This is a genomic window from Mesorhizobium sp. INR15, from assembly GCF_015500075.1.
Classification (GTDB): domain Bacteria; phylum Pseudomonadota; class Alphaproteobacteria; order Rhizobiales; family Rhizobiaceae; genus Mesorhizobium.
The window spans coordinates 802,821-860,491 of the sequence record NZ_CP045496.1 but is presented as its reverse complement, the minus strand read 5'-3'; the positions used below and the strand labels follow the sequence as shown (position 1 = coordinate 860,491).

Annotated in this window: 47 protein-coding genes (2 of these 47 cut by a window edge); 23 read left to right on the top strand and 24 right to left on the bottom strand. The window is 63.8% G+C overall.

Annotated features, from left to right (window positions below; genetic code table 11):
* Window positions 1-724, top strand: the 3' portion of a protein-coding gene (locus GA829_RS03975) for a D-alanine--D-alanine ligase family protein (RefSeq protein ID WP_195177264.1). It extends 326 nt beyond the left edge of the window; 724 of the gene's 1,050 nt are visible here — the last part of the coding sequence; the start codon falls outside the window, past its left edge; it ends in the stop codon at window positions 722-724.
* A 79-nt stretch (window positions 725-803) separates the two neighbouring features.
* Entirely contained in the window at window positions 804-2,084 is a 1,281-nt protein-coding gene (locus GA829_RS03970; RefSeq protein ID WP_195177263.1) for a low temperature requirement protein A, read from the top strand.
* Window positions 2,085-2,113: 29 nt separating this feature from the next.
* Here the strand turns inward: GA829_RS03970 and GA829_RS03965 are convergent, their stop codons facing one another.
* The 6 genes from GA829_RS03965 to dnaK all read right to left on the bottom strand — a co-directional run bounded on the left by GA829_RS03965 (window position 2,114) and on the right by dnaK (window position 8,027).
* A complete protein-coding gene (locus GA829_RS03965; RefSeq protein ID WP_195177262.1) occupies window positions 2,114-2,401 on the bottom strand; it encodes a DUF1330 domain-containing protein in 288 nt (95 codons plus the stop codon).
* A 27-nt stretch (window positions 2,402-2,428) separates the two neighbouring features.
* Window positions 2,429-3,124: an orotidine-5'-phosphate decarboxylase gene (gene pyrF, locus GA829_RS03960; protein ID WP_374940407.1), complete on the bottom strand. Its 696-nt coding sequence runs from the start codon at window positions 3,122-3,124 to the stop codon at window positions 2,429-2,431.
* 11 nt (window positions 3,125-3,135) lie between these two features.
* Window positions 3,136-3,732, bottom strand: a complete 597-nt coding sequence (locus GA829_RS03955) for an NADPH-dependent FMN reductase (protein ID WP_195177260.1) — start codon at window positions 3,730-3,732, stop codon at window positions 3,136-3,138.
* A gap of 330 nt (window positions 3,733-4,062) precedes the next feature.
* Window positions 4,063-4,668, bottom strand: coding sequence for a phospholipid N-methyltransferase PmtA (gene pmtA / locus GA829_RS03950; protein ID WP_195177259.1), 606 nt, complete (start codon window positions 4,666-4,668; stop codon window positions 4,063-4,065).
* A 105-nt stretch (window positions 4,669-4,773) separates the two neighbouring features.
* Complete coding sequence (gene dnaJ / locus GA829_RS03945; RefSeq protein WP_195177258.1) at window positions 4,774-5,904, bottom strand: molecular chaperone DnaJ; 1,131 nt, start codon at window positions 5,902-5,904, stop codon at window positions 4,774-4,776.
* A gap of 206 nt (window positions 5,905-6,110) precedes the next feature.
* Window positions 6,111-8,027 carry a molecular chaperone DnaK gene (gene dnaK, locus GA829_RS03940; protein WP_195177257.1) on the bottom strand — a complete coding sequence of 639 codons (1,917 nt, stop codon included), beginning with the start codon at window positions 8,025-8,027 and terminating at the stop codon, window positions 6,111-6,113.
* A 332-nt stretch (window positions 8,028-8,359) separates the two neighbouring features.
* Here dnaK and GA829_RS03935 point away from each other — a divergent pair, with 332 nt between their 5' ends.
* The 5 genes from GA829_RS03935 (at window position 8,360) to GA829_RS03915 (ending at window position 18,190) form a co-directional block, all read left to right on the top strand.
* Entirely contained in the window at window positions 8,360-10,603 is a 2,244-nt protein-coding gene (locus GA829_RS03935) for an NHL repeat-containing protein (RefSeq protein WP_195177256.1), read from the top strand.
* A 10-nt stretch (window positions 10,604-10,613) separates the two neighbouring features.
* Window positions 10,614-14,513 (top strand): DUF7929 domain-containing protein, encoded by a 3,900-nt coding sequence (locus tag GA829_RS03930; protein WP_374940382.1) that lies wholly within the window; start codon window positions 10,614-10,616, stop codon window positions 14,511-14,513.
* Window positions 14,514-14,716: 203 nt separating this feature from the next.
* Window positions 14,717-15,394 carry a ribulose-phosphate 3-epimerase gene (rpe, locus tag GA829_RS03925; RefSeq protein ID WP_195177254.1) on the top strand — a complete coding sequence of 226 codons (678 nt, stop codon included), beginning with the start codon at window positions 14,717-14,719 and terminating at the stop codon, window positions 15,392-15,394.
* Between the two features lie 359 nt (window positions 15,395-15,753).
* A complete protein-coding gene (locus tag GA829_RS03920; RefSeq protein ID WP_195179516.1) occupies window positions 15,754-16,500 on the top strand; it encodes a GntR family transcriptional regulator in 747 nt (248 codons plus the stop codon).
* 175 nt (window positions 16,501-16,675) lie between these two features.
* Window positions 16,676-18,190 carry a malonate--CoA ligase gene (locus GA829_RS03915; protein WP_195177253.1) on the top strand — a complete coding sequence of 505 codons (1,515 nt, stop codon included), beginning with the start codon at window positions 16,676-16,678 and terminating at the stop codon, window positions 18,188-18,190.
* A 41-nt stretch (window positions 18,191-18,231) separates the two neighbouring features.
* Here GA829_RS03915 and GA829_RS03910 read toward each other — a convergent pair whose 3' ends face one another.
* From GA829_RS03910 to GA829_RS03890, 5 genes are read right to left on the bottom strand one after another with little or no spacing between them, the layout of a single operon-like run.
* Window positions 18,232-19,344 (bottom strand): NAD(P)/FAD-dependent oxidoreductase, encoded by a 1,113-nt coding sequence (locus GA829_RS03910; protein ID WP_195177252.1) that lies wholly within the window; start codon window positions 19,342-19,344, stop codon window positions 18,232-18,234.
* A 10-nt stretch (window positions 19,345-19,354) separates the two neighbouring features.
* Complete coding sequence (nagA, locus tag GA829_RS03905) at window positions 19,355-20,518, bottom strand: N-acetylglucosamine-6-phosphate deacetylase (protein ID WP_195177251.1); 1,164 nt, start codon at window positions 20,516-20,518, stop codon at window positions 19,355-19,357.
* Window positions 20,515-21,546, bottom strand: a complete 1,032-nt coding sequence (locus GA829_RS03900) for an SIS domain-containing protein (protein ID WP_195177250.1) — start codon at window positions 21,544-21,546, stop codon at window positions 20,515-20,517. The genes nagA and GA829_RS03900 overlap by 4 nt, the downstream gene beginning before the upstream one ends.
* Window positions 21,543-22,325, bottom strand: coding sequence for a GntR family transcriptional regulator (locus GA829_RS03895; RefSeq protein ID WP_195177249.1), 783 nt, complete (start codon window positions 22,323-22,325; stop codon window positions 21,543-21,545). Before GA829_RS03895 ends, GA829_RS03900 begins: the two co-directional genes overlap by 4 nt.
* Entirely contained in the window at window positions 22,322-23,200 is an 879-nt protein-coding gene (locus GA829_RS03890) for a glucosamine kinase nucleotide-binding domain-containing protein (RefSeq protein WP_195177248.1), read from the bottom strand. The genes GA829_RS03895 and GA829_RS03890 overlap by 4 nt, the downstream gene beginning before the upstream one ends.
* A gap of 198 nt (window positions 23,201-23,398) precedes the next feature.
* On the opposite strand from GA829_RS03890, the gene GA829_RS03885 reads away from it, so the two are divergent.
* From GA829_RS03885 to GA829_RS03860, 6 genes are all read left to right on the top strand, one after another.
* The gene (locus tag GA829_RS03885) at window positions 23,399-24,313 is read left to right on the top strand and encodes an N-acetylmuramic acid 6-phosphate etherase (RefSeq protein ID WP_195177247.1); all 915 of its coding nucleotides are present in this window, start codon (window positions 23,399-23,401) and stop codon (window positions 24,311-24,313) included.
* Between the two features lie 47 nt (window positions 24,314-24,360).
* Window positions 24,361-25,620 carry an ABC transporter substrate-binding protein gene (locus GA829_RS03880; protein WP_195177246.1) on the top strand — a complete coding sequence of 420 codons (1,260 nt, stop codon included), beginning with the start codon at window positions 24,361-24,363 and terminating at the stop codon, window positions 25,618-25,620.
* Window positions 25,621-25,837: 217 nt separating this feature from the next.
* Complete coding sequence (locus GA829_RS03875) at window positions 25,838-26,764, top strand: carbohydrate ABC transporter permease (RefSeq protein ID WP_195177245.1); 927 nt, start codon at window positions 25,838-25,840, stop codon at window positions 26,762-26,764.
* 8 nt (window positions 26,765-26,772) lie between these two features.
* Window positions 26,773-27,612 carry a carbohydrate ABC transporter permease gene (locus GA829_RS03870; protein ID WP_195177244.1) on the top strand — a complete coding sequence of 280 codons (840 nt, stop codon included), beginning with the start codon at window positions 26,773-26,775 and terminating at the stop codon, window positions 27,610-27,612.
* A gap of 62 nt (window positions 27,613-27,674) precedes the next feature.
* Window positions 27,675-28,688, top strand: coding sequence for a Gfo/Idh/MocA family protein (locus GA829_RS03865; protein ID WP_195179515.1), 1,014 nt, complete (start codon window positions 27,675-27,677; stop codon window positions 28,686-28,688).
* A gap of 15 nt (window positions 28,689-28,703) precedes the next feature.
* Window positions 28,704-29,702 carry an ABC transporter ATP-binding protein gene (locus tag GA829_RS03860; RefSeq protein WP_195177243.1) on the top strand — a complete coding sequence of 333 codons (999 nt, stop codon included), beginning with the start codon at window positions 28,704-28,706 and terminating at the stop codon, window positions 29,700-29,702.
* A 153-nt stretch (window positions 29,703-29,855) separates the two neighbouring features.
* Here GA829_RS03860 and GA829_RS03855 read toward each other — a convergent pair whose 3' ends face one another.
* The 5 genes from GA829_RS03855 to GA829_RS03835 all read right to left on the bottom strand — a co-directional run bounded on the left by GA829_RS03855 (window position 29,856) and on the right by GA829_RS03835 (window position 36,341).
* Window positions 29,856-30,701, bottom strand: a complete 846-nt coding sequence (locus tag GA829_RS03855) for a fumarylacetoacetate hydrolase family protein (protein WP_195177242.1) — start codon at window positions 30,699-30,701, stop codon at window positions 29,856-29,858.
* Between the two features lie 232 nt (window positions 30,702-30,933).
* Entirely contained in the window at window positions 30,934-31,665 is a 732-nt protein-coding gene (locus GA829_RS03850) for an SDR family oxidoreductase (RefSeq protein ID WP_195177241.1), read from the bottom strand.
* Between the two features lie 189 nt (window positions 31,666-31,854).
* On the bottom strand, window positions 31,855-34,227 hold the full coding sequence (locus GA829_RS03845; RefSeq protein WP_195177240.1) for an aldehyde dehydrogenase family protein: 2,373 nt from the start codon (window positions 34,225-34,227) through the stop codon (window positions 31,855-31,857).
* A 27-nt stretch (window positions 34,228-34,254) separates the two neighbouring features.
* Window positions 34,255-35,301 carry a deoxyribose-phosphate aldolase gene (deoC, locus tag GA829_RS03840; protein WP_195177239.1) on the bottom strand — a complete coding sequence of 349 codons (1,047 nt, stop codon included), beginning with the start codon at window positions 35,299-35,301 and terminating at the stop codon, window positions 34,255-34,257.
* Window positions 35,302-35,513: 212 nt separating this feature from the next.
* The gene (locus GA829_RS03835) at window positions 35,514-36,341 is read right to left on the bottom strand and encodes a ferredoxin--NADP reductase (protein ID WP_195177238.1); all 828 of its coding nucleotides are present in this window, start codon (window positions 36,339-36,341) and stop codon (window positions 35,514-35,516) included.
* A 220-nt stretch (window positions 36,342-36,561) separates the two neighbouring features.
* Here GA829_RS03835 and GA829_RS03830 point away from each other — a divergent pair, with 220 nt between their 5' ends.
* The 4 genes from GA829_RS03830 (at window position 36,562) to GA829_RS03815 (ending at window position 42,492) form a co-directional block, all read left to right on the top strand.
* On the top strand, window positions 36,562-38,646 hold the full coding sequence (locus tag GA829_RS03830; protein ID WP_195177237.1) for a hydantoinase/oxoprolinase family protein: 2,085 nt from the start codon (window positions 36,562-36,564) through the stop codon (window positions 38,644-38,646).
* 16 nt (window positions 38,647-38,662) lie between these two features.
* On the top strand, window positions 38,663-40,405 hold the full coding sequence (locus GA829_RS03825) for a hydantoinase B/oxoprolinase family protein (protein ID WP_195179514.1): 1,743 nt from the start codon (window positions 38,663-38,665) through the stop codon (window positions 40,403-40,405).
* 126 nt (window positions 40,406-40,531) lie between these two features.
* Window positions 40,532-41,308 carry an ABC transporter substrate-binding protein gene (locus GA829_RS03820; RefSeq protein WP_195177236.1) on the top strand — a complete coding sequence of 259 codons (777 nt, stop codon included), beginning with the start codon at window positions 40,532-40,534 and terminating at the stop codon, window positions 41,306-41,308.
* A 53-nt stretch (window positions 41,309-41,361) separates the two neighbouring features.
* The gene (locus GA829_RS03815; protein ID WP_195177235.1) at window positions 41,362-42,492 is read left to right on the top strand and encodes an aminomethyltransferase family protein; all 1,131 of its coding nucleotides are present in this window, start codon (window positions 41,362-41,364) and stop codon (window positions 42,490-42,492) included.
* A gap of 268 nt (window positions 42,493-42,760) precedes the next feature.
* Here GA829_RS03815 and GA829_RS03810 read toward each other — a convergent pair whose 3' ends face one another.
* The 6 genes from GA829_RS03810 to GA829_RS03785 all read right to left on the bottom strand — a co-directional run bounded on the left by GA829_RS03810 (window position 42,761) and on the right by GA829_RS03785 (window position 49,962).
* Window positions 42,761-43,417: a methionine ABC transporter permease gene (locus tag GA829_RS03810; RefSeq protein WP_195177234.1), complete on the bottom strand. Its 657-nt coding sequence runs from the start codon at window positions 43,415-43,417 to the stop codon at window positions 42,761-42,763.
* The gene (locus GA829_RS03805; RefSeq protein WP_258052138.1) at window positions 43,398-44,495 is read right to left on the bottom strand and encodes a methionine ABC transporter ATP-binding protein; all 1,098 of its coding nucleotides are present in this window, start codon (window positions 44,493-44,495) and stop codon (window positions 43,398-43,400) included. The genes GA829_RS03810 and GA829_RS03805 overlap by 20 nt, the downstream gene beginning before the upstream one ends.
* A 101-nt stretch (window positions 44,496-44,596) precedes the next feature.
* A complete protein-coding gene (locus GA829_RS03800; protein ID WP_195177233.1) occupies window positions 44,597-45,451 on the bottom strand; it encodes a MetQ/NlpA family lipoprotein in 855 nt (284 codons plus the stop codon).
* Between the two features lie 326 nt (window positions 45,452-45,777).
* Window positions 45,778-47,265: an aldehyde dehydrogenase gene (locus tag GA829_RS03795; RefSeq protein WP_195177232.1), complete on the bottom strand. Its 1,488-nt coding sequence runs from the start codon at window positions 47,263-47,265 to the stop codon at window positions 45,778-45,780.
* Complete coding sequence (locus tag GA829_RS03790; RefSeq protein ID WP_258052137.1) at window positions 47,262-48,464, bottom strand: cytochrome P450; 1,203 nt, start codon at window positions 48,462-48,464, stop codon at window positions 47,262-47,264. The genes GA829_RS03795 and GA829_RS03790 overlap by 4 nt, the downstream gene beginning before the upstream one ends.
* Before the next feature lie 49 nt (window positions 48,465-48,513).
* On the bottom strand, window positions 48,514-49,962 hold the full coding sequence (locus tag GA829_RS03785) for an APC family permease (protein ID WP_195177230.1): 1,449 nt from the start codon (window positions 49,960-49,962) through the stop codon (window positions 48,514-48,516).
* 198 nt (window positions 49,963-50,160) lie between these two features.
* Here GA829_RS03785 and GA829_RS03780 point away from each other — a divergent pair, with 198 nt between their 5' ends.
* The 6 genes from GA829_RS03780 to GA829_RS03755 are packed head-to-tail and all read left to right on the top strand — an operon-like array spanning window position 50,161 to window position 56,609.
* Window positions 50,161-50,931 carry an IclR family transcriptional regulator gene (locus tag GA829_RS03780; protein WP_195177229.1) on the top strand — a complete coding sequence of 257 codons (771 nt, stop codon included), beginning with the start codon at window positions 50,161-50,163 and terminating at the stop codon, window positions 50,929-50,931.
* A gap of 2 nt (window positions 50,932-50,933) precedes the next feature.
* On the top strand, window positions 50,934-52,226 hold the full coding sequence (locus GA829_RS03775; protein ID WP_195177228.1) for a Tm-1-like ATP-binding domain-containing protein: 1,293 nt from the start codon (window positions 50,934-50,936) through the stop codon (window positions 52,224-52,226).
* A complete protein-coding gene (locus GA829_RS03770; RefSeq protein ID WP_195177227.1) occupies window positions 52,223-52,891 on the top strand; it encodes an HAD family hydrolase in 669 nt (222 codons plus the stop codon). Before GA829_RS03775 ends, GA829_RS03770 begins: the two co-directional genes overlap by 4 nt.
* Window positions 52,892-52,905: 14 nt before the next feature.
* Window positions 52,906-54,255 (top strand): aminotransferase class III-fold pyridoxal phosphate-dependent enzyme, encoded by a 1,350-nt coding sequence (locus tag GA829_RS03765; protein WP_195177226.1) that lies wholly within the window; start codon window positions 52,906-52,908, stop codon window positions 54,253-54,255.
* Between the two features lie 33 nt (window positions 54,256-54,288).
* On the top strand, window positions 54,289-55,590 hold the full coding sequence (locus GA829_RS03760; RefSeq protein WP_195177225.1) for an aminotransferase class III-fold pyridoxal phosphate-dependent enzyme: 1,302 nt from the start codon (window positions 54,289-54,291) through the stop codon (window positions 55,588-55,590).
* Window positions 55,587-56,609: a phosphotransferase enzyme family protein gene (locus GA829_RS03755; protein WP_195177224.1), complete on the top strand. Its 1,023-nt coding sequence runs from the start codon at window positions 55,587-55,589 to the stop codon at window positions 56,607-56,609. The genes GA829_RS03760 and GA829_RS03755 overlap by 4 nt, the downstream gene beginning before the upstream one ends.
* A 23-nt stretch (window positions 56,610-56,632) precedes the next feature.
* On the opposite strand, the gene hpaH is transcribed toward GA829_RS03755, so the two are convergent.
* Window positions 56,633-57,433, bottom strand: coding sequence for a 2-oxo-hept-4-ene-1,7-dioate hydratase (hpaH, locus tag GA829_RS03750; protein ID WP_195177223.1), 801 nt, complete (start codon window positions 57,431-57,433; stop codon window positions 56,633-56,635).
* Window positions 57,430-57,671, bottom strand: partial view of a fumarylacetoacetate hydrolase family protein gene (locus GA829_RS03745; RefSeq protein WP_195177222.1) — the end only. Its footprint extends 637 nt past the window's final position; only the last 242 of its 879 coding nucleotides appear in the window; its start codon lies beyond the right edge, outside the window; the stop codon is at window positions 57,430-57,432. The genes hpaH and GA829_RS03745 overlap by 4 nt, the downstream gene beginning before the upstream one ends.

Below are 57,671 nucleotides of genomic sequence, written 5' to 3'. Positions count from 1 at the left end.
GATCGGTGCGGATGATTCGCTGTTCGCGCTCTGCCAGGACAAGTTCCGTTCCGGCGCCGTGCTCGGCGGGCTTGGCCTACCGGTGCCGCAGGCCGGCCTGGCAAGAAACGGCAACTGGCTGGTCGAGCCGCCGGCGTCACCCGCCGGCTGGTTCGTCAAGCCCAACCGGCTCGGCGCCAAGATCGGCATCTGGCCGGATTCGCGCTGCAACGATCTCGGCCACGCGCTCGACCTCAGCCGGCGCGTGTTCGCCGCCTATCGCGATGATGTCGTTGTGCAGCCCTATGTCGCTGGGCGCAATGTGCGCGCCAGTTTCCTGGGTCTTGTGCCGGACACGGGGGTCGAAGCGCTTGGCGTCGCCTTTGTCGATTCGGGCGCCGATTTCCAGACCATGGCGGACAGCATGGCGCTCTACGGCGGCACCGGCGAGGCGGCGAAGGCGGCCGGAGACTACGCCGAACCCGACCTGCTGCCGGTCGCCGACAGCCAACCGGTGGCCGATGCGAAAATCCGCGCCATCGCAGAGCGGTTGATGAGCGGGCTCGGCTTGCGCGACGTCTTTTCCATCGACCTCAGGGTCGAGGCCGACGATACCGTCCATCTCATCGAGTTCGAGGTCTGCCCCGGCTTGCCCTGCTTCGATTTTCGCGCCTATTGCCGCCAGCAATGGGATGCGAGCCTCGCCGATGCCATGGCCGACACGGCAGTGAGCCGCCTGGCCTGAGGAAGATGGCCCCAGCCGCGCCTTGACGCATTGTGCCTTGCCCTTACTGTCGGCGCAAAGCCCTCAGCGAAAGCGCGCGATGAACACCACGCCCGTCAGCCCCGAAACCCTTCACCATCATGTCAGGCGCATGGCTGGGCGCGATCCGCATGAGGTTCATCGTGTGGCGACGCCGCTCGAACTTCTGTTCGACCTGACTTTCGCCACCGCGTTCAGCTTCGCCGCCTCGCAGTTCGCCCATTCGCTGGCCGATGGCCATTATGGCGCCGCGTTGCTTGGCTTCGGGTTCGCCAGCTTTGCCATATGCTGGGCCTGGATCAATTTCTCCTGGTTCTCATCGGCCTATGATACCGACGACTGGATTTTTCGCCTCGTCACCATGGTGCAGATGATCGGCGTGCTGGTGCTGGCGATAGGCCTTCCGCGCATGTTCGCCTCCATCGAGCACGGTCAGCATCTCGACAATTCGGTGATGGTGCTGGGCTATGTGATCATGCGGCTGGCCATGATCTTCCAGTGGCTGCGTGCTGCCCGGCAGGACCCGGTTCGGCGCCGCGTCTGCCTCACCTATGCCGTGGCCATCTCGGTGGCGCAGATAGGATGGGTGATTCAGATACTCGTCGACTTCTCGGTGGCGACGAGCCTCGTGTTGGCCGTCATCCTGCTCCTGATCGAACTGGCAGGCCCCATGATCGCTGAGGGCAGGGACGACGGTACGCCGTGGCACGCGCATCATATGGCCGAACGCTACAGCCTGTTTGCCATCATAGCGCTCGGCGAAGGGGTGGTGGGCACCGTTGCGACATTGTCGGCCGTGGTCGAGGCGCAAGGCTGGAATCTCGATGCGGCACTCGTTGGCATCGCTGGCACCGGGCTCACCTTCGGCATGTGGTGGGTATATTACATGCTGCCGTCAGGGCAAATCCTGCACGCCCACCGCGATCGCTCGTTCGTCTGGGGTTATGGTCAGATGGTGATCATCACGGCCATCGTGGCGACGGGTGGCGGCCTGCATGTCGCAGCCTACTTCATCGAGGACAAGGCACATATAGGCCCGTTGGCGACGTTGCTCGCCGCCGCTGTTCCTGTTGCCGTCTTCCTTGGAGCGATCTACGCGCTCTATTATTATCTCGTGCGGCGCTTCGACCCCTTCCACATCTGGCTGCTGGCAGGGACGGCGGCGGTTGTGGCACTCGCGGTCATCGCGGCACTTGCCGGCGTCGACATGGCGGTCTGCCTCATCATTGTCATGCTGGCCCCGGCCGTCACCGTCATTGGCTACGAGATGCTCGGCCACCGCCATCAGGCGGAAGCGCTCGCCGGAGACGAGCGCCCTGGAGCCATTCCAGGAAAGGTGTGAAGGCGGGTTTCCGTCCTGAGCGGGACGCGTCAGACGCCTTCGACCAGAACGATCTCGCCGTCGGCCACCTTCTGGCGGATGGCGACGGCACGCTGGTACTCCGGTGAGTGGTAGCAGTCATGTGCCGTGGCGAGCGATTCGAATTCGATGATCACGTTGCGCCCGCGGCCGACCCCTTCCGCCTTCTCGTGCTCACCGCCCCGCGCCAGGAATTTGGCACCGAACCGGTCGAAAGCCAGCTTGGAGGCGGCGACATACTCCTTGTAGCCTTCCGCGTCGCGCACATCGACGCGGGCAATCCAGTAACCCTTGGGCATAGTTTCCTCCAAAATTGTTCTTGAGCGTCAGGCCGAGCGCATTTCGTCCAGGATGGCTTGCGCCGCCTCGCGCCTGTCGGCGGCGCCGACGATCGGGCGTCCGACCACCAGATGGCTCGATCCGTTGCGGATCGCATCGGCCGGCGTCATCACCCGCTTCTGGTCGCCGTGGTCGCTGCCGCTCGGCCGTATTCCCGGCGTCACCACCGCCATGTCGGGCCCGACGATGCGGCGCACCGCTGCCGCTTCGCCGGCCGAGCAGACGATGCCGCCCATCCCGGCGTGCAGCGCCTGTTCCGAGCGCCGCAGCACCAGCGTGTGCGGGTCGTATTCATAACCGGCGTCGATCACGTCCTGCTCGTCCATGGAAGTCAGTACAGTGACGCCAAGCAAGCAAAGATCGCTGCCCCTGGCCGCTTCCACCGCCGCCCGCATCGTCTTGGGGTAGGCGTGCAGCGTCAGCATGGTCATGCCCATCTTGACGATGTTCTCGACGCCCTTGGCCACCGTGTTGTCGATGTCGAGCAGCTTCATGTCGAGGAAGATCTTCGTGCCGCCGCTGGCCAGCTCGCGGGCGAAATCGAGCCCGCCGGCGAAGGCCAGCTGATAACCGATCTTGTAGAAGGAGACGACGCCGTCGAGTTCGCGCACGGCCTTCGCGGCCTCCTTCAAGGTCGGCACGTCGAGGCCGACGATCAGCCTGTCCTTCATGTTTGCCGGCATGGCGCTGGCATTCACGGTTCGGTCCTGATCGACAGCATGCGCGAGGTTTCGATTAGCGTTCGGCATAGATGCTCCATCGATTTGTGCAGTTTTTCGTCATGGAAATTGCCGCTTTCGTCAAAGGCGCTGCCAGCCTCAGGCACCGAGCATTCCGGTGTCACCACTTCCATCTGGCAGCGCACAAGCACGGCGCGCAGATGGTTGATGCAGCGTATGCCGGCGAAGTGACCGTTGGAAGACGAGCAGAGGCCGGCAACCTTGCCGGCAAGCGGCCTGACCGACCGACCGGCGTCCCTGCGCACCCGGCTCACCCAGTCGATCGTGTTCTTGAGCAGCGGTGGGATGGAGCCGTTATATTCCGGCGTGGCGATCAGCAACCCGTCATGAACGGCGATCAGGCGGCCGAGTTTCACGGCGTTCTCGGGGACGCCCTTTTCCCTTTCCAGGTCTTCGTCGACGATCGGCAGGGGATAATCCAGGAGCGAGATGCGGGTCACCTCCGCGCCCTGAACGGCAAGCTCTTTTTGCGCCACATCGGCGGTCCTGCCGCTGTAGGCGCCGGTCCGGTTGGAGCCGGCGAAGACGAGGATTTTCGGGATCACTGCCATTGGCCACCCTTGTTCCCGGACAGGTACAGCCAGAGGCACAGCAAATCAACGCGCTGAAGCTATAAACATTCGGGATTCGGCGCGCCCCCCGACTTCGTCATCACTGGGCGAAGCTCCGTCGCGGAGACCCTGGGATCCATTCCGTGACCTTGGCCGTGGAGCGCCCCGGAGCAGAATTCCGCACCGCAGCGGCGTCCATACATCGCGGCATGGATCCTCGGGTCTGCGCTGCGTCGCGACGCTCCTTGCTCCGCCCGTGGATGACGAAGTGATGGGCGTTCAAGTTAATCGCCAAGTATGCGATCCGCGAACCGTCTGCGCCAAAAAAATCTAATGCGCTTCGCGCCGATAGATCCACAGCTGCGTTGGCGGAATGTTGCGGATGATGAAGTCGAAATGCTTGACCGTATAATTGCCGCGGCCGGGAGGGATCGGCGACAGCGGCCCGTAGGTAAGCTGCACGACCGGCCGGCCAATGGGGATGCGGTCGAGCAGGCTCTCCACATAGGCAATGCGCTGGGCAACCGGAAAGTTGAGCAGCGGCACGCCGGAGACAACCGAATCGAACATCATGCCGCTCTTGTCGCCAAGCGTCGCATCGAGGTTGAACGCGTCGCCCTCGATGACATTGATGCCGGGATAGAGCCGGCGCAGGTGGCGGACAAAATCGGTGGAATATTCGACCGCGTAGAGGTTTTCGGGCCGCACGCCCTGCGCAAGGATCGCGCGGGTGATGACGCCGGTGCCGGGGCCGACCTCGAGCACCGGCAGGCCGGATTTCGGATTGACGACAGAGGCCATCTTGCGCGCGGTGACGGAACTTGTCGGCACGATCGAGCCGACCGCCTTCGGCTTGTCGATCCAGCCTTTGAAGAATTTAAGCTCGTCGTCGAACTTCTCGGCTAGCGCCTTCCGCAGTCCTGGACCACGTGTCATGCAAAGCTCTCCTCAACGCCCCCGTTGAAGGTACTTAGCATCGGCGGAGCCCAAGGCAAGGCATGGTCTCGCCAATGTCGTGGATAAGATAGTTTTCGTCGTCGGTCAGCGCTCACCGAAAGATTCGAAGAAATCCTTCATGCGGGCGAAAAAGCCGCTCGACTGCGGGGAATTGTCCTTCGAGGAGAGCTGCTCGAACTCTTCCAGCAATTCGCGCTGGCGCCGCGACAGGCTCTGCGGCGTCTCGACGGCGGTCTGGATATAGAGGTCGCCGACATTGGGCTGGCGCAGCACCGGCATGCCTTTGCCCTTGAGGCGGAACTGGCGACCGTTCTGTGTGCCTTCCGGCACTTTCACCTTGGTCTGGGTGCCGTCCAGCGTCGTTACCTCGAACGAGCCGCCAAGCGCTGCCGTCGTCATCGAGATCGGCACTTTGCAGTAGAGATCGGCGCCGTCGCGCTGGAAGAATTCATGCGGCTTCACCGCCAGGAAAATATAGAGATCGCCCGAAGGTCCGCCGCGCAAGCCGGCCTCGCCTTCATTGGCAAGCCGGATGCGGGTTCCATCCTCGATACCCGATGGAATGTTCACCGACAGCGAGCGTTCCTCGGTGACGCGGCCCTGGCCGGCGCATTTCGGGCACGGGTCCTTGATGGTCTGGCCGCGGCCATGGCATTGCGGGCAGGTGCGTTCGATCGAGAAGAAGCCTTGCGTGGCGCGTACCTTGCCGTGGCCGTTGCACATCGAGCAGGTGACAGGCTGGGTGCCGGGCTTGGCGCCGCTGCCCGAACATTCACTGCATGAGATCGAGGCCGGCACGCGGATCTGCGCGGTCTTGCCCGCGAAGGCTTCCTCCAGCGAGATTTCCATGTTGTAGCGCAGGTCGGCGCCGCGCTCGCGGCCGCCCGACGAGCGGCGCTGGCGCCCGCCCATCATGTCGCCGAAAATATCTTCGAAAATGTCGGCGAAGCCGCCGGCGCCAAAGCCTTGCGCGCCACCATTCATGCCGCCCTGCTCGAAGGCAGCGTGACCGAAGCGGTCATAGGCCGCGCGCTTTTGCGGGTCCTTCAGCGTCTCGTAGGCTTCGTTGATTTCCTTGAACTTGTGCTCGCAGGAATGATCGCCGGGATTGCGGTCGGGATGGAACTGCATGGCGAGCTTGCGGAAAGCGCTCTTCAGCTCCTTCTCGTCGGCGCCCTTCTGGACGCCCAGCGTTTCGTAGAAATCAGCTTTCATTTTTTCCCGCTGTCCGGATGCTCGACGTCTTCACGGCGTCTTTTTGCCGGCATTGCTGTTCCGATTTAGGTGCGATGGCACCTGGATGCCAGTGTTGGCGCGAGGGCGTCCGCATTTTTTCGGCGAAGCCCGTGCTTTTTCAGCCAGAGTTGCAAAAAAGCCCGGCTTTGCGCCGGGCTTTCCGCTTTATCTTGCCGTCAACCGGTTCAGGCCGACTTCTTCTTGTCGTCGTCTTCGTTGATTTCCTCGAAATCGGCATCGACCACGTCAGAGTCCTTGGCGGCGTCCGCCTTGGCATCGGCTTCCGCCGCTTCCTTCTGCGAAGCCTCGTACATGGCCTGGCCGAGCTTCATCGAAGCTTCGGCGAGCGCCTGCGTCTTGGCCTCGATCACGGCTGCGTCGTCGCCTTCGCTGGCGGTCTTCAACGCCGCGATCGCGTCGGTGATGGCGGAACGGTCGGCTTCCGTGACCTTGTCGCCAAATTCCTTCAGCGACTTCTCCGAGGAATGCAGCATCGCCTCGGCCTGATTGCGGGCCTCGACCAGTCCACGCCGCTTCTTGTCGGTTTCGGCATTGGCCTCGGCGTCCTTCACCATCTTCTCGATGTCGGCGTCCGAAAGACCGCCCGACGCCTGGATGCGGATCTGGTGCTCCTTGCCCGTGCCCTTGTCCTTGGCCGAAACGTTGACGATGCCATTGGCGTCGATGTCGAACGTGACCTCGATCTGCGGCACGCCGCGCGGTGCCGGCGGAATGCCAACCAGGTCGAACTGGCCAAGCGCCTTGTTGTCGGCGGCCATTTCGCGCTCGCCCTGGAAGACCCGGATGGTCACGGCCGACTGCGAATCCTCGGCCGTCGAGAACACCTGGCTCTTCTTGGTCGGGATCGTCGTGTTGCGTTCGATCAGGCGCGTGAACACGCCGCCCAGCGTCTCGATGCCGAGCGACAGCGGCGTCACGTCGAGCAGCAGCACGTCCTTGACGTCGCCTTGCAGCACGCCCGCCTGGATGGCGGCGCCGAGGGCGACGACCTCATCGGGGTTGACGCCCTTGTGCGGCTCCTTGCCGAAGAACTGCTTCACGATCTCCTGGATCTTGGGCATGCGGGTCATGCCGCCGACCAGGACGACCTCGTCGATCTCGCCGGCTTTCAGGCCAGCATCCTTCAGCGCGGCCTTGCAGGGCTCGATCGTGCGCTGGACGAGATCCTCGACCAGGCTTTCGAACTTGGCGCGGGTGAGCTTCAGCGTCAGGTGCTTCGGCCCGGTCGCGTCAGCGGTGATGAAGGGCAGGTTGATCTCGGTCTGCGTCGTCGACGACAGCTCGATCTTGGCCTTTTCAGCCGCTTCCTTGAGGCGCTGCAGGGCAAGCTTGTCGTTCTTCAGGTCGATGCCCTGTTCCTTCTTGAACTCGGCCGCCAGGTACTCGACCAGGCGCATGTCGAAGTCTTCGCCGCCGAGGAAGGTGTCGCCGTTGGTCGACTTCACCTCAAACACGCCGTCGCCGATTTCGAGCACCGAAATGTCGAACGTGCCGCCGCCAAGGTCATAGACCGCGATGGTCTTGCCTTCCTTTTTGTCGAGACCGTAGGCAAGGGCTGCCGCCGTCGGCTCGTTGATGATGCGCAGCACTTCCAGGCCGGCGATCTTGCCGGCATCCTTGGTGGCCTGGCGCTGGGCGTCGTTGAAGTAAGCCGGAACGGTGATGACCGCCTTGTCGACCTTCTCGCCGAGATAGGCTTCCGCCGTTTCCTTCATCTTCTGCAGGATCATGGCCGAGATCTGGCTTGGCGACTGCTTCTTGCCGCCGGCCTCGACCCAGGCATCGCCATTGTCGCCGTTGACGATCTTGTAGGGGACAAGCTTCTTGTCCTTCTCCGTCACCGGATCGTCATAGCGGCGGCCGATCAGGCGCTTGACCGCGAAGATGGTGTTTTCAGGATTGGTGACCGCCTGGCGCTTGGCCGGCTGGCCGACGAGACGTTCGCCGTCGCCACTGATGGCGACGATGGAAGGCGTCGTGCGCGCGCCTTCCGCATTCTCGATTACCTTGGGTTCCTTGCCATCCATGATGGCGATACAGGAATTGGTGGTGCCGAGATCGATACCGATTACTTTTGCCATTTTTCTAGTCTCTCCGCTAAGCAGGCTCTCAGGACCCGTACAGGCGTTCCGACGAAAGCCCCTGTTCACAAGAAAATCCGTTCCGGCAACCGGCGTTCCGGCGCCGAACGGCTTGGCGCGTATATAAGAACAGGCTGCGCGGCACGCAAGCATTCTGCGCGCCACACTCACCGGCAAGCACGAGAATGTCTTCCAACGCAATCCGCGGGCCCTGCCGGAACCGTTTGCAGGCTCGGGCGGGAGGCCTGTGACGGTCAAGCGCGATATCCGGCCCCGGGGTCTTCCCCCATGAACCTTTCGGCATCTGTCAGCGACTGATGTTCAGGTGCCGCATGGTGCGGCCCGGAAAGGAAGCCGCCATGACCAGAAACCCTGAGACTTCAAAGTCTCCGGGACCAACAGGAGCCCAGCGCGACCACCGCTTCAGAGACGGGGTCGATGCGCTGGGCTTTCCGCTGATTCCGTTGACCCTGCGTAAGAGCAGGCGTATCGTGATTTCGAGGAAAGCAGACAATTCGATCAGGGAAGAACGAGCCGGAACGCCGCGACTTGCCCTGATTCGAGCGGCAACGCCGGACGGTTCTCCCTTAGGCTACGGGGGTAGTGCCATGTCTCGCGACCACGGCTCATTCATGTCATCGGCCGCCGGCCATGTGCGCCGCGCCGCCCAGGCCTCGGGCGGATTTCTGGCGCTGGCGCTCTCCGTCGGGCTGTGGCTGGGCGGTGCTGCCCATGCTCAGGACACCCAGACCCAGATCATCTATCCCGGCTCGATGGCGGTGACCGGCTTCTCCGGCACCACCATTCCCAATTTGGACCAGGGCCTGCCACCGGGCGTCGATCCGGTCGACGAAACTTTCATAGACACGACGCGCGCCACCTTGCGCGTGTTCGACGTTTCGCATCTTGGCGGGCCGGCGTCGGGTCAGGTTGTCTTCACGCCGCCACCTTTCGAGGTCGCCGCCGAGCAGATTGGCCAGGTATTCGGCGTGACCTATGATGACGGCGTGCGGAATGGGGTTCCGTCGGGCGTGCCGAACCTTTATGCCGGCGCGACATCGCTGCACGGCATGCGCATCGTCACCCCCGACGCCGACGGGGATGGCCGCCCCGAGCGGCAGCGCCGCGGCATAGCCGGCGCCACCTTCATGGATGGCCAGTTCGGCACCGAAAACGGTGGCGGCCCCGGCACCATCTGGAAAATCGACGGCATTACCGGTCAGGTCTCGAAATTCGCCGACATCGAAACCAACAGCGGTCCCGGCATCGGCAACCTCACCTTCGATCCCACGCACCGCCAGTTCTTCGCCTCCGATCTCGACACCGGCCTGATCCACCGCATCGATGCCAATGGCATGCTGATCGACAGTTTCGATCATGGCGTTGCCGGGCGTCCGGCACACGGCCTGGCCCCTGTCGCCGATGATGGCTCGGTGATGGACATACAGGGGGCGGCTTTCGATTCCGAAGATCCTGACACCTGGGGCTACACCCAGGACGAGCGCCGTGTCTGGGCCGTCTCCTACCATGGCGGCCGTGTCTACTACTCGGTTGGCGAAAAGTCGGAGATCTGGTCGGTAGGCATAGCCCGCGACGGCACCTTCGCCGGCGACCCGCGCTGGGAGCTGACGGTCAAGGCCGACAAGGACTACGCTGTCACCGACATCGCCTTCGACAACAAGGGCTTCATGTACCTGGCCCAGCGCGGCCCGGTCGAAAACCGCTACGACTACAGCCGGTTCGCCGATTCCGGCAAGGGCGAGGTCATCCGCTACTTCAGAGAGAATCCCGACGATCCGGCAACGGAATCGGTCTGGGTGGAAGTGCCGCAGGAATACGCGGTCGGCTTCCCGCAAGGCAACAGGCAGTCGGCCGGCGGCCTTGACCTGCAATATGGCTATGACGCCGAAGGCAATCTCGACACGTCGGTCTGCACCGACACGCTGGTCAACACCGGCGACAAATTGCGCGACAATCCCACTCTTGCCAATCAGCTCGCCGCCGGCGGGCCGTTTGCCATTCACGGTGTGCAGGTCACACCGACGGAGCTGGTCAAGCCGGCCAACGTGCCGCCTTTCGGCTCCTGGTTCGTCGACTTCGACGGCTATTACGAGGACCTCGAGGTTGAGGGCCATGTCGGCGACGTCGCCGTCTGGCATCCTTGTGAAGGCCGTGCCGGCTATTACGAGGAAATACCGGGCGGCTATCTGCCACCCTTCTATCCGCCTGATTTCCCGCCCCCCGGCAACCTGCCTCCCTGTCTTGATGTCGAGGATGTCCAATATTTCTGCACGCCCTCCGGCCTCGAGGCCGATCTCTATCTCCATGACCATGCCGGCTTTGGCGGCGATTCGATCAAGGCTCAGTCCAGGACACCGGGCGTCGGGGTCACCACCCCGCAGTCGCATGCTCCTGGAAAACCATACACGATCGGCATCACCGGCCATTATCCGGGCGACACCGTCGATGTCGGGCTCTGTTTCTACAGGAAGTCCGACAAGGACAAGGGTGGCTATTACCCTTGCTGCAAGATGACCGTGCCGCTCAGAACCCCAGCAATCAGCTGCGAACGTTGAGGAGGGGGAGATGAACATTTCACAACGTTCCCCGCTCGCAACCGGCAACAACTCAGCCGGCAAGCAGTCAAAGGTCTTGGAGACGATCATGAAACCCCTGTCACTCGCCAGGCGCGGCGCGCGCTGGCTGATGGCGGCCGGTATCGCGGTCGCCCTTGCGCCGGCATTGCCGGCGGCCGCTGCCCAGAACATCCAGGCCACCACCAGCCCGGATGTTCAGCTCCAGCTCGACAATTCGCGTATCGTCAATCCGGAGCCTGGACGCGTGGTGCCGTTCTTCACCAAGAAGGGCGGCCAGCGCAGCTGCGACTATGTCGAATACTTCCTCAGCTTTGGCCTGCGCGGCGATCCGCAAAGCTTTGCCAGCCCCAGCCTCGCGGCGGCGCTGAAAAAAGCCCAGCTCGACTTCAAGGACCAGCTTCCGCATGGTCTTTCGATCGTCAATGTGCAGGTCGCCGGTGACGGCACGGATTCTTCCGGCGGTCCGCTGCCCGGCGCGGTGATCAGTTCTTCGGGCGGTCCCAACGACACGGCGACGGTGTCCGACTTCCGGATTTCCGCCACCGATCTCGACGGGTCCGGCGCACTCAATGAACGCGTCATTACCTTCAGGATCACAGCCAAGATCGACCAAGCGGCGTTTCCCGCGCCGGCGATGGTCGACAACCAGGGCCTGATCAAGGTCACGGCCGGCACCGGCACGGGCACCATCATCCCGTCGCAGGACCCGAGCAAGCCGGATGACGGCATCATCACCACCGGCGAGAAGACCTCGATCCGGATCGACCTCACCCACTGCGAAAAGAAGCCGCCGCCTCCAACCGACCATGAATGCTTCAAGGTCGAAAAAGGCACGGTCGACTGCGTGCCCGGCGGCGGCGCCTTCATCTACCACATGCCGGTCGGTCCCGACATGGGCGGCAAGTGGATCCAGCTTTCGACCACCACGCCCGGCATCACCATCATCCCCGACACGCAACAGGTGCCGGCGGGCGGCGGTGTGCTCAACTGGAAGATCGTCGGCGCGTCGCCCGGCGATGTCATCCACCTCATCGTCACCGGCATCAACACCTATGCCGGACCGAAGGAGGGCTGGGGCCTCTGCTGCACGCAGACAATCGACATCGTCATCCCACGCGACCTGAGATGCCCGCCCAAGGACAAGGAACCGGACCTCAAGGTTGAAAAGCGTGCCGATGTCACCCGGTGCACGATGGGCGGCGGCTGCGACTTCACCATCAGGGTCACCAATGTCGGCACGGGTGCCTACAATGGCAAGATCGTGCTCGACGAAGTGACGCTGCCAGCCGGTTCGACGCTGGATTCAGGGCCGAATCCGCCCTGGGTCTGCGTGCCCGGAACCACCCCGATGACGTGCACCTATCCGGTGACCACGCTCAATCCGGGGGCCTTTGTCGACCTCAAGCTCGGCTTCAAGCCGGCGGGTGGCTGGCAAGGCAGCACCTTGCGCAACTGCGCCACCTACAACTACGCCGCCAGCGGCAAGCCGCTGTTCGGCAGCCAGCAGAACGATCGCGGCTGCGCTTCGATCCCGATCTGCCGGCGCGGCGATCGTGACCGCAATTGCCAGCCGCCGATCGAGAAGAAGGTCGATCTGATCCTGAAGAAGCGTGCCCGCACCGAGGTCTGCACGGCCGACGGCATCTGCACCTTCGTGATCGACATCATCAACAACGGCAGCGGCACCTATAATGGGCCGCTGACGGTGATCGACAGCTATCCGGGCGGCGCGCCGGCATCCTCGACGTTCGGCCCGACTCCGCCGTGGACATGCGGACCCAACGGCCCCGGCCAATTCCGTTGCGACAATGCCGGGATATCGCTGGTGCCGGGCGCTTCGACGCCGATCTTCGTCAAGGCGGTGATGCCGGCCGGCTACCAGTCCGACACGGTGGAGAACTGCGCCGAGGTGAAGCCTATCCCTGGTGAAAACGACCTCACCAACAACAAGGCCTGCGCCAAGGAACGCATCCGTCATCCCAATGGCGGCAAGCCGACGTTGCGCATCACCAAAGTGTGCAGCGGCTCGCTGGCCGGTGCGGCGGCCGTTTCTTGCCGCATCACCGTCATCAGCCTCGGCACGGCTGCCCCCACAGGTCCGGTGCGGGTCAGTGATGCCGCCACGCTGGTGGCCGGCGGCGCACCGGTGCAGATCCAGTCCGTCACGCCGGACGGCGCGGAATGGGCCTGCGGACCGGTTCCGGCCAACGCACTGTCCTGCCAGATTCCCGGCGCCGTGATGGCGCCTGGAGTGAGCCGCCACTTCGACGTGACGGTGTCGGCGAATGGTGAGTTCGAGAACTGCGCACGCGGCTCGTATGGCCCGGCCCCGGGAGACGACGTCGTCTACCCGATCGGCCAGGCCTGCGCCAAGGGTGGCGGTACCTCCACCATCCGCGTCGAAAAGACCGGTGACAGCGAATGCCAGCCCGGCCAGCTGTGCTCGTTCGACATCACCATCACCAACGACGGCACGAGCCCCTTCTCCGGCCCGGTCCGCATCGGTGATGCGATCGGCGTGGAGGGTCTCGGCCGGCTGGACGGTGTTGCGATCACCTCGATCGATCCGCCCTTCGGCTGTTCGCCGGAGCCCGCGACACTGCCTGCGTCCTGCATCGCCAACCTGACGCTTGGTGCCGGAGAAAGCCACACGCACCATGTCACCGTCGTCATTCCCGAGGACGGCCGGCTGGCCAATCTGCGCGGCACGCTAAACGGGCAGAACTGCGTTGGCGTCCTGTCTCCCGACACACGGGTGCAAGGCGGCGGCGACGTGCTTTCAGGCGACCTGACCAATGTGCAGGGCAATCGCGGCAAGGCCTATGCTTGCCATCCCTTCACCATCAGGCATGACGTGAAGCAGCAGTGCTCGCAAGGCTTCGTGATGAATGACGCCGGCCGCTGCGTCTGCCCGGAAGGCACCACCTTCCGCAACGGCCAGTGCACCGGCGGCGGCACCAACCTTCTGCCGCTGCCACCGCCGCCGCGTTGCGTGCTGCTGGACGGTCAGATCCGCACCGAGGACGGACGTTGTGTCTGCCCGCGGGGCACGGAGCTGGAGAATGGCGCTTGCGTCAAAACCGGCCAGCCAGGCTGCACCATTCCGGGTTCTATTCCGACCTCGGACGGCAACAGCTGCTATTGCCCGGACGGCACGCATCTCGACAGGCAAGCCAATGCCTGCGTACGCGACAGGCCGAAGCCAGAGCAGTGCACCATCCGTGGCCAGACCCACAACGCCGATGGCGATTGCGTCTGCCCGAGGGGCACCGAAGTTCGAGGCAACGCCTGCCGTCCAATCCAGCCGAAGCCGCAACAGTGCACCATCCGTGGCCAGTTCCAGAACGCCAACGGTGATTGCGTCTGCCCGGATGGCATGGAAGTCAGGAACAACGCCTGTCGTCCAATCCGGCCGAAGCCGCAGCAGTGCACCATCCGTGGCCAGGTCCAGAACGCCAACGGCGACTGTATCTGCCCGAGGGGTACCGAGGTGCAAGGCAATGCCTGCCGGCGCAAACAGCCTGATGTGGTGCAGTGCGACATACGCGGCCAGGTCCCAAACAAGCGTGGCGAATGTGTCTGCCCGCGTGGGACCGAGGTGATCGACGGCGCATGCCGCAAGCCCCGGCAACAGCAGGAATGCGCCCCGGGCTCCCAGATGATCAATGGCCAGTGCCAGCCGATCATCAGGCGGCGCTGCCCTGAAGGCACTGTCGGGCGATATCCGAACTGCCGGCCGATCCGTGGACAACCATCCCTGGAACTCAACCCGGGCCAGTTGCTCAATCCGAATATCCTGCAGCAGGTCCTGCCGAGACGCCGGCTGCCGGTCGAACAGCTGCAACAGGACCCGATTCCCAACAGGATCCTGAAACTCCAGCAGCAGTAATCGGCTGCAATCCCGACCAGAAACCCGCCGGAGCGATCCGGCGGGTTTTGCTTTGCCCGGAACAAGCGCCAAGGCAGCCGCGCTGTTCGCCGTAAGGGCTGGCCTGTGAGCGAAGGCGCCTGCACCCTCGACAAGTCACCTGGAGCGCATTAGGCAGTCGATCCAGAGTGGCCGGATGAAAAGGCGCTCGGAAAGGCCGCGAGATGAGCAAAAAGACCCTGATCGCACCTTCGGTGCTGGCATCGGATTTTTCCAAGCTCGGCGACGAGGTGGAAGCGGTGGCGGCGGCTGGCGCCGACTGGATCCATCTCGATGTCATGGACGGGCATTTCGTGCCCAACATCACTTTCGGCCCGCCGGTGATCAAGGCGATCCGCAACCGCACCAAGGCCTTCTTCGATTGCCATCTGATGATCGCACCGGCCGATCCCTACCTGGCAGCCTTCGCCGACGCCGGCTGCGACGGCATGACGGTCCATGCCGAGGCTGGGCCACATCTCGATCGCTCGCTGCAGACCATCCGCAATCTTGGCAAGAAGGCGGGCGTGTCGCTCAATCCGGCAACACCTGAAAGTGCTATCGAATATGTGCTCGACCGGCTCGACCTGATCCTGATCATGACGGTCAATCCCGGTTTCGGCGGCCAGGCCTTCATCCCGGCGATGGTCGACAAGGTGAGGCGGGTCAAGGCGCTGATTGGCGACAGGCCCATCCGCATCGAGATCGACGGCGGCGTTTCAGCCGAAACCGCACCGCTGGTCACCGCTGCCGGCGCCGATGTGTTGGTGGCCGGTGCGGCCATCTTCAAGGGCGGCAGCGTCGAATCCTATCGGGCAAACATCGAGGCGATCAGGGCTGCTGCCGACAAGGCAGCCGGCTAACCTCAGCGGGCTTGCGCTTCAGTTCTCATGTTGAACCAACGGGCCGCATTGGCCCGCGTAACCCCGCGTGCCGATCATCGGGCCGCAAGCTGATTCGGATCGAATGTTCTTTGCCATATCCGGAGGGCGTAACAGATAATCTGGCGTGTATACAAAACATGTTAAGTTTCTGCTGGTTGTAGGACTGCTCGAATTTTCAGCATAAACCGCCACTCTGACCTACATTCCTTCGTGCTTAAGTACAATAACGACATCTTCTGCTTGAGCGTCACAGGCTGGGCGCTATATGGTACATGTACGAAAAGTGGCTGGTTTCGGACTCACGTTGCCCAAAACAAAAGTTGGGGAAAGGAGTCGCCTTGACTTACGGGTCTGCCAATCTGAACGACGATGGAACCGGGCCGAAGAGCACGCTTGCCAGCGTTGTCTATCAACAACTGCGCAATGATCTTCTCGCCGGGGTGCTCGAAGCCGAGAGCAAGCTGCGCGTCGAATGGGTCGTCGCCAAATACGGCGCCGGGGCTTCGCCAGTCCGCGAAGCTCTCAACCGGCTGGCCTCCGAAGGCCTGCTTGGCCGGCATGACCAGCGCGGCTTCTTCATCATGCCGGTCAGTGCCGAGGAACTCGAGGAGCTGACTCGGACCCGCTGCTGGCTTGAAGAGCGGGCGCTTCGCGAATCCATCACCTACCGCACCGCCGAATGGGAAGAGCAGGTCGTCCTGGCGCTGCATCGTCTTGGTCGCGCGTCTCGCGTCTCGCTGGATAATCTGTCGTCGCTCAATGCGGACTGGGAAAAACTGCACCGCACCTTCCATCGCGTTCTGATTTCGGCCTGCAGGTCGCAATATCTGATTGGTTTTTGCGAACAGCTTTCCGATCAGGCTTATCGCTACCGGCAGATGTCCACTGACAGCCAAAGCCCTCAACGTGACGATTTAAGTGAACATCGTCTGATCGCAGAACGGGCCATGGATGGCGACGCCGATGGTGCGGTTGAAGCCTTGCTCAACCACTACAGCCTGACGGCGGCCATATGCATGGAGCGGTTCAAGCGGAACGAAGACTTGGAAACGGGCGCCGGCAAGGCCGAACGCGCCCGGCGGTAGCGATCTTTCACATAGGTCCAATCCCTCTGTGCCGTTGAAGACGGACAGGGCATAGTGAACGTGCCGCCGCTACAGGCTTGACGGCATCCGCAAGAACCGCGAACTCTTTGCCACGCCAAAGGCATGATCCAAGTCATGCTCAAGGTCGGCCGGCTCACGATTCCAGGAAGACCCCATGAGCAATCATCTTTTCGACGCGTTCCGCTCCCGCATGCCCAAACCGACGCGGTTGTTGATGGAGAGCGACGATGGCCGTTTGCTGACTTATGGCGACATGCTGGCGCGCTCGGCGCAGCTGGCGCACGCGCTTCTGCAGCTGGAGGTCGAGCCGGGCGACCGCGTCGCCGTACAGGTCGAGAAGAGCCCAGAGGCGGTTCTGCTCTATCTCGCTTGCCTGCGCGCCGGCGCGGTCTTCCTGCCGCTGAACACCGCCTATACTTTGACGGAGCTCGAATATTTCTTCGGCGATGCCGAACCACGGCTGGTCGTCTGCGATCCGGCACGCGCGGCTGAAATTGAGCCGCTCGCGGCAAAGTCGGGCGCCGTCACCGTCACGCTCGGCCGCGGCGGCCAGGGCTCGCTGACCGATCAGGCCTCGCGGCAGGCGACGGATTTTCACGACGTCGTGCGTGGCCCGGACGATCTGGCCGCGATCCTTTACACCTCGGGAACGACAGGCCGTTCCAAGGGCGCCATGCTCAGCCACGAGAACCTCGCCTCGAATGCGCGGGTGCTGGTCGACCATTGGCGCTTCACAGCCGATGACGTGCTGATCCACGCGTTGCCGATCTTCCACACGCATGGCTTGTTCGTCGCCACCAACGTCATCCTTATGGCCGGGGCCTCGATGCTGTTCGAAACGAAATTCGATCCTGCCCGCATTGTCTCGCTGCTGCCGCGCGCCACCGCCTTGATGGGCGTGCCGACCTTCTATGTCAGACTGCTGCAGCAGGACGGGTTGAGCCGTCAGGCGGCGGGCAACATCCGCCTGTTCATTTCAGGGTCGGCGCCACTGCTGGCCGAGACGCACAAGGCTTGGCGCGAGCGCACCGGTCACGCCATCCTCGAGCGCTACGGCATGACCGAAACCAACATGAACACGTCAAACCCCTATGAAGGCGAGCGCCGCGCCGGCACGGTCGGCTTTCCCTTGCCCGGGGTTTCGCTTCGCATCGCCGACCCCGACAGCGGCGCCGCCCTTGCCCAGGGCGAGGTCGGCATGATCGAGGTGAAAGGCCCAAATGTTTTCGGCGGTTACTGGCGCATGCCGGAAAAGACCAGGGCGGAGTTCCGCGCCGACGGGTTCTTCATATCGGGCGATCTCGGCATCATCGATGCCGATGGCTACGTCCACATCGTCGGGCGCGGCAAGGACCTGATCATCTCCGGCGGCTATAACATCTATCCCAAGGAACTCGAGAGCGAGATCGACGCGCTTGACGGCGTCGCGGAGAGCGCTGTCATCGGCGTTGCCCATCCGGATTTCGGCGAAGGCGTCACCGCCGTCGTGGTCCGCTCCCCGGCCTCTGTCATAAGTGCCGCCGACATTCTCGGTGCGATCGCGCAGCGGGTGGCGAAATACAAGCATCCCAAGCGGGTGATCTTCGTTGACGAATTGCCGCGCAACACGATGGGCAAGGTGCAGAAGAATCTGCTGCGCGACACCTACAAGGGGCTTTACTCCTCTTAGGAAGCCGGCTTCCCAACCGCCGCAACGACGACGGGCAGTGATCAGTGCGGGTACAAAAGCCCGAAAACATGATCGGCGATGGCGAGGCTGGCGGTGAGGCCCGGGCTCTCGATGCCGAACAGGTTGACGATTGGGCCAGCGCCATGGTCGGCGGGTCCTTGCACCATGAAGTCGGCTGCTGGCTGGCCCGGGCCGGAGAGCTTTGGCCGCACGCCGGCATAGGCTGCGTGCAGGGCATCGTCCTCGAGGCCGGGCCAATAGCGGCGGATTTCATCGTAGAAGACTGCGCCCCGGGCGGGGTCGACCGTGTAATCCACTGCGTCGATCCATTCGACATCCGGGCCGAAACGCGCGCTGCCGGCAAGGTCGAGGGTCAGATGCACGCCGAGGCCGCCATGCACAGGCACGGGATAGATCAGCCGAGAGAACGGCGACCGGCCTGAAAGCGCGAAGTAATTTCCACGCGCCAGCCAGAGCGGCGGAACCAGCGCCTGCGGGAAGCCTTTGATCCGGTTGGCCAGGGCCTGTGCCTCCAGACCGGCGGCATTGACGAAGGCGCCGGCCTTTAGCGCGAACGCTTCGCCATTGGCATCCAGTGTATGGATTTCGATCCCGTCGCCCTCGACGGAGGCAGCGGTAACAGTCGTCATCAGGGCAAGGGAGGCGCTGGCGGCTTCCGCGTCACCACGTAACGACAGCATCAATGCCTGGCTGTCGACAATGCCGGTGGAAGGCGACAGCAAGGCGCCGGCGCATTTCAGCGCGGGTTCTAGGTTTTCAGCCTCTCTGCGCGACAGCAGTTCGAGGTCCGTGACGCCGCAGCGCTCGGCATCGGCTCGGATGTCCGTCAGCCTGTCCATCTGGTCGGGCTCCACGGCGACGATCAGCTTTCCGGTGCGTGCATGGCCGATATTGTGGTCGCGGCAATAGGCATGGAGCTGCTCGCGTCCCTCGACGCAGAGCCGCGCCTTCAGGCTACCCGGCACATAATAAAGGCCGGCATGGATGACTTCGGAATTGCGTGAACTTGTCGCCGTGCCGATCGCACTGGCCTTTTCGACCACCAGCACCTCGCGGCCCGCCAAGGCGAGCGTCCTGGCGATGGCCAGCCCCACGACACCGGCTCCGGCGACAACGCAATCGACCGTGTCCATGGGCTCGCTTTCAGCCGGCCTCGAAAACCCTTTGACCGTCGATCCAGACGTGCCGGATATCAAGCGCGTCGGAGAGGGCGACAATGTCAGCGGCGGTGCCATTGGCGAACCGGCCGAGCCGGTGCGACTGGCCGACCGCTTGCGCCGGATAGAGCGAAGCCATGCGCAGCGCCTCCGACAGCTCGACCCCGACAACGCGGTGGATAAAGCGCACGGCGGAGATCATGTCGAGATCGGCACCGGCCAGCGTGCCGTCCGCCAGCCGCAGGCTGCCATCCTTGCGGTAAATGGTGCGGCCGTTGAGCGTGAACGAGTTCATGTCCGTGCCGATGGTCGCCATGGCGTCGGTGACCAGGAAGATCCGGGCCGGCCCCTGCTTGGCATCCAGCGCGATCTTGATGCTGGCGGGATGGACATGGATGCCGTCGGCGATCAGCCCGGCGGACAACGTACCGATATCGATGGCGGCGCCCACCAGCCCGGGCTCGCGGTTGCCGATCTGGCTCATCGCGTTGAACAGATGCGTGACAACAGAGGCGCCGGCCTCGGCAAAGCTGCTGGCATCGGCGTAGCCGGTATCGGAATGCCCGAGGCTGACGACCACGCGGGCTTCGGTGAGAGCCGAAACGCGGGCCGGTGTCACGGATTCAGGAGCAACGGTGGTCAGCAGCACCGGCAGCTTCTGCCGTGCGGCGATCAGCGCCGCCTGGTCCTGATCCGTCATCGGCCGGATCAATGCCGGGTCATGCGCGCCCTTGCGGGCAATCGACAGATGCGGCCCTTCCATATGCAGGCCGAGGAAGCCCGGCAGCTTTTGCCGCGCCGCCTCCGCGCCGGCGGCGATCGCGGCGGCGGTGATGGCGGGCGTATCGGTGATCAGCGTCGGCAACAGTGCCGTTGTGCCGAACGGTGCGTGCGCCCGGCAGATGGTCTCGATCGAGGCGACATCGGGATGATCGTTGAGCATGACGCCGCCGCCGCCATTGACCTGAAGGTCGACGAAGCCCGGCACGAGCAGGCCGCCATTGGTCTCGACATGGCCGACGCCGGAGGGGATGGCGCCGGCTGGCACGATCGCCTCGACAAGCCCGTCGCGCACGACAAGGGCTGCATTGTCGTGCCAGTTGTCGCCGTCGAATATCCGGGCGCCGGTCAGGGCAAAACAGTCGCTCATACGGTTTCAGTCACCTTGCGCAGATTGGGTGGCGTGTCCGGATCGAGGCCGCGATGGCGGGCAAGGGCCTCGGCGAACATGTAGAAGGAAACGATCAGCGCCAGCGGATCGGTCAGCGGGTGGCCGGTGGCGACATGCGGCAGGCGCACCGCCGCCCGCGCCAGATCCGAGGTGACGAACACCGGCGCGCCCTTGCCCGCCAGGCTGTCGGCGGCTTCGGCGACGGAGGGCTCCGAGGCGTCGCGGGCGGCGAGCGCCAGCACCGGGAAGTCAGGGCCGATCAGCGCCAGTGGCCCATGCATGACCTCGGCGGCACTGAATGCCTCGGCATGCATGGCGCAGGTTTCCTTGAATTTCAGCGCCGCCTCGTTGGCGATCGCCGCGGATGGGCCACGGCCAAGGATGAACAGCGACTTCTGCTTCTCCAGCGTCTTCGCCAGCACCGTCCAGTCGCAGGCGATGGCCTTGCGAAAATGGTCGGGCAAGCGCGCCAGCGCGGTCAAAAGGGCCTCATCGCCTGTGCAATGCGCCATCAGCGCGAGGCCGGCGACCGCCGAATTGACGAAGGTCTTGGTCGCCGCGACACTGCGCTCCGGTCCTGCCAGGATATCGATCGCGTAGTCCGATGCACGTGCCAGTGGCGAATCGGCGGTGTTGGTGATGGCGATGGTCAAGGCGCCGCCGGCCCGCGCCGTCTCGGCCATGGCGACAATGTCGGGGCTCTTGCCCGATTGCGAGATCGCCAGGCAGGCCGAGCCGCCAAGCTTCAGCCTGGCGCCATAGATCGAGGCGATCGACGGGCCGACCGAAGCCACGGCCAACCCGGCGGTCAGTTCGACGGCATATTTGACGAAAGTAGCGGCGTGGTCGGACGAGCCGCGCGCCACGGTCACGACGAAATGCGGGTCGCGTTCGCGAATGCCGCGCCCGGCCTCGGCCAGAATGGCACGCGAGCCGTCGAGCAGGCGGGCGGTGGCCTCCGGGATCTCCTCGATCTCGCGCTGCATGTGGGTTTTATCAGTGCTCATGGTCTGCCCTCTTCTCCCGGTCCACTCAACCGGAGCTCGGCGACGAAGTCGTAGGCGTCGCCTCTATAGACGGAGCGGGTGAACTCGATCACCTTGCCGCTCGCCAGATAGGAAATGCGCTCGATATGCAGGCCGGCAATGCCGGGCGGCACTTCAAGCAGGCGCGCGTCAACGTCGCCGAGATTGGTCGCCGAGATGCGCTGCACCGCGCGCACCGGACGGTTGCCGGTCGTCTCCAGCGCCGCGTATAGCGAGGAGCCGATCGACGTCGGATCGGGCAGCACGCTGGTCGAAAGCGCGGCCCGCTCGATCGCCAGTGGCGTGTCGTTGGCGATGCGCAGGCGCGACACCCGCGCCACCAGTTCCTTGGACGAAAGGCCGAGCACCATCATCTCGTCGGGCGAGGGCGCGAAGATGCCGCGCTCCAGCCAGGCCGAACGCACGCTCATGCCGCGCCGGGCCATGTCTTCGGTGAAGGATGTCAGCCGCGACAACGACTGTTCGACCCGCTCCATGCGCGGCGCGACGAAAGTGCCGGAGCCGTGACGCTGGACCAGGATGCCGCCCTTGACCAGATCCTGCACCGCCTTGCGCACGGTAACGCGCGAAATGTCGGCCTTGGTGGCGATGTCGCGTTCGGAAGGCAAGGCGTCGCCCGGCCCGATCAGGCCGCGATTGACCGCGTCCTCGATGCTCTTGCGCAGCTGCAGGTAAAGCGGCGCGCCGCTTTGCGACGATTGTTTGAGCGTGGCGAAGATCTGGTCGGCGGCCTCGCTCATCGCGCCGCCTCCGTGGTTTTGAACAGGCGCACCGCCATCTGCACCGCGCCGCCCAGCGCGTCGTCGAGCGGCGGCTTTAGCAATGCCTGGTAACGCGCCGACAGGCGTGGCGCGTAAAGCGGCGCCAGGCCGCCAAGCAGGCAGAGCGGGGCGCCGGTGGAAAGATCGAGCACGCCGAGGGCCGCTTCGACATCGGCGACCGACCGGTCCAGGATCCAGTTGGCGACGCTGTCGCCGTTCGCGGCATGCTCGAACACCTTGGGTGCGAAGCCGCCGAAGTCGCCGGGCTTGGCGTTGGTGGTGAACTCGACCACGTCTTCGGGATTGTTGCGGAAAACGGCGAGCATGCTCTGTGTCAACGGCGAGCCCTGGCAAATGCCGTCATAGGCAAGCAAGGTCTGCTCCAGCAGGTCGCGGCCGATGCGGGCGCCGCTGCCCTGGTCGCCGACCTGGAAGCCCCAGCCGCCAATGGCGCGCGACGTGCCGTTCTTGCGCGCCATATAGGCGGTGCCGGTGCCGAGGATCGCCATGGCGCCGTCACCGGAACCAACCGCGCCTTCCAGCGCGATCTCGGCGTCGGTCTCGACGCGGCTGATGCTGAACGGCAGGATCGCCTCAAGCTGCTGCCGGTAGGTGCCGACATTGGCGCCGGCGAGGCCAAGAATGGCCGGGGTGCGCGGGATCAGTCCAGGATCATGACCGGCGGCGACAAAGGCCTGCCTTGCCGCGTCGACAATGTTTGAGCGGGCGCCGGTAAGGTCCGTGCGGATATTGGCGGCGCCGCTCTTGGCGCGGCCGACGACAGTGCCGTCCGCTGTTGCCAGGGCCGCCCTGCAGCTGGTGCCGCCGCCATCGATGCCGAGCACAAAATTCACACGATTTCTCCTCCAGACGGATAATACCAATAAAATACCAATAGCCAAGGATTAATTTCCGTTTCAAAAAGATTAAGGCGTATTTTATTGAAAAACCTCATCATTTCGCCGGCTCAGCGATTTCTTGTCCGTGAATCCGTTAATGCATGTGGACAAGTGGTATTTTTTTGGTATTGTTCCGGCAGTGGAGGAACTGGAATGGCCGAAACGCGCACGGAAGCGCTTCACCAGAATGCCGAGGGGCTGGATATCCAGGCCCCGGACGCCATCCTTTCTTCGTTGGCCGATGCGCAGATCGAAGCTGCGAAAGTCGTGCGCAACGCCATTCCATCCATCGCGGCGGCAGCCGAGATCATTGCGGCCAAACTGAAGAACGGCGGCAAGCTTGCCTATGCGGCGGCCGGCAGTTCGGGCCTTATGGCGCTCGCCGATGCCTTGGAATTGCCCGGCACCTTCGGCATCCAGCGTGACCGTATCGCCATCCTGATTGCCGGCGGTGACGATGCTTTCAAGACGTTGGCCGGCGGACCGGAAGACGATACGGAAGAGGCGGCGCAAGCCATCGCCGATGCCGGCATCGGCAAGGGCGATTGCCTGATCGCGATCTCCGCCAGCGGCACCACGCCCTATGCCGTGCGCGCCATCGAAGAAGCCGCGCGCCGAGGTGCGGCGACCATCGGCATCGCCAACAACAAGGACTCCGCGCTGCTCAGGCTGGCCGAGACCGCCATCCTGCTGGAAACGCCGCCCGAGGTGATCGCCGGCTCGACCCGCATGGGCGCCGGCACGGCTCAGAAGATCGCGCTCAACATGCTGTCGACGCTGACCGCCGTTCATCTTGGCCATGTGCATGACGGTTACATGGTCAATCTGATGGCCGACAACATCAAGCTGCGCGACCGTGCGGCGCGAATCGTCGCCGCCATCAGCGGCCGCACACGCGACGACGCCGCCCGCTTGCTCGACAGGAGCGGCGGCGTGGTCAAGACCGCCATTTTGCTTGCCGCCGGCGCCGACAATGCCGACGCGGCCGAGAAACTGCTGGAAGGGACCGGCCAGAAGCTGCGGCCAGCCCTTTCCGCGATCGAGGGGAACAAGGGCACCAAAGCCTAGGTTCTCATCAAAACCGAACCTGAAAAAGGTCAACAGGGAGACTGAGCATGACAACGAAACTACTGACGGCACTGCTTCTGGGCACCAGCATCCTCGGCTCCGCCGGGGTGGCTTATGCCGGCGACGTAACGCTCAACATCGAAAGCTGGCGCGGCGACGACCTTGCCATCTGGAAGGACAAGCTGATCCCGGCTTTCGAAGCCAAGAACCCAGGCATCAAGGTGGTGTTCGCACCGTCGGCTCCAACCGAATACGACGCGGCACTCGGCGCCAAGCTCGCCGCCGGCTCGGCGGGCGACCTGATCACCTGCCGCCCGTTCGACAAGTCGCTTGAGCTGTTCAAGAAGGGCAACCTCGCCGACCTCTCGGCGCTGCCCGGCATTGAGAACTTCTCGCCGGTCGCCAAGTCCGCCTGGCAGACCGACGACGGCAAGTCGAGCTTCTGCGTGCCGATGGCTTCGGTCATCCACGGCTTCATCTACAACAAGGACGCCTTCGAAAAGCTCGGCATCAAGATCCCGACGACGAATGAGGAGTTCTACGCGGCGCTCGACAAGATCAAGGCCGACGGCACCTACATCCCGATGGCCATGGGCACCAAGGATCTCTGGGAAGCCGCGACCATGGGCTACCAGAACATCGGCCCGAACTACTGGAAGGGTGAGGACGGCCGCGCCGCTCTGATCAAGGGGACGCAGAAGCTGACCGACGCCGACTGGGTCGCGCCTTATGCCGAACTCGCCAAGTGGAAGCCTTATCTCGGCGACGGCTTCGAAGCCCAGACCTACCCGGACAGCCAGAACCTGTTCACGCTCGGCCGCGCCGCCATCTACCCGGCCGGCTCGTGGGAAATCGGCCTGTTCAACACCCAGGCCCAGTTCAAGATGGGCGCCTTCCCGCCGCCGGTGCAGAAGGCCGGCGACACCTGCTACATCTCCGACCATACCGATATCGGCATGGGCCTGAATGCAGCCTCGAAGAATGCCGACGCAGCCAAGACCTTCCTGTCGTGGGTCGCTTCGCCGGACTTCGCCACCATCTACGCCAACGCGCTGCCGGGCTTCTTCAGCCTGAATTCCTCACCGGTGAAGATGGAAGACCCGCTGGCGCAGGAATTCGTCTCCTGGCGCGGCAAGTGCAAGTCGACGATCCGCTCGACCTACCAGATCCTGTCGCGCGGCACGCCGAACCTCGAGAACGAGACCTGGGTTGAATCTGCCAACGTCATCAATGGCACCGACACCCCGGAAGCTGCCGCCAAGAAGCTGCAGACCGGCCTCGACAGCTGGTACAAGCCAGCGAAGTAAGACCTCTACCCAAGAGCTGGCCGGGCCCGCGCCCGGCCGGCTTTCAGTTAGCGATTGTCGGCGCTGCCTCTCGGCCTTACCCTGCCTGTGTGGGGAATGCGAAGCTGACGTGTCGCAAGCCCCTGTCCTCTCCGATCGGAAAGGACAACCGGGCAATGACGAGGCATTTTTCGAGCATCACAGAACCTGGAACTGCGAGACGGCGGGGACCGAACTCATGGCCGATACACGACCGAAAAGACCGTTCCGCTGGCACATCGGCATCTTTCTGGCGCCGGCGGTGCTTGTCTATACGGCGATCATGATCCTGCCGCTGGCCGGCACGCTGCAGCTTTCGCTGTTCCGCAACATCGACCAGAGCCAGGTCTTCGTCGGACTGGAAAATTTCCGTACCTTGTTCGGCGACCCCAACTGGTCGGTCAATTTCTGGAATGCGTTGAGAAACAACACCTGGTTCTTCATCATCCACATGCTGGTGCAGAACCCGATCGGCGTCCTCCTGGCAGCGCTGCTGTCCAGTCCGAGACTGCGGTTCTCGGCCTTCTACCGCACCGCGATCTTCGTGCCGACCATCCTGTCCTTCGTCATCGTCGGCTTCGCCTGGAAGCTGATCCTGTCGCCGCTATGGGGCGTGGCGCCAAATCTGCTTGATCTCGTCGGCCTGAAAAGCCTGTTCACGCCGTGGCTTGGCAAGGAGCAATATGCGCTGACCACGCTCAGCCTGATCTCGGTGTGGCAGTTCGTGGGCATCCCGATGATGCTGATCTATGCCGCCCTGCTGTCGATCCCCGAAGAGGTGATCGAAGCAGCCGAATGCGACGGAATCACCGGCCTGTCGCAGTTCTGGAAGATCAAGCTGCCGCTGATCCTGCCGTCGATCGGCATCATCTCGATCCTCACCTTCGTCGGCAATTTCAACGCCTTCGACCTGATCTACACCGCGCAGGGCGCACTCGCCGGGCCGAATTATTCGACCGATATTCTGGGCACCTTCCTGTACCGCGCCTTCTTCGGCTTCCAGCTGCAGATCGGCGACCCCAACATGGGTGCGGCCATCGCCACGATGATGTTCCTGATCATCCTGGGCGGTGTCTGCGTCTACCTCTTCCTCGTGCAGACGCGCTTGCGTCGCTACCAGTTCTGAGGCGCGACATGAGCACCGCAACCCGCTCCCTGCCCCGCACCATCGGCGCCCACGCGATCCTGTTGACCTATACGGCGATCGCATTGTTTCCCGTGATCATCGTGGTGATGAATTCGTTTAAATCCCGCGCGGGCATCTTCGGCGCGCCGCTGATGCCGCCGACCCCGAAAACATTCGATCTGATCGGCTACACGACCGTGATCGGCCAGGGCGATTTCATCCACTATTTTCAGAACAGCCTGGTCGTCACCGTCGCTTCGCTGTTCTTCGTGCTCCTGTTCGGCGCCATGGCGGCCTTCGCGTTGTCGGAATACCGCTTTCGCGGCAACTCGCTGATGGGGCTTTACCTGGCGCTCGGCATCATGATCCCGATCCGCCTCGGCACCGTCGCCATCCTGCAGTTGATGGTGGCGAGCGGGCTGGTCAACACGCTGACATCGCTGATCCTGGTCTACACCGCGCAAGGCCTGCCGCTTGCCGTCTTCATCCTGTCGGAATTCATGAAGCAGGTTTCCGACGACCTGAAGAATGCCGGCCGCATCGACGGCCTGTCCGAATACACGATCTTCTTCCGGCTGGTTCTGCCGCTGGTACGGCCATCCATGGCGACGGTCGCCGTCTTCACCATGATCCCGATCTGGAACGATCTGTGGTTCCCGCTGATCCTGGCGCCATCGGAAGAGACCAAGACGGTGACGCTCGGCGCGCAGCTGTTCCTCGGCCAGTTCGTCACCAACTGGAATGCGATCCTGGCGGCGCTGTCGCTGGCGATCATGCCGGTGCTGATCCTCTACGTCATCTTCTCGCGGCAGCTGATCCGCGGCATCACCTCCGGAGCAGTCAAGTGAGTTCGCAGACCCCTCTACGCGCCCCAAATCCTCTAAGGGTCGTCGTCGCCGGCCTCGGCAACATGGGCCGCAGCCATGCGCTGGCCTATCACACCAATCCGGGCTTTCAGATCGCGGCTCTGGTCAACCGTTCCGACGTGCCGTTGCCGGGAGGATTGTCCGGCTATCCGATCCGGCGGTCTTTCGATGAGACGCTGCATGACGAAAAGCCCGATGTCGCCTGCATCGCCACCTATTCCGACAGCCATGCCGACTATGCGGTCAGGGCGTTTGAGGCCGGTTGCCATGTCTTCGTCGAGAAGCCGCTGGCAACGACGGTGGCGGACGCCAAACGCGTCGTCGCGGCGGCCAAGGCCAACGGCAAAAAATTGGTCATCGGCTACATCCTGCGCCATCACCCGTCCTGGATCAGGCTGATCGCCGAGGCGCGCAAGCTCGGCGGCCCCTATGTGTTCCGCATGAACCTGAACCAGCAATCCTCCGGCGCCACCTGGGAGACACACAAGCAACTGATGCAGACGACCTCGCCGATTGTCGACTGCGGCGTGCACTATCTCGACGTCATGCTGCAGATTACCGACGCCAAGCCGGTCGAAGTGCGCGGCATGGGTGTCAGGCTGACCGGCGAGGTCGCCCCGACAATGTACAATTATGGCCATCTGCAGGTGCTGTTCGATGACGGTTCTGTCGGCTGGTACGAGGCCGGCTGGGGTCCGATGATTTCCGAGACGGCCTTCTTCGTGAAGGATGTCATCTCGCCGAACGGCTGCGTCTCGATCGTCATGAAGGAGGGCGTCAAGTCCGACGACATCGACACCCACACCAAGACCTCGACCATCCGCCTGCACAGTGCGGCGACCGGCGCGGATGGCAAGTTCGTCAAGGCCGACGAGATGCTGTCCATGCAGGGCGAGCCCGGCCATCAGGAACTCTGCGATTTCGAACAGGCGTTTTTGCTGAAGGCGATCCGCGAGGATATCGACCTCAACAAACATATGGACGATGCGGTCAAATCGCTCGCCGTCTGCCTTGCCGCCGACGAGAGCGTGCGCACCGGCGCCGCCGTCAAACTCTAGAACAGGGACGAAGCCGTGGGCTCGCTGATCATTGAGAATGTGAAGAAGGCCTTCGGGCCGGTAGAAGTGCTGAAGGGCATCAACCTCGAGGTGAACGATGGCGAATTCGTCGTCTTCGTCGGCCCTTCCGGCTGCGGCAAGTCGACCTTGCTGCGGGTCATAGCCGGGCTGGAGGATTCGACCTCGGGCCGGGTGGTGATCGACGGCGTGGACGTCTCCACCATACCCCCGGCCAAGCGCGGCATCGCCATGGTGTTCCAGACCTACGCGCTCTACCCGCACCTGACGGTCAAGAACAATATGGGCCTCGGCCTCAAGCAGGCTGGCACGCCGGCTGCCGAGATCGACCGCCGCATCGGCATCGCCTCGTCGATGCTGTCGCTGGAGCCCTATCTCGAAAGGCGGCCGGCCGAACTCTCCGGCGGCCAGCGCCAGCGCGTCGCCATTGGCCGCGCCGTGGTGCGCGAGCCCAAGCTGTTCCTGTTCGACGAGCCGCTGTCCAATCTCGATGCCGCCCTGCGCGTCAACACGCGGCTGGAAATCGCGCAGCTGCATCGGCGGCTGAAGGCGACGATGATCTACGTCACCCACGACCAGGTCGAGGCGATGACGCTAGCCGACAAGATTGTCGTGCTGAACGCCGGCAGGATCGAGCAGATCGGCGGGCCGATGGAGCTCTACAATTCGCCGGCCAATGAATTCGTCGCCGGCTTCATCGGCTCACCGAAGATGAACTTTGTCGACGGCGCCCGTCTCGGCGAGACGGCCAAGACCATCGGCGTGCGGCCCGAACATCTGACCGTCGATCCGAAATCCGGCACCTGGAAGGGCACGGTCGTGCATGCCGAGCACCTCGGCGCCGACACCAATCTCTATCTCGATTGCGAGAAGGCCGGGCTCATCACCGTGCGTATCTTCGGCGTCTATGACGCCGAGCCGGGCTCGACGCTCTATGCGACGCCGGATCCGGCCAAGACCTACCGGTTTGGCGCGGATGGGAAGACCATCAAGTAGTCTGAAAACGCCGGCGCTGCCCCTCACCCTTACCCTCTCCCCGTGAAGAACGGGGAGAGGGGGCGCCACCGTTGGAGCTTCATTCTTCTCCCCGTCACTATACGGGGAGAAGGTGCCGGCAGGCGGATGAGGGGCGGCGCGGGCTTTGCAGCTCTAAACGTCAGCCTTGAACGTCTGCTTCTGCTGGCCGAGCCCTTCGATGCCGAGTTCGACCACGTCGCCATCTTTCAGGAACATTGGCGGCTTCATGCCGAGGCCTACGCCGGGCGGCGTGCCGGTCGAGATAATGTCGCCGGGATGCAGTGACATGAACTGGCTGAGATAGGAGACCAGGAAGGCAACGCCATAGACCATGGTCTTGGTCGAGCCGTTCTGCATCGTCTTGCCGTTGACGGTCAGCCACATCTTGAGGTTCTGCGGATTGGATACCTCATCCTTGGTCACCAGCCACGGGCCGGTGGGGCCGAACGTGTCGCAGCTCTTGCCCTTGGTCCACTGGCCCTGCCGCTCGGCCTGGAAGGCGCGCTCGGAAACGTCGTGGGCGACGCAATAGCCGGCGACATAGTCGAGTGCATCGGCCTCGCTGACATATTTTGCCGTCTTGCCGATGACCACGGCGAGCTCGACTTCCCAGTCGGTTTTCACCGAACCGCGCGGGATCAGCACGTCGTCGTCGGGCCCGACAATGGCCGAACTCGCCTTCATGAAGATAATCGGTTCCGACGGCACAGTGGCGCCGGTCTCAGCGGCGTGGTCGGAATAGTTGAGGCCGATGCAGATGAATTTGCCGGTGCCGGCGACGCAGGCGCCAAGGCGCGGTTTGCCAGAAACGGCTGGCAGCGACTTCGCGTCGAGCTTCGACAGCATCTCCAGCGAGGCCGGATGAAGCACCGTGCCGGAAATGTCGGCCACATGGGCGGAAAGGTCACGGATCGTTCCATCCGCATCGAGCAGGCCGGGGCGTTCGCTCCCTGCCTCGCCATAGCGCAGCAGTTTCATCTAAATCCTTCTCCTGTTTGCGGCCGCGTGGCCGTTTTCAAACTTTCCGCCGGGAACCGGGCGGACCGTAGCCACCAGCCTGACAAGGGGCAAGCGAACACTCCGATGCAAGGCCGCCGATCAGCGCGATTTTCAGACTTCCCGATCCCTCCGGTAACGATGGAAGGCGGCCCAATCTTCCTGTTCGCCAGCTGTCTTTTCCAAGCCAGCTGTCATTGTCCCGGCGCGTGCCTCAGATCGACCAGCCGCCGTCGATGTTGTAGGCCTGTCCTGACGTATAGGTGGCGCCGGCCAGATAGACGGCAAGGTCGGCGATTTCGTCTGGCGTGCCGAGCCGGCCCATCGGCTGGCGGGCGATGAAGGCGGCGCGGGCGGCATCGTAATCGCCCTGCGCATGCATGCGGTCCTGCAGCGACGGGCTCTCCACGGTGCCGGGGCAGATGGCGTTGCAGCGGATGCCCTTGCCGACATAGTCGGCGGCAATCGCCTTGGTCAGGCCGATCACGGCAGCCTTGGTGACACCATAGGCGAAACGGTTCGGCACGCCCTTGCCGGCGCCGGCAACCGACGACATGTTGATGATCGATCCATCGCCGCGCTCCAGCATGCCGGGCAGCACCGCCCGGATGGTGCGGATCATGGCGCGGACATTGAGGTTGAAGGCGAAATCGAGATCGGCGTCCTTCATCTCCAGGATCGAGCCAGAGTGGACGAAGCCGGCGCAGTTGAACAGCACGTCGACAGCACCGATCTCGGCAAAACCGGCATTGACCGCCTCGTCGTTGAGCACGTCGAGCTTGCGGGTCTTGATACCGGAAGTCTTGGCGAGTTCTGCCAGCAGCGCTTCATTGATGTCCGTGGCGTAAACCACGGCGCCCGCCTTGGCGAAGGCCAGCGCGCTCGCCTTGCCGATGCCTTGCGCCGCTGCCGTGACGACCACGGTCTTGCCTGCCAGATCCGCCATGCTCTACTCCTCGCCTGCTTGATGCATTCGCCTTTATCGATGGCCGGCCAAGCCGTCATGTGCCAGTCAGCCGCCATCGTGCGGCCTGACGGGCAGTTCACAGATAAAGATGTTTTTTCTGGTTAAAGAACATGCGTCCGGGCGTCAAGCCCGAACACGATCACCATCGCGATAGCCGCCCATAGCGGGTCAGTCGCCGTAAGGCACCCAGACATTCTTCACTTCGATGGCGCGGCGCAGGAAGGCTTCGCCTGCCGCCTCGTCCGAAGACCAGTCGAGGCCGCGGCCATTGCCGCTCCAGACGCGCTTGAGGTTGCCGATGGACTCGGCCTCCGCCTTGGCGCAGGTGTCGGCATCAGCGAAGATCCAGAGCCCGTCGACATCATCGTGCTTGGCCAGCACGCCGGCGAGTTCGGCGCTGCGCCCGGTGACGATGTTGATGGCGCCGGCCGGAACGTCGGAATATTCGATGACCTGGTAGAGATCGGTCGCCAGCAACGGATAGCGCTCCGAGGGCACGGCAACCACGGTGTTGCCCATGGCCAGCGCCGGCGCGACCAGCGAAATCAGCCCAAGCAGCGGCGATGTGTCAGGCGCGACGATACCGACGACGCCGACCGGCTCATGCAACGCCAGGGTGACGGCGCGCGCCGGCGGCTGATGCACCCGGCCCTCGAATTTGTCGGCAAGGCCGGCATAGAGGAACAGCCGCTCAATTGACTGCTCGACCTCCTCGCGCGCGGCCTTGGCGGTAGCGCCGGTGAGCTGCACGAGACGCGCCGAAAATTCGTCGGCGCGGCCGGAAAGGTTTTCGGCCAGATAATAAAGCACCTGGGACCGGTTGTAGGCAGTCGCCTCCGGCCAGCCTTTGCAGGCGCGGGCGGCGGAAACCGCGTCGCGGATGTCCTTGCGGCTGCCAAGGCCAACTTCGCCGGCCAGCTTGCCCTTGGCGGTGCCGACGGCCAGCGAGTAATTGCCGTCCGGCCGCACCTGCTTGCCGCCGATGAACAGCTTTGCGGTGCGGTCGATGGCGTCGCCGTCGGACTGTTCGACGGGCTGCGCCGAGGATGCCGCCGGCTTGATGACCGGGCCGAGCGGCAATTTGACTGTCAGGTATTCGAACATGCCTTCGCGGCCACCTTCGCGGCCAAAACCACTCTCTCGGTAGCCGCCGAAGCCGCAAGCGGCATCGAACATGTTGGTGCCGTTGACCCAGACGACGCCGGCCTTCAACTGCGGCGCGACGTGCAAGGCGAGATTGACGTTCTCGCTCCACACCGAGGCGGCCAGTCCGTAGCGCGTGTTATTGGCAAGCTCGATCGCTTCCTCGGTGTTGCGGAAGGTCATGGTCGCCAGGACCGGGCCGAACACCTCTTCCTGGGCCAGGATATTAGCCGGCGAAACACCGGTCGCGAGCGTTGGCAGATGGTAATAGCCCGAGGACGGCAGCGCAGCATCGGGCTGCCAGCAGACGGCGCCCTGCCGGGCGCCCTCGGCGACCAATCCCTTGACACGCTCAAGCTGGGTCAGGTCGACCAGCGGGCCGATATCGGTGTTCTTGTCGAGCGGGCTGCCGACACGCAGCCGGCTCATGCGTGTCTTGACCTTGGCTATCAGGGCATCCGCGATGCCCTCCTGCACCAAAAGCCGCGATCCAGCGCAGCAGACCTGGCCCTGGTTGAACCAGATCCCATCGACCAGGCCTTCGACGGCGCTGTCGAGATCGGCATCCTCGAAGACGATGAAGGCCGATTTGCCGCCGAGTTCCAGCGACAGTTTCTTGCCCGAGCCAGCGGTGGCCTTGCGGATGATCTTGCCGACTTCCGAAGAGCCGGTGAAGGCGATCTTCTGGATGCCGGGGTGATTGACGATGGCGACGCCCGCTTCCGGGCCGCCCTGGACGATGTTGACGACACCTTTAGGCACGCCTGCACGCTCGCAGATTTCGGCGAACAGGATGGCGGTCAATGGCGTGAATTCGGCCGGCTTCAGCACCACGGTGCAGCCCGCGGCCAGTGCCGGCGCGATCTTCCAGGCCAGCATCAGCAGCGGAAAATTCCACGGGATGATCTGGCCGACGACGCCGACACCCTTATGACCTGGAAAATCCTTGTCCAGCGCCTGCGCCCAACCGGCATGATGGATGAAATGGCGGATCGCCAGGGGCACGTCGATATCGCGGCTTTCGCGGATCGGCTTGCCATTGTCGATTGTCTCAAGCACCGCGAACAGGCGCTGGTGGCGCTGCATGGCGCGGCCGATGGCGTAAAGCACCTTTGCCCTTTGATACCCTGACGACGCCGACCATTTCGGCAGCGCCTTGGCGGCGGCCGATACGGCGGCGTCGATGTCGGCGGCATTGGCGTCCGATACCTTTGCCAGCAGCTTGCCGGAGGACGGTTCACTGGTGTCGAAGGTCTTGCCGCCGCCGGCTGCCTTCCAGTCGCCGCCGATGAACAGCGCCTTGCCGAAATCGCGGGCGCCGAGCCATGTGTCGGCCTCGTTGCGGGCTTCCGGTGCCGGGCCGTATTCCATGGCGTGATAGCGTTCGAGAACGTTCATCGGGCGCTCCAGGTAATTGTCTGTCGCTCACGCCATCGCGTGGCGATGATTGGCAGAATAGTGGCCGGTGAGGTGGTGTTCGAGCTGACGCTCGATGTCGGTCAACAGGCTCGACGCGCCAAACCGGAACAGCTCGGGCTCCAGCCATGGCCGGCCGAGTTCTTCCTTCATCAGCACCAGCCAGTCGAGCGAGACCTTGGCCGTGGAAATGCCGCCGGCCGGCTTGAAGCCGATGAGATGGCCGGTTTCCTCGAAATAGGAGCGGATGGCGCGCACCATGGCAAGCCCGACGGGCAGCGTGGCATTGACGCTTTCCTTGCCGGTCGAAGTCTTGATGAAATCGGCTCCCGCCATCATCGCCACCATCGACGCCAGCATGACATTGCGCAGCGTGGCGAGGTCGCCGGTACCGAGGATGACCTTGAGATGCGCGTCGCCGCAGGCGGCGCGCATCGAGACGATCTCATTGTAAAGCTCGCGCCACTTGGCGCCGAACACCAGGCCGCGCGGAATGACGACGTCGATCTCGTCGGCGCCGTCCTTTACCGAGGCCTCGATCTCCTGCAGGCGGGTGGTGAGCGGCGCAAGGCCGTGCGGAAACGCGGTGGAGACGGCGGCGACGTGGATGCCAGTGCCGCGCACGGCGTCGACAGCGGTGGCAACGAAGGGATGGTAGACGCAGACCGCCGCCGGGCGGATGGTCTCGCCTGAAATGCCGAGCCCCTCCATGATGTCGCGGCGGAACGGATTGATCGCCTTGGCGCAGAGCCGGCGCACCCGTTCCTCGGTGTCATTGGAGTTCAGCGTCGTCAGGTCCATGCAGGCGACGGCGCGCAGCAGCCAGGCTGCCTGGTTGTCGGCCTTGATCGAGCGCCGCTTGGTCAGGCTGGCAACGCGGCGCTCCAGGGCGGAACGGTTGACGCTGCGCATTGATTCCATGAAGCCGAGGTCCAGCTTCATGCCGGGGTTGCGGGCAATGCGATGGTCCAGCGCCACCGGGGTGTTGGCGGCGGCGCGCGCCGGCAGCGGCGTCACCTTGGTGCCAAGCTCCGCTTCGCGGATTGTGCTGCTCATCTCCTGCCCTTTCATTCAGCGACATGCGCTTTATGTCTTGGTGCGTATCGTAGTCCCATCACCGCCCAGCACTTTTGGGCGACGCGCACAAAGATAGCCCGTGAATTGACGCTTCACGAGTCCCTCAGGAGGTCATAGCGGAAAAAGGCCGCGAAAGCAGCTGATTTTTGACCGTATGGTCAAAATGCGGATTGTGGGCGTCTGCGCGAGGTTCAGCCGACGAAGGCGCGCTCAACGACAAAGGTTGAGGGATGGCTGAGCGAGCCTTCCTCGAAACCGAGGCTCTCGGCCAGTTCCTTGACGTCCTTCAGCATATGCATCGAGCCGCAGATCATGATGCGGTCGGTCTCGGGATCGAGCTTGTCGATGCCGAGATCGTTGTAGAATTTGCCGGAACCGATGAGCGCGGTGATGCGGCCCATGCGCGCCGATTCTTCACGCGTCGTCGAATTGTAGAGCGTCACGCGGCCGCCGGTCACTTCGCCGATCAGCGGATCGCTTTCGAGCGCCGCCACCAGCTCCTGGCCATAGGTCAGCTCGGCATTGTCGCGGCAGGTGTGGGTCAGGATGACCTGCTCGAACTTGTCATAGGTATCGGGATCGCGCAGCAGGCTGGCGAAAGGCGCGATGCCGGTGCCTGTCGAAATCATGAACAGCCGCTTGGCCGGCGTCAGCGCGTCGACCACCAGCGTGCCGGTCGACTTCTGGCGCATGATGACGGTATCGCCAACCTGGATCTTCTGCAGTTCGGAGGTCAGCGGACCGTCCGGCACCTTGATCGAGAAGAATTCCAGCTCTTCGTCCCAGGAGGGGCTCGCCACGGAATAGGCGCGGTAAACCGGCTTCTCGGCATTGGGCAGGCCGATCATGACGAACTCGCCGGAGCGGAAGCGCAGCGACTGCGGGCGGGTGATGCGGAACGAGAACAGCCGGTCGGTGTAGTGCTTCACCGAGACCACGGCCTGCGCGTAGACATTGGCCGGAATCGGGAACTGCAGCGGCTGAGAACCGGCAGTGCTGAACGCGGATGTGGTGTTCATCAATTCCAACCTTCTCGCCCAATCACAGACGCGGGCGCCAAACCTTCCCGTGCACGCCCGGACCATTCAGGTCCCGGCGTGCCTTGCACACGCTCCGAAGCGGTAAGCTCTTGTGTCCGGAATTTATTAGTATACAAACGATATTTGCGTCAAGACGCTACCGTAAAACACCTTTCCAAACTGTGACATATCCGTAGGCCGGACATTTCGGGTTTCGACGATGAAAGAGAATTTTTCGGCGCAGGCACAAGATTCGCGCGGCAGCGTCGTCGCCGGCATCGATGTCGGCGGCACCTTCACCGACCTGCTTTTGATCGATGGCCGCGACGGCGGCAAGGTGCATATCGCCAAGACGCCGACCACGGTCCACAATCAGGCTTTCGGCGTTGTTTCAGCACTGGGCGCGACCAAATTTCCAATCGACGGCATCGACCTGATCGTCCATGGCACGACCACTACCACCAACGCGGTGCTTGAGCGCCGGTTGGCCAAAACAGGCATGATCACCACACGCGGCTTTCGCGACGTGATCGAGCTTGGCCGCCGCACGCGGCCGCAGGCCTATGGCATGACCGGCAGCTTCGTTCCGATCATCCCGCGCAACCTGCGGCTCGAAGTGTCGGAGCGCGTCGAAGCATCGGGCACCGTGCGCACGCCGCTCGACGAGGCCGGGATGCGCGAAGCGGTGAAGACATTGATCGCGGCCGGCTGCGAATCCCTCGTCATCCATTTCCTGCATTCCTATGCCAATCCGGCGCACGAGCGGCGCGCGGCGGAAATCGCCGCCGAGTTCTGGCCGAATGGCTACATCACCACGGGTCACGCGCTGCTGTCGGAGGCGCGCGAGTTCGAGCGTGGCGTCACCGCCTCGGTCAACGCCTCGGTGCAGCCGATCCTCGAGCGCTATGTCGAGCGCTTGCGCACCGAATTGGCGGCAAAGGGCTACGCCCGCGACTTCCTGATCATGAACGGCAATGGCGGCATGATCTCCGCCCGCTTCGTCACACGTGAATCGGCCAAGACCGTGATGTCGGGCCCGGCCTCCGGCGTCATCGCCGCCGCCTACACCGGCAAACGCGCCGGCTTCGAAAACCTAGTCACCTACGACATGGGGGGCACCTCGACCGACGTGGCGCTGATCCGCAACGCGGAGCCGGCGGTGTCGAATGAAATCGAGATCGAATACGCCATGCCGATCCATGTGCCGATGGTCGCGGTGCACACGGTCGGCGCCGGCGGCGGCTCGATTGCAAGGGTCGATGCGGCGGGCCTGATCCAGATCGGCCCAGAAAGTGCCGGCGCCAATCCAGGCCCAATCTGCTACGGCCGTGGCGGCGGCGAACCGACCATCACCGATGCCAATCTGGTGCTTGGCCGGCTGGCGCCGAAGAAGCTTCTCGCCGTTGAAAACCCCGTCACATCAGAGCACGTCACCGGTATCTTCGCCGACAAGATCGGCAAGCCGACCGGTCTGTCTGGGGTTGAAGCCGCCGGTGCCGTCTTGCGGCTAGGCAACATGAAAATGGCCGGCGCCATCCGCATGGTCTCGGTGTCACGCGGCCATGATCCGCGCGATTTCGCCCTCTTCGCCTTCGGCGGCGCCGGCCCGCTGCATGCCACCGCCCTGGCGCGTGAACTCGGCCTGCCCCGGGTGCTGGTCCCGGCACGGCCCGGCATCACCAACGCGCTCGGCTGCGTCGTCGCCGACCTGCGCCATGATTTCGTCAACACCGTCAATCAGCCGGTCGCCAGGCTCGACGAAGCCAAGCTTCACCAGGTATTGGAACGGCACCGAAACGAAGGCGAGGAGCTGATCGGCAAGGAGGCGGTAAAGCCGGAGACGATCCGCGTCAGCCATTCCGCCGACATGCAGTTCGTCGGCCAGACCCACATCATCAACGTGCCGCTGCCGTCCTCATCGGTGACCAGGGCAGCGCTGCAGGACCTGTTCGAAAAAGCCTATTTCGCCCGCTTCAAGGTCGAGCTGCCGGAGATCCGCGCCAATCTGGTCAACCTCAACACTTCTGTCACCGGCGTGCGTCCGGCGATCGACCTGTCACGACTGATCGACCCATCCGGGCGGGCAAAAACGCTGGACGAGGCAAGGCGCGAGACGAGGCCGGTCTGGTATGCGGGCCGCTGGCACGACACGCCGGTATATGTGCGCGAAAAACTGCCGCTCGATTCGGTGATCCAGGGGCCCGCGATCCTCGAGCAGATGGACGCGACCACCGTGCTGGAGCCCGGCGACCGGGCCCGCTCGGATGCCGACGGCAACATCATCATCGATATCGGCGAGGCCTGAGATGCCTGACATTGATATGGCAAAGCTCGACGCCATCACGCTTTCCGTTCTCCAGGCCGCTCTGCAGCAGGTCTGCGACGAGATGGACCTGACCTTTTCGCGCGCCGCTTTCTCGCCTGTCATCGCCGAGGCCAATGACCGCTCCGACGGCATCTATTCGGCGGTCGACGGTTCGCTGATCGCCCAGGGGTCGCAGGGCCTGCCGGTGTTTGTCGGCGTCATGCAATATTCCACCAGGACGGTGATCGAGATGATCGCCGACGGTCGCTGCCTGGCGCCGGAGCCGGGCGACATCTACATCGTCAACGATCCTTATCTCGGCGGCACGCATCTGATGGATGTGCGCTTCGCCATGCCGGTCTACCGGGCTGGGAAAATCTTCTGCTGGCTGTCGAACACCGGGCATTGGCCCGACATCGGCGGCTCGGTGCCGGGTGGCTTCTCGGCCTCGGCCACAGCTGTCGAACAGGAAGGCCTGCGGTTGCCGCCGGTCAAGCTGTTCAAGAAAGGCGTGCTCGATCCCGAGATCTACGCCATCATCTGCTCCAACATCCGCGTTGCCGATCAGCGCATCGGCGACATCCGCGCCCAGGCCGCGGCGCTGCTGATCGGCCAGGACCGGCTCAATGGAATCCTAGATCGTTACGGAGACGAAACTGTTGTCGAGGCGATTGCCGAGCTGCGCCGCCGCGCCGCCGAACAGATGCGCGCCAACATCTCGGCCATTCCCGACGGTACCTACCATTCAAAGGCGTTCGTCGATTCCGACGGGGTGGTCAACGAGCCGCTGACCATCGCGCTCGCCGTCAAGAAACAGGGCGACACGCTGACCTTCGATTTTGCCGGCTCGTCCAAACCCTGTGCTGGACCGATGAACAGCGTGCTCGCGACCACCTTGTCCTCGGTCTATCTCGCCATGCGCCATATTTTCCCTGATGTGCCGATCAGCGCCGGCGCCTTCGAACCGCTAATCGTCAAGCGGCCGGAAGGCACCTTCCTTGACGCGAAATATCCGCGCCCGGTCTCCGGCTGTGCCGCCGAAGTGTCGCAACGCATCGCCGAGGCGGTGTTCGCGGCGATGGTGCAGGCACTGCCCGACAAGGTGACGGCTGCCCCCGCCGGTTCCAGCGGCAATTTCGCCCTTGGCGGCAACGACCCGGCGCGCGGCCGCGACTATGTCATGTATCAGATCTCCGGCGGCGGTTATGGCGGCAACGCAGGTCATGACGGGCTGACCAATGGCTGCTCGACCATCGGCATCTCAAAGTCGCCACCGGTCGAGATCATGGAACAGGCTTTTCCGGTGCTCTATCGTCATTATGCCTTGCGCGAAGGTTCTGGCGGCGCCGGCAAGCAACGCGGCGGGTTTGGCCTCGCCTACGAGGTCGAGATACTGCGCGGTGACGCCCGCGCCTCCTTCGTCATGGATCACGGCCGTTTCGGCCCGCAGGGCGCCCTCGGTGGCAAGGACGGCGCGGTCAACACGGTGACCGTGTTCCGCAACGGCGAAGCGCATGTGCCGCCGCATCTCTCCAAGGAACAGGATATCGCACTGAAGGCGGGCGACCGCGTGCGGGTCGGCACGCCTGGCGGCGGCGGCTATGGTGACCCGTTTGCGCGCGACGCCGAACTGGTGCTGCGCGATGTCGCGCTGGGATATTATACCGCAGACGAAGCCGGCGAAAAATTCGGCGTCGCCTTATCGGCGGGCGAGCTGACAGTCGACCAGGACGCAACGACGAAAAAACGCGCCGGCTGAAATTGTCTGCGCAACTGCTTGGTGCTGCCAGTCCGCCGCGCCGTGATCGGCGCATGACATGTCGTTTCCGTCTCCGCCGGGGTCATAAAAGCCCGTAGACTTCCGGGGTCAACGGAGATTTGCAACATGCGTCTTTTCGGTCGTTTCGTGCTTGCCGCCTCGGTCGCCCTGGTTGTCGCCACGGGTGCCGCTTCCGCCCAGGACAAGAAGCTCAGGATCGGCACCGAAGGCGCCTATCCCCCCTTCAACTACGCCAACGCCGATGGCACGCTGGGCGGCTTCGACATCGACCTCGGCAAGGCGCTGTGCGCCGAGATGAAAGCCGAATGCGAGTTCGCCGTGCAGGATTTCGACGGCTCGATCCCGGCGCTCCAGGCTGGCAAGTTCGATGCCATCATCAACATCACCATCACGCCCGAGCGGGCAGAGAAGGTCGACTTCACCCACAAATACTACCAGACGCCGCCGGCCATCGCCGTGCCGAAGGATTCGACCATCGCCGGCACAACGCCGGATGACCTGAAGGGCAAGGCGCTGGGCGTGCAGACGGCGACCATCCACCAGAAGTTCGCCGAACAGAAATATTCGGGCTCGACCGTCAAGGCCTATCCGACTGGCGACGATGCCCGCACCGACATGGCCAATGGCCGTCTCGATGCGATGATGGACGGTTCGATCATCCTGACCGAGTGGCTGAAGAAGCCGGACGGCGCCTGCTGCAAGCTTCTCGGCACCTTGACGGCGGACCCGGCCATTCACGGCCCAGGCGTCGGCATCGCATTGCAGAAAGGCAGCAAGGAACTGGCCGACAAGTTCAATGCGGCCATCGACGCCCTGCGCGCCAACGGCAAGTACAAGGAAATCAACGACAAGTACTTTGCGTTCGACGTCTACGGCTCCTAATCCCGGCAAAAATCGACCTCGGCAGCGCTGAACCGCGCTGCCGATTTCTATGAATGATGGAGACTTTCTTGGCTGAACGGCGCTCCCCTTTTTACAGCAGCATCGTCGGACTGGGCGCGACCATGGGTCGGGTCGGGGGCGATTTCATTTCAGCCAAATATTATTCCGGCATTGCCGATGAGCATCTGAACACGCGCAGGAATGTCGGCGTCCAGGATCTCAGCACCATGGGCAAGATGGATATCAAGGGCCCGGATGCCGAGGCCCTGGTCAACTATGTCATCGTCAATGATGCCGCCGCGATGAAGCCGGGCCAGGTGCGCTATTCCACCGTCTGCCGCGAGGACGGCGGCATCATGGATGATCTCACCGTGTTCCGGCTGGCATCAGAGCATTTCATGCTGGTCACCGGCTCGGTCAACCGGCTGAAGATGCTGCCATGGCTGCAGCACCATTCTCAAGGACGAAGGGCCTATGTCACCGACATCACGGCGGCGGTCGCCTTCCCGACCATCCAGGGGCCGCGCTCGCGAGACCTCTTGAAGGCCATGGTCGCGGATGCCGACCTCGACGGATTGAAGCGCTGGTCGTTCGCGTCAGGGCGGGTTGGCGAGACCAAGGTGCTGATCTCACGCACCGGGGTCACCGGCGAACTCGGCTTCGAACTGTTCGTGCCGGCCGACGAAGCCGCATCGCTCTGGGACGTACTGATGCGGGCAGGGGCGGATTTCGGCCTGAAACCCTACGGCGTGCTGGCGATGTTCACGCTCGGGCTGGAAAAGGCCTATCCGGCGCATGGCATCGACATGGACGAGACGCGCACGCCGTTCCATGTCGGTCTCGACCGTTGGATCAAGTTCGACAAGGGCGATTTCGTCGGCCGCGACGCGTTGCTGAAGGTGAGCGACAACGGCCTCGATGAACAATGGGTCGGGCTGATCCTCGACGGCGACAAGCCGGCCGCCACGGATGCCAGGATTATGGCCGATGGCGGGGATGCCGGCGTCGTCACCTATAGCGACCACGGCTATTCCCTGGGCAAGGTGCTGGCAACCGCGCATCTGCGGCTGCCCTTCACCGCGATCGGCACCGAGCTCAGTATCGACATTGATGGCAAGCCGACACGCGCCACAGTGGCGCCGATCCCGTTCTTCGACCCTGAGGGGGCGAGGTTGCGAGGATAGCCGGGCTCTCGTCGATGGACGCATGCTTCGCGATTGGCCGAACGCCCCATCGCTTCGTCATCCACGGGCGGAGCAAGGAGCGTAGCGACGCGGCGCAGACCCGAGGATCCATGCCGTGACCTCGGAGCGTCGCGACAGTCCATAATTCTGCAGCGCCGCACTCTACGATCGACGTGACGGCATGGATCCCAGGGTCTCCGCGACGGAGCTTCGCTCCTGCTTCGCCCTAGGATGACGAAACCGGGGATGCTTCGGCCTCTCCCAAATGTCATCCCCTTCGGTCCAGCCTCGCCACCAGCCGGTCACCCACCCGCTGGATGCCGCAGACCAGGATGATCAGCACGATCACAACGGCGATCATGACGTTGGTCTCGAAACGCTGATAGCCGTAGCGGATGGCGAGGTCGCCGAGACCGCCGGCGCCGATCGCTCCAGCCATGGCGGAGGCGCCGATCAGCGTCACCAGGGTCACGGTGAAGCCGGCGACGATGCCGGGCAGCGCTTCGGGCACCAGCACCTCGCGGATGATCGTCCAGCGGTTGCCGCCCATGGCGCGCGCCGCTTCGATCAACCCATGGTCGACCTCGCGCAGCGACACTTCAGCAATGCGCGCATAGTAAGGGGTGGCGGCAATCGACAGCGGCACGATTGCCGCCCAGGTGCCGATCGAGGTGCCGACGATCAGCCGCGTCACCGGGATCAGCGCCACCAGAAGGATGATGAACGGCACCGAGCGGAAGCCATTGATGATCGCGCCGAGCACCCGGTTCACCCAGCGGCTTTCGGCGATGCCGCCGCGCTCGGTGGCAATCAGCGCCAGGCCGAGCGGCAGGCCGAAAACCAGCGAGATGAGGCCCGATGCGGCCGTCATCAGCACGGTCTCCCAGATGGAACGCAGCAGAAGCTCAAACAGAACCGGTGACATGGCCAAGCACCTCCACCCGCGCGTCGCGGGCCTCTAGAAATGTGATCACCCGCGCGAGGTGGTTTGTATCGCTGCCGGGAACGGACAGGAACAGCGTCCCGACAGGCTGTTCCTGAATATGGTCGATGCCGCCATGGACAAGACGGAACGGGCCTGGAACAGCAGCGGCGAGGTCCGACAGCAGCGCGCGGCGCGCGGCCTCGCCGGCGACGTCGATGCGCAGGATCGTTTCCGTCCCGGTCCCGGGCACAAGCCGGGCTGCCAGTTCGGCCGGCAGCTGTGGCCGGATGCTGCCGAGCAGGCTTTTTGTGATCTCGGAGCGCGGGTCGGCGAAGACTGACCAGACCGGGCCTTCCTCGACGATGCGCCCGGCATCGATCACCGCCACACGGTCGGCGATCGAGCGGATCACCTCCATCTCGTGGGTGATGAGCAGGATGGTCAGTCCGAGTTGCCGATTGATATCCCGGAGCAGGGCGAGAATGGAGCGCGTCGTCTCCGGGTCCAGCGCCGAGGTCGCTTCATCCGACAACAGCAGGGCCGGGCGTGCGGCAAGCGCCCTGGCGATGCCGACGCGCTGCTTCTGCCCGCCCGACAGTGACGACGGATAGGCCTTGGCCTTCTCCGACAGGCCGACGAGGTCGAGCAGTTCGGCGGCGCGCTGCAGCCGTTCCGCCCTCGGGCGGCCCGCGATCTTGAGCGGCAGCGCCACATTGTCCTCGACCGTCTTGGCGGATAGCAGATTGAAATGCTGGAAGATCATGCCGATGCGGCGCCGCAGCGGCTGCAGCTCGCGCTCGCCAAGCCGGCTGATCTCGCGGCCTTCGATGAAAACCTCGCCGGAATCAGGCCGCTCAAGGCCATTCAGGCAGCGGATCAGCGTCGATTTGCCGGCACCGCTGCGGCCGATGATGCCGAGGATCTCGCCCTTGCGCACGGTCAGCGACACGCCATCAAGTGCCGCCGTCGCGCCAAAGCGGCGTTTCAGATCGGTCAGGCGCACGACGTCCTGCGGCGTGCCGGCAGGGGCGCTGGCGCTGGCCGTGGGGTCGGCTGCTGTTGGGAAATGCTGGTTCATGCGCGGTCCTGTTTCCTCGTTCCGCAAAATACGAACGCGGCCCGCGCATGGCGCGGACCGCTTTCATCTCCGATCAGGCACTTCGGTGCCTGAAAGTCTGCTCAGTAGGCGCTGATACCTGTGCCTTTGTAGACCTTGTCAAACTCGGCCTTGACGGCCTCGTTCTGGTAGGAAGCCACCAGCGTCTTCACCCAGGCTTCGTTCTCGCTGCCGGCCTTCACCGCGATGAAGTTGCGGTAGGGGTTGTCTGATATAGCTTCCTGCGCGATGCGGTTTTCCGGCGTTAGGCCGCTTTTCAGCGCCCAGTCGGTGTTGACCACGGCGGCGTCGAGATCCTCGACCGAACGCCCGACGATGCCGGCATCCAGTTCCTTGATCACCACCTTTTTCACATTCTCGGCGATGTCGGCGGTGGTGGCGAGAATGCCGGTGCCGTCCTTCAGCTTGATCACGCCTTCGCTCTGCAGCACGCGCAGCGCACGGCCTTCATTGGAAGGGTCGTTGGGCACGCCGATGACCGCGCCTTCCGGCAGGTCGGCGACCGCTTTGAACTTCTTCGAGTAGAGGCCGATCGGCCAGACGCCGGTATAGCCGACGCTGACGATGTGATAGCCCTGCGTCTTGATCTGGTTGTCGAGATAAGGCTGGTGCTGGAAAGCGTTGGCGTCGATTTCGCCGCGCTCCAGCGCCTCGTTGGGCTGGGTGTAGTCGTTGAACACCACGGTCTCGATGGTCAGGCCCTTTTCGGCCGCCTGCGCGGTGACGACGCGCCAGACATCCTCGTCCTCGCCACTGATGATGCCGACCTTGATCGACTTCCTGTCCTCGGCGAACGATGTCTTGGGCGCCATCAGTCCGCCGGCAGCGACCACCGAAGCGAAAAGCAGAGCAAGGCCTGTGCGCCGGTTAACAGCTGACCAAGGGGAAGGGGACAAAGTGTTCTTGACGTGGGACATGATGGATCTCTGCGGTTGTGAAGTCACGGCAGCAGGGCGGATTGCCCAAGCTTGATCACATCGTCAGAAATTCTATCGATTTTATCAAAGAACAGGTTTCGCCGTTCTCACGGAAGCCGGGAATATTCTCTTAAAATTCCGCACGGACAGAGAACAAGACGTCGCCGGACCGCGTCGCAGCTGGGCTGCCACACGATCCGGCGCGCCTCGGGAGGAAGGCCGCGTGCCTGGAAGGCCAAAAGCATGATCCCGAAAAGTGGGTGCCGGTTTTCGGGAAAGATCATGCTCAAACAAGGATGGAACAGGCTCCAGTGTCATCGCGGCCTTCAAAGAGCGATCCAGGCGGTCTTCAGATCGAGATATTTGTCGAGGGCGTGCAGCGACTTGTCACGGCCAAAGCCGGACTGCTTGACGCCGCCAAGCGGCACGGTGATGTCGGCGCCGCCATAGGTGTTGACGTGCACGACGCCAGCATTGATGGCGCGCACCATGCGATGCGCCGTCGACAGGTTGGCGGTCCACACCGCCGATGCCAGGCCGTAGACAGTCGAATTGGCAAGGCTTACCGCCTCCGCTTCGGTCTCGAAGCGCATGACGCCAAGCACCGGGCCGAACACTTCCTCGCGGGCAAGCTGCATGTCCTGCGTGACGTTTTCGAAGATCGTCGGCGCCATGTAGCTGCCGCCGGTCTCGGTCAGGATGCGTTCGCCGCCGGTGACGAGCCGGGCGCCTTCCTCAGCAGCCTTGGCGACGAAGCCGAGATTCTTGCCCAGCTGGTCGGCGCTCGATACCGCGCCGATGTCGCTCGTGAGATTGAGCGGATCGCCGACTTTCAGCCGCGCGGTCGCCTGGAGCAATTCGTCCATGAAGCGGTCATAGACCGACGATTGCACCAGGAGGCGTGAGCCCGCGACGCAGACCTGGCCGGAATTGCGGAAGATGCCATTGGCGGAGACGACCGCCGCTTGTTTCAGGTCCGGCGCATCGGCAAAGACGATGTTGGGCGACTTGCCGCCGAGTTCGAGAAAGACGCGTTTCAGGTTGGAGCGTGCCGAATATTCAAGCAGCCGCCGGCCTACCGGCCCCGAGCCGGTGAAAGCGATGGCATCGACATCCATGTGCAGGCCGAGCGCTTCGCCGGCGACCGCACCGTGGCCGGTGACGACATTGAGCACGCCGGCGGGCAGCCCGGCCTCGCTGGCCAGTTCCGCCAGGCGCAGCAGCGTCAGCGAGGCGATTTCGGGCGGCTTGACCAGCACGCAATTGCCGGCAGCAAGCGCCGGAGCGATCTTCCAGGCGCCGATCATCAGCGGGAAGTTCCACGGCACGATGACGCCGACGACGCCGAGTGGCTCCTTGTGGATCAGTCCGAGCACATTGTCGGCGGTCGGCGCGATCTCGCCATAGATCTTGTCGATCGCCTCGGCATAGTAGCGGATGGTACCCGCCGCCGAGAGCGGTTCGGCCTTGTAGGCCATGCCGATCTCGGTGCCATTGTCGCGCACCCCAAGCACGGCCAGTTCGTCGGCATGTTTTTCGATCAGCTCGGCGAGGCGCGTCAGCACCTTCTTGCGGAAGGCCGGCGCGGCGCGAGACCACGAGCCCTTCTCAAAGGCCTTGCGCGCCGACCGCACGGCGCTGTCGATGTCGGCGGCATTGCCGTCGGCGATGCTGGTGAAAGCGCGGCCATCGATCGGCGATGTCACCGGCAGGCTGGCACCGCCTGTTGCCTCGACTTGAGCGCCATCGATGAACAGGCCTCGCGCCCCGATTTCGGTGTTGCGCAGCGTGTCGATGGCATTCTGAGTGATCATTGGGTCTTGGCTCCGAAGGAAACATGCAATGTGGTTGGTGCGCGGAATTCCCAGCCGCGAAAGACCGGTTCCTTGCCGGGCACCAGGCTGAGATCGGGAAAGCGCTCCAGCAGCAGCCTTACCGCAAGGCACATCTGCTCGCGCGCGAAAAACCGCCCCGAGCAGAAATGGTGGCCAAAGCCGAAGGCGGCATGGTTGCCCTCGGTGCGGTGGATGTCGAAGCGGTCGGGGTCGGGGAAGCGGCTCTCGTCGCGGCTGGCCGAGGAGACAAGTGCTGCCACCGGCGCGCCGGTCGGGATCGTCACGCCGCCGAGTTCGACCGCGCGTGTCGTCTGGCGCGTCTGCGTGCCGATCGGCGCGACCCAGCGCAGGCCTTCGTCGACAGCCTTCGGCACCAGGGTCTCCAGGTCATCGCGAACCTGCCGCAACTGCTCGGGATGCGCCAACAGGCCGGCGAGGATCGATCCCGCGCCATGACCGGGCTCCTGCATGCCGCCCAGCAGGATCACCTTGATGCTCGGCATCAGGAAGTCGATCGGGCGTATTTCGCCTTCCGGCATGCCGTCATGCAGCATGTGCGACAGCGCGGAATCGTCAGGCTCGCGCGCAAGCCGTTCCAGCGTCGGCCTGATGGCGTCGCCGACTTCGGCGCTGATGGCGTCGGCGATCTCTTGCCGCTTGGGGTCGTTCTCGAAATTGATGGCGCCCTGGGCAAGGCCGTAGAACCAGCGCCGCAGTGTCGCCATGCCAATATCGGCAAGGCCAAGCGAGCGGGCGAGGCTGAGCGTCGATACCGGTTCGAAATAGTCTGCCATCAGTTCGGCGGCGCCCTGTTCGGCGATCCGGTCGAGATAGGGTTCGGCGATCGAGCGCACGAGATCGCCGGCATAGGAAGCAACGACGCGCGGCCGGTATTTCGGGTCGACGCCTTGGCGCAGCTGTTTGTGGGTTTCGCCGTCGGTGGTCAGGATCGTCGGCCTGCCGAAGGAGCGTTCGACGGGGGATGTCCCGACCACGGCGGAAAAGATGTCGGGTGACTTCGCGACGCTCTCGACATCCTTCCAGCGGGTGACGAACCAGAGATTGACCGCGGGCACGAAAGCCACCGGCGCGCTGCGCCTCAACTCGGCATAGATCGGGTATGGATCGGCTTCCAGTGCCTCAACGGTGATGTTTTCGGCGAAGCTCAAGGCCGCCACTCCCTTTGCGGTGTGAAAGGGGGCGGCGCGCTGCGCCGCCCCTGTTCGATCAGTCCTTCAGCGGCACGCCGAGGTTTTCGAAGGCAACCGGGTCGCGGCTCTTCAACCCGACCGCCAGCAACAGTCCAACCACCGCCGCGATCAACACCAGCCCAGGCAGGAAGGCGCCGAGAAAGCCGCCGGCCCCCGACAGGCTGCCGAAGTTGATGACGATCAGGTAGATGATGACGACGAAGGCGATGAAGGTCAGGCCCGGCAGTATGGTCGTTTTCAACGCGTTTTCCTGGGCGGACGGGTTAGCCCTGAAGTACATGACGACCGCAAGCGAGGCCACCGCCATCATGACGATGACGCCGAGCGTCGCGACGTTGGTCAACCATGAGAACAGCGCCAGCACCGGGTCGAGGCCGAGCACGGCGAACAGCCCGACGACGACGGCGGCAAGCACGCTCTGGATAACCGACGCGACATGCGGGCTTTGGTGCACCGAATGGGTCACGCCGATCGTCTGCGGCAACAGCTTCTCACGGCCGGAAACGTAGATGTAACGGGCAACGGCGTTGTGGAATGCCAATACGCCGGCAAACAGGCTCGACACGAACAGAACGCTCATGGCGTGCGACAGCATCGTTCCGGCGTAGCGGTCCGACAAGCCGAACAGGAAGGTGGTCGGATCCTGCAGCCCCTGCAGCGCCGGCAGCAGCTTGTCGACACCGGCCCCGACAGCCATCAGCCAGGCCGTGATCATGTAGAAGACGCCGATCAAGATGACCGAGAAATAGGTCGCGCGCGGAATGGTAACCTTGGGATCGCGGGCTTCCTCAGCGTAGATCGTCGTTGCCTCGAAACCGATGAAGGCGGCAAAGCAGAACAGGATGGCGATCGCCGGCGCGCCTGACGTGATCTGGCTCCAGCTGAACGGCGCCGCCGACAGGCCGCTATCGCCGCCGGTCTTCAGGATCGCGATGTCGAGGATCAGCACAACAGCATATTCGCACAGCACCAGCACCGTCAGGATCTTGGCTGACAGGTCGACCTGCCGGTAGCCGAGGACGGCAACGAGGGCGATGGCGATGAAGCTCCACACCCACCAGGGCAGGTTGATGCCCCAGCCGGCGAACAATCCGGAGGTTGCCGCGCCGAGCAGGCCCATGACACCGATCTGCATGGCATTGTAGGACAGGATGGCGATCAACGCCGTGGCGCCGCCGGCCAGGCCGCCGAGCCCGCGCGCCGCATAGGCATAGAAGGCGCCAGCATTGCCGACATGCCGCGACATGGCGACATAGCCGACCGCGAACAGAAGCAGCAGCACCGTCACGATGAGATAGGTGCCGGCAAAGCCGGCGCCGTTGCCCATCAGCATGCCGAGCGGCGTGCCGCCGGCCACCGCCGTAAGAGGCGCCGCGGCCGAGATCACCATGAATGTGATGGCGCCAACGCCAAGACTGTTCTTGCGCAGCCTGTTGGCCGGCGCCTGTTCCGAAACTGCAGACATTGGTCCCTCCTGTTTGCAAGCCGCCTTGGCTTGCCGGCCGCCATTGGCCTGTCCCATGCTCTTCTTCCGAGAGGCTATCGGTTCATTATTTGAACCCTTATTTTGAATATAGACTTGCAAACAAACCCGGTTCCTGTCAAGTTAATTCACACGTTAAATGGTTGCCCCTGTCGAGGAGCAGTTTGCTGGGAGGCTAAGGTGGGTACGGTCGGCAAGGCGATTTCGCTGCTGGAGCTGTTCACGGTCGGTGAGCCCGAGCATGGGCTTTCCGATCTCTCGCGCCGTTCCGGCTTCGACAAGGCGACGACGCGGCGGCTGCTGATGGCGATGGCGAGCCATGGCTTCGTCGAGCAGGACGCGGAAACAAGGCAATACCGGCTCGGCGCCGGCCTTTCGCGGCTGGCGCGCATTCGCGAAGCCCGGGTGCCATTCCTGCAGACCGCCGTTCCTTTCGTCCGCGACCTGTCGACAGAGACAGGCGAGACGGTGCATCTGTCCGAATTCGGCGCCGGCGCACTGGTCACCGTTCACGTCGAGCATCCGGCGCGGGCCAACCGGGTCAATGTCGATATCGGTCAGCTCTTGCCCTTGCACTCGACGGCCTCCGGCATTGTCTACATGGCCTTCGCCCGCGACGAGCTTGTCGCGGCCTGCCTCAAGGGCTCGCTCAATGCGTTCACGCCGCACACGCTTGTCGATCCGGCGGCCATTTCCCGGTCGGCGAGCGAGACGCGCGAGCGCGGCTATTCGATCTGCGACCAGGGCTTTGAAGAAGGCGTGATCAGCGTCGCCGCCGCCATATGCGCGGCGGACGGCTTTGCCATCGGCACCATCGCGGTGGCCGCGCCAAAAGCCCGGACAACCATGGCGGAGATCGCCGAGCGCGGCCTTGCGGTGATGGCCGCGGCGCGAGAGATTTCAACGCGGCTCAACGGCGAAAACCTGAAAATACTGAGGAGACAGGCGTGACGATGTCGGCAACAACCCAAGCCGCGACAGGGCCGCGAATTCTGGTCATCGGCACCGGCGATACCAAGGCCGACGAACTGCTGTTCATGAAGCAATGCATCGAGGCGTCGGGCGGCAGCGCCGTGATGATGGACGTCAGCGTGCTTGGCGATCCGCCCTACCAGCCGGATCACGACAAGCATGCCGTGGCGGCCGGGGTCGAGATGACGATCGCCGGCATCGTCGCCAGCGGCGATGAGAACACCGCCATGACGCTGATGGCCGGCGGCGCCGTACAACTGGTGCGCAAGCTGCATCAGGCCGGCGAAATCGATGCCTTCATCGCCATCGGCGGATCGATGGGAACCGACCTGGCGCTGGACGTGGCGCTCTGCCTGCCGCTCGGCGTGCCGAAATTCGTGGTCTCGACCATCGCCTACTCGCATCTCATTCCTCCGGAGCGCGTCGCATCCGACCTGATGATGATCCTTTGGGCCGGCGGCCTGCATGGCTTGAACAGCATCTGCAAGCTGGTTCTGTCGCAGGCTTGCGGTGCGGTTGTTGGTGCGGCGAAAATGGCGGAACTGTCGCGTGCCTCGGCGCCGGCGATCGGTCCGACCATCGGCATGACGTCGCTCGGCAGCAGCTGCCTGAGCTACATGAAGACGCTTAAGCCGGCGCTCGAGCAGCGTGGCTATGATGTCGCCGTCTTCCACACCACCGGCATGGGCGGGCGGGCTTTCGAATCGATCGCCGGACAGGGGCACTTCGCCGCTGTCTTCGACTTCAGTCTGCAGGAAATAACCAACCATCTGGCCGGCTCGGTCGTCAGCTCCGGCGCCGACCGGCTCGAAAATGCCGGCGCGCGGGGCACGCCGCAGATCGCCGCACCCGGCGCGATCGACATGGTCGATCTGCCGACCTGGCAGGATTTGCCGGCTAAATTCGCGCATAGGCCGTTCCACGCGCACAACAGGCTGATCGGTTCGGTTACCGTCGATGCCGATGACCGGCGTCAGGTCGCCAGGACCATCGCGGCCAAGCTCGGCGGGGCGAAGGCGCGCGCCGCCTTCATCCTGCCGGCCGGCGGCATCCAGCAATGGGATCTGGAAGGCGAGCCGCTTTACGAGCCGGAAGCGCTGGACGCCTTTTCCGATGAAATGCGCAAGGCCATTCCCGCCAGTGTGGAGTTTCACGAAATCGGCGCCCATATCAACACCGCCGACTTCGTCCGCAAGGCGCTGGAGATCTTCGACCGCTGGGTCGAGGAAGGCATTGTTCCACGCGGCATGCCGGCCAAGGGGAAAGCGGCGTGAGCGCATCAGCGGCTCAGGCTTTGGTCCTCGATTTTGGCGGCGTCGTCACCAGGACGCTGTTCGAGACGCATGATCTGACGGAACAGGCGCTCGGCCTCAAGCCTGGAACGCTGCAATGGCGAGGGCCGTTCGATCCCGGCAGCGATCCGCTGTGGCGCTCGATGCAGGCCGATGAAATCAGCGAGCGTGACTATTGGCGCCGCCGCACAAGCGAGGTTGGCCGTCTCGTCGGCGAGCACTGGCAGGCGATGGAAACCTTTGTCCAGCGCGCCCGTGGCGCCGAGCCGGAAAAGGTCGTGCGGCCCGAGGCGGACCGCGCCATCCGTGCCGCCCATGCGGCGGGTTTTCGCCTGGCGATCCTCTCCAACGAGCTCGACCTCTTCTACGGCGCGGATTTCCGTCAGCGGCTGCCACTGCTCGGCCTGTTCGAGACGATCGTCGACGCCACCTATACCGGCATCCTCAAGCCCGATCCCCGCGCCTATGCCTTCGTCACCGAAGCGCTTGGCCTGCCGGCCGAGGCCTGCGTGTTTGTCGATGACCAGCAGCGCAATGTCGATGGCGCCCGTGCCGCCGGCATGCGTACTGTCCATTTCGACGTTGCCCGGCCAGCACTTTCCTATGCCGAGGCACTCGGCCATTTCGACCTCGCCCTCACTGTTTGAGACCGGAGCCTTTCATGCGCGACATCAATTTCCTCACCGAAAAGAACGCCAAGCCGATCTGGCACCCGATGGCTCATCCGGCCGAGATGCGGGCCAATCCGCCGAAGGTCATCATGAAGGGCGAGGGCGTGACCGTCACCGATATCGACGGCAAGAGCGTGCTCGATGCCGTCGGCGGATTGTGGAATGTCAATCTTGGCTACAGCAGCGATCCGATCAAGCAGGCGATCGCCGACCAGCTCAGCGCGTTGCCCTACTATTCGGGCTTTCGCGGCACCTCGACCGGACCGGCGATCGAGCTTGCTTATGAACTGACCCAGTGGTTCGAACCGGAAGGCATGGTGCGTGCCTTCTTCACCTCCGGCGGATCGGACTCGGTCGAGACCGCGTTGCGGCTTTCCAGGCAGTACTGGAAGATCCGCGGCCAGGGCGACCGCACCAAATTCCTCGCCTTGAAGAAGGGCTATCACGGCACGCATTTCGGCGGCGCCTCCGTCAACGGCAACGCCAATTTCCGCCGCAACTACGAGCCGCTGCTGCCTGGCGTGTTCCACATCCCGGCGCCCTGGACCTTCCGCAACCCCTTCGACGAGACCGATCCGGCGCGGCTGGCGAAACTCTGCGCCAAGGCGCTGGAGGACGAGATCGCCTTCCAGGGCGGGGATACGATCGCCGCATTCATCATGGAGCCGGTTCTCGGCGCCGGCGGCGTCATCGTTCCGCACGAGACCTTCATGCCGTTGGTGCACGAAATCTGCGACCGTCACGAAATTCTGCTGATCGCCGACGAAGTGGTCACCGGCTTTGGCCGTGGCGGCGCCTGGTCGGGCTCGCGGCTGTGGGGCGTGAAGCCGGATTTCATGACCATGGCCAAGGCCATCACCTCGGGCTATTTCCCGCTCGGCGCGACGCTGATCAGCGCCAAGGTTGCCGATGTGTTCGAGGCTGACAAGACCAGCTTCGGTTCGATCGGCCATGGCTATACCTATTCGGGCCATCCGGTCGGCTGCGCGGCGGGGCTGGCGGCACTTGCCGAGACCAGGCGGCTGCGCCTGGACGAGAACGCGGCGGCGCGCGGCGTCGAACTCGCCGCGATGCTGGAGGGGCTGAAAGCAAAACACGCGATCGTCGGCGATGTCAGGTACAAGGGCCTGATGGCGGCGCTGGAACTGGTTTCGGACCGCGCCACCAAGAAGCCGACCGACAAGAAGACCATGGGCGCGATTTCGGATGCGGTTTATGAAGCCGGCGTCATGGCCCGCGTCTCCGGCAACAACATTATCCTGTCGCCGCCATTGATCATCACCACCGCCGATGTGACCAGGATCGGCGAAGCGCTCGACGCTGGCCTGTCCAAGGCTTGACGACGGCAAATGCAACGGAGTTTCGGCACGCAAATGGCCCAGTTACAGCAGACACCGGCGCAGGAAACGCTGGTTGGCAGGCGCTCACGCCTGCTCGGCGCGAAATCGCAATTGTTCTACGACGAACCCGTGCATCTGGTGCGTGGCGAAGGCGTCTGGCTCTATGATGCCGACGGCAGGAAATACCTCGACGCCTACAACAACGTCGCGCATGTCGGCCATTGTCATCCGCATGTGGTCGAGGCCCTGTGCCGGCAGGCAAGCCTGCTCAACACCCACACCCGCTACCTCCACACCACCATTCTCGACTATGTCGAGCGGCTGACCGCGACATTCGACGCCAGCCTGTCGACCGCGATCCTGACCTGCACCGGCAGCGAGGCCAACGACATCGCTCTGCGGATGGCGCAGGCTACCTCCGGCCGCATGGGTATCATCGCCACCAACGCCACCTATCACGGCAACACGGCGGCGGTTTCGCAGCTCTCGACGCGCATGCCGCCGGTCGGCGGCCGAGCGCGCCATGTCCGGCTGGTGCCGGCGCCGGACAGCTATCGCCATCCCGATGCGATGGCCAACGGCAAGGCGTTTGGCGACGCGGTGCGCGAGGCCATCGCTTCACTGGAGCAGGACGGCATCGGCCTTTCCGGCATGATCCTCTGTCCGCTGCTTGCCAATGAGGGGTTCCCGTCGCTGCCCAATGGGTTCTTCGACGATGCGGTGCGGGCGGTGCGTGAGGCCGGCGGCCTGGTCATCGCCGACGAGGTGCAGCCCGGGTTTGGCCGGACCGGAAGCCATTTCTGGGGCCACCAGCGCGCCGGCTTCCTGCCGGATATCGTCACCATGGGCAAGCCGATGGGCAACGGCCATCCCGTCGCCGCGGTCGTCACCTCAAAGGACATTCTGACGACGTTCCGCAATGCCTTCCGCTACTTCAACACCTTTGGCGGCAATCCCGTCTCAAGCGCTGTGGCGAATGCGGTGCTCGATGTCCTGGAGCAGGAGAATCTTGTCGCCAATGCGCGCGATGTCGGCGCGCAGGCGCTCGAGCTGCTGCGTCCGCTCGCCGATCGTCATGAATGCATTGGCGAGGTCAGGGGCGCTGGCCTGTTCTTCGGCGCGGAACTGGTCCACGACCGCACGACGCGCGAACCGGCACCCGACATTGCTGAAAACGTCGCCAACCGGATGCGCCATCGCGGCGTGCTGATGGGCAAGACCGGCATTCATGGCAATGTGCTGAAAATCCGCCCGCCGATGCCGTTCTCCATCGAGAATGCCGAGTTTCTGATCGGCACGCTCGATGAAGTGCTTGCCGAAGTGGGCGGCTCGTGAACGCGGTCCAGGCTCAGTCCGAGCCGGACGATGTCGCTGATCTCATAGATCTGGCGCGCCACGCGCTCGAACATTGGGGCGTGCGCGACTGTGAGCCGGAGCTGCTGAAGTTTCGCGAGAACGCGGTCTTCCGGGTGAGGCTGGCGGACGCGCAGCCGGCTGCCATGCGCATACACCGGCTCGGCTATCATAGCGATGCCGCATTGCGTTCGGAGCTGCAGTGGATGGCCTTCCTGCAATCGTCCGGCGTGGCGACGCCGTCTCCGGTCGCGACGCAGGCCGGCGACCTGTTCGTGTCTGCCAGCACGGCCGAGATCACGACCCCGCGCCAGGTCGGCTGCCTCAGCTGGCTGGAAGGCCGTACTGTCGGGGCTCGCGGCGTGCCGCTCGACCATACACCCGAGCAGGCAAGAGAGATTTTCACGGCAATCGGGCAGACGATCGCGGGGATGCACAATGCCACCGCGTCCTGGCCTCAGCCCGCCGGCTTTGCCCGCCATGCCTGGGATTTCGACGGCTTCTTCGGCCCGAACCCGACATGGGGGCGTTTCCAGAGCAGTCCTTTTCTCGACGGCACCCGCCGCGAGCTGGTCTTCCAAGCGCATGAAAAGGCGGTGAAGGCGCTTTCGCGGCATGAACGGAGCGCGCGCAATTTCGGCCTGATTCATGCCGATCTGGTGCGCGAGAACGTGCTGATCCACAACGGCGCGATCCGCATCATCGATTTCGACGACTGCGGCTTCGGCTGGCACATGTACGACCTTGCGGTCGCGCTCTACCAGAACCGCGACGAGGCGATGTATCCACTGATCGAGGCCGCTCTGCTTGACGGCTATCGCTCAAGGCGGGAGCTGACGGCCGACGACGTCGCCGCGCTGCCGCTGTTCGCGGCGCTGCGCGCCTTCGCCTTCCTTGGATGGGTGCAGAGCCGCGTCGAAGGCGACATCACCCGGGATGTCGGCCAGCGCATGTCTGCCATCGCGGCCGACGTGGTGATCGCTTATCTCCGCTGCGCCTAGCGCGGCGGATGCAGCCCGGCGTTTCAGGCGAAATGAATGCTGACCGTGCCCGAGCTGCCGAAATCGGCGACGATCGTATCACCGTGTCGCGCTTCGACGGGACGCACGAATGACCCCGAGAGCACAACTTCACCCGCCGCGATCGACATGCCGTAGCGAGCGAGCCTGTCCGCCAGCCAGGCGATGCCCATCGCCGGATGGTTGAGCACGCCGGCGCCAAGCCCGGTCTCCTCGACTTCTGCATTGCGCGAGACGATGGCGCCGATCCAGCGCATGTCGGCTTCATTTGGCCGCTGCGGCCGCCCGCCAATGACGATGCCGGCATTGGCCGCGTTGTCGGAAATCGTGTCGAAGAAGGTGCGCACCTTCTTTGTCTCGGCATTGACGCGCTCGATGCGCGTGTCGAGAATCTCGAGCGCCGGGGTGATGTAGTCAGTGGCGTTGAGCACGTCGAAGATCGTCACGCCGGGACCCTTCAGCGGCGCCTTCATGACAAAGGCGATCTCCGCCTCGACGCGCGGCTGGATGAAGTGGCCGGCGGGGATGGTCGCGCCGTCATTGAAGAACATGTCGTCGAACAGCACGCCTGAGTCCGGCGTGTCGATGGCAAGAGCGTATTGCATCGCCTTGGAGGTCAGGCCGATCTTCCAGCCCTTCGGTTTCAGCCCGGCGTCGGTCTTGCGCTTCACCAGCGCGGCCTGCACCCGGTAGGCATCTTCCATCGTTGCCTCGGGAAAATCGAGGCTGAGCAGCCGGAGCTGTCGGCGGGACCGCTCGGCCTCGAAGAGCCGCTCGGCCGCATCCTCGACCTGGGCAGGGGTCATTGTGCTGTTCCTTCGTCGACAACGCCGTTCTTGAGCACGCCGATGCCGTCGGCCTCCACCTCGATCACGTCGCCTGGCTTCAGCCAGATAGGCGGGTCGAAACGGGCGCCGGCGCCGGTCGGCGTTCCCGTGACGATGATATCGCCAGGCACCAGCGTGGTGAAGGTCGAGACATAGGCAATGATCTTGCGGAACGAGAAGATCATCCGGCTGGTGCGATCCTGCTGGCGAACCTCGC

Excerpts from the sequence above, each read along its gene's own strand:
- GA829_RS03870 (WP_195177244.1), top strand. The coding sequence starts at position 26,773 with ATGAGCACCGCAACCCGCTCCCTGCCCCGCACCATCGGCGCCCACGCG.
- deoC (WP_195177239.1), bottom strand. The coding sequence starts at position 35,301 with ATGAGCAGCACAATCCGCGAAGCGGAGCTTGGCACCAAGGTGACGCCG.
- dnaJ (WP_195177258.1), bottom strand. The coding sequence starts at position 5,904 with ATGAAAGCTGATTTCTACGAAACGCTGGGCGTCCAGAAGGGCGCCGAC.
- GA829_RS03775 (WP_195177228.1), top strand. The coding sequence starts at position 50,934 with ATGTCGGCAACAACCCAAGCCGCGACAGGGCCGCGAATTCTGGTCATC.
- GA829_RS03885 (WP_195177247.1), top strand. The coding sequence starts at position 23,399 with ATGGCCGAAACGCGCACGGAAGCGCTTCACCAGAATGCCGAGGGGCTG.
- GA829_RS03845 (WP_195177240.1), bottom strand. The coding sequence starts at position 34,227 with ATGAACGTTCTCGAACGCTATCACGCCATGGAATACGGCCCGGCACCG.
- GA829_RS03895 (WP_195177249.1), bottom strand. The coding sequence starts at position 22,325 with ATGAGCGAGGCCGCCGACCAGATCTTCGCCACGCTCAAACAATCGTCG.
- GA829_RS03865 (WP_195179515.1), top strand. The coding sequence starts at position 27,675 with ATGGGCCGCAGCCATGCGCTGGCCTATCACACCAATCCGGGCTTTCAG.
- hpaH (WP_195177223.1), bottom strand. The coding sequence starts at position 57,433 with ATGACCCCTGCCCAGGTCGAGGATGCGGCCGAGCGGCTCTTCGAGGCC.
- GA829_RS03820 (WP_195177236.1), top strand. The coding sequence starts at position 40,532 with ATGCGTCTTTTCGGTCGTTTCGTGCTTGCCGCCTCGGTCGCCCTGGTT.
- GA829_RS03800 (WP_195177233.1), bottom strand. The coding sequence starts at position 45,451 with ATGTCCCACGTCAAGAACACTTTGTCCCCTTCCCCTTGGTCAGCTGTT.
- GA829_RS03785 (WP_195177230.1), bottom strand. The coding sequence starts at position 49,962 with ATGTCTGCAGTTTCGGAACAGGCGCCGGCCAACAGGCTGCGCAAGAAC.
- GA829_RS03815 (WP_195177235.1), top strand. The coding sequence starts at position 41,362 with ATGATGGAGACTTTCTTGGCTGAACGGCGCTCCCCTTTTTACAGCAGC.
- nagA (WP_195177251.1), bottom strand. The coding sequence starts at position 20,518 with ATGAGCGACTGTTTTGCCCTGACCGGCGCCCGGATATTCGACGGCGAC.
- GA829_RS03875 (WP_195177245.1), top strand. The coding sequence starts at position 25,838 with ATGGCCGATACACGACCGAAAAGACCGTTCCGCTGGCACATCGGCATC.
- GA829_RS03825 (WP_195179514.1), top strand. The coding sequence starts at position 38,663 with ATGGCAAAGCTCGACGCCATCACGCTTTCCGTTCTCCAGGCCGCTCTG.
- GA829_RS03855 (WP_195177242.1), bottom strand. The coding sequence starts at position 30,701 with ATGAAACTGCTGCGCTATGGCGAGGCAGGGAGCGAACGCCCCGGCCTG.
- GA829_RS03915 (WP_195177253.1), top strand. The coding sequence starts at position 16,676 with ATGAGCAATCATCTTTTCGACGCGTTCCGCTCCCGCATGCCCAAACCG.
- GA829_RS03970 (WP_195177263.1), top strand. The coding sequence starts at position 804 with ATGAACACCACGCCCGTCAGCCCCGAAACCCTTCACCATCATGTCAGG.
- rpe (WP_195177254.1), top strand. The coding sequence starts at position 14,717 with ATGAGCAAAAAGACCCTGATCGCACCTTCGGTGCTGGCATCGGATTTT.
- GA829_RS03935 (WP_195177256.1), top strand. The coding sequence starts at position 8,360 with ATGGTGCGGCCCGGAAAGGAAGCCGCCATGACCAGAAACCCTGAGACT.
- GA829_RS03795 (WP_195177232.1), bottom strand. The coding sequence starts at position 47,265 with ATGATCACTCAGAATGCCATCGACACGCTGCGCAACACCGAAATCGGG.
- GA829_RS03760 (WP_195177225.1), top strand. The coding sequence starts at position 54,289 with ATGGCCCAGTTACAGCAGACACCGGCGCAGGAAACGCTGGTTGGCAGG.
- GA829_RS03810 (WP_195177234.1), bottom strand. The coding sequence starts at position 43,417 with ATGTCACCGGTTCTGTTTGAGCTTCTGCTGCGTTCCATCTGGGAGACC.
- GA829_RS03900 (WP_195177250.1), bottom strand. The coding sequence starts at position 21,546 with ATGAGCACTGATAAAACCCACATGCAGCGCGAGATCGAGGAGATCCCG.
- GA829_RS03835 (WP_195177238.1), bottom strand. The coding sequence starts at position 36,341 with ATGAACACCACATCCGCGTTCAGCACTGCCGGTTCTCAGCCGCTGCAG.
- pmtA (WP_195177259.1), bottom strand. The coding sequence starts at position 4,668 with ATGACACGTGGTCCAGGACTGCGGAAGGCGCTAGCCGAGAAGTTCGAC.
- GA829_RS03850 (WP_195177241.1), bottom strand. The coding sequence starts at position 31,665 with ATGGCGGATCTGGCAGGCAAGACCGTGGTCGTCACGGCAGCGGCGCAA.
- GA829_RS03830 (WP_195177237.1), top strand. The coding sequence starts at position 36,562 with ATGAAAGAGAATTTTTCGGCGCAGGCACAAGATTCGCGCGGCAGCGTC.
- GA829_RS03955 (WP_195177260.1), bottom strand. The coding sequence starts at position 3,732 with ATGGCAGTGATCCCGAAAATCCTCGTCTTCGCCGGCTCCAACCGGACC.
- pyrF (WP_374940407.1), bottom strand. The coding sequence starts at position 3,124 with ATGCCGGCAAACATGAAGGACAGGCTGATCGTCGGCCTCGACGTGCCG.
- GA829_RS03965 (WP_195177262.1), bottom strand. The coding sequence starts at position 2,401 with ATGCCCAAGGGTTACTGGATTGCCCGCGTCGATGTGCGCGACGCGGAA.
- GA829_RS03880 (WP_195177246.1), top strand. The coding sequence starts at position 24,361 with ATGACAACGAAACTACTGACGGCACTGCTTCTGGGCACCAGCATCCTC.
- GA829_RS03930 (WP_374940382.1), top strand. The coding sequence starts at position 10,614 with ATGAACATTTCACAACGTTCCCCGCTCGCAACCGGCAACAACTCAGCC.
- GA829_RS03765 (WP_195177226.1), top strand. The coding sequence starts at position 52,906 with ATGCGCGACATCAATTTCCTCACCGAAAAGAACGCCAAGCCGATCTGG.
- dnaK (WP_195177257.1), bottom strand. The coding sequence starts at position 8,027 with ATGGCAAAAGTAATCGGTATCGATCTCGGCACCACCAATTCCTGTATC.
- GA829_RS03805 (WP_258052138.1), bottom strand. The coding sequence starts at position 44,495 with ATGAACCAGCATTTCCCAACAGCAGCCGACCCCACGGCCAGCGCCAGC.
- GA829_RS03910 (WP_195177252.1), bottom strand. The coding sequence starts at position 19,344 with ATGGACACGGTCGATTGCGTTGTCGCCGGAGCCGGTGTCGTGGGGCTG.